This is a genomic window from Thalassospira sp. MCCC 1A01428 (genome assembly GCF_002115825.1).
Taxonomy (GTDB): domain Bacteria; phylum Pseudomonadota; class Alphaproteobacteria; order Rhodospirillales; family Thalassospiraceae; genus Thalassospira.
On record NZ_JFJZ01000031.1, the window covers coordinates 1 to 54,858 of the forward strand.

Sequence of the window (54,858 nt, forward strand, 5' to 3'; positions counted from 1 at the left end):
TTAATAGGTCCTGAGCCTAGCTGGACATAAAGTCTCAGCAGAAAACATCTACCGCGCCCTTGTCCCGTATCTTCAGGAAGACTTAAAAAGAGGAGCCTCGATACAGGATGACGAAGTTAAGCGTGCTATCGACGTATTATCGAAATTACCTCCCTTCGGTCCTCGACGACTTAATTTCAACAAAAAATATTTACAATCTAGCATTGGCTTATTGAATTTACCGGCCAACCCGGACAGGCTCGCAATTGCTTACTGGTGGTGAAATGAACAAACGTTACGCTCGCATCCTGTTCTTTATTTTGCTGCTTCTATTCATTGGAACTTTGGCAACGCAATTTTCTCCCGCGCTAAAGCAGGATTTTTTTCAAGGCAGCATTTGGGAAAATGGCTACGCGCTGATTACCAATATACTTATTCTACTGTCAGTATTTGATTACGCATATGACAAGAAAATTCTTCCGCGACCGTTAATATTTGCGATCATGCTTAATACATTCGGTTCTGTATGTATTGGTATCGGAATGACATTATTCAATGAATGGGCAATCACGACAGGTGGCGAGGTCATTACCATATTGCTTCTCGCTATTGCCATTTACGGGTCTGCGCTTGCGGCTATGTACGCACTGTCGCGCGAGAGATCCACGATGCGTGTGTAATTTCAAAAATGCGCAGATCAGGCAGGGACAATTCTGCCCTGCCTGATCAAATATACTAATCTTTATAATTCGACGGAAACAGCGCGCGCTTGGCAATATCATCCATCTCGGTTTTGAACGTGTGCGACGCCAAAACCTTGCGGGCGCGTTCCACGGCCTGGCGGGAATTGATGAAATCAAACCAGCGTGCCAGATGCGGATAGCTTTCAAGCGGAATGCTTTCGCCTTTCATCACCACCGGCGCGCGGTCGATCCAGCCCCAAAGCGAGATATCGGCAATGGTGTAATCATCGCCCACCACATGGTCGCGCCCGACCAGATGGGTGTTTACCACTTCGTAATGGCGTTCAATTTCACGGCGATAGCGGTTTATGGCATAGTCATTGGGCTGCGGGGCGGCGTGCTGAAAATGCACCGCCTGGCCGGAAAACGGGCCAAGGCCGCTGGCAATGAAGAATAACCACGACAGCAATTCACCACGGTCTTCCTCCTTGCCCGTGAACTTGCCGGTTTTATCCGCCAGATAGAGCAAAATGGCCGAGCTATCAAAAACCCGGGTTTCCTTGCCGCCCGGGCCATCGGTATCCACAATCGCGGGAACCTTGCCGTTCGGGTTAATCTTCAAATAGGCATCGCTATATTGCTCGCCTTTTTTGGTGTCAACCGGAATGGCTTCATATTCCAGCCCGGCTTCTTCCAAAAACAGGGCAACCTTGGCCGGGTTCGGGGTCGGGTGAAAATAAAAACGAATCATCAGGCTCTCCTGTCGCCAAAATATTCGGCGAATTGCTTGAGTTTTAAAACGATCATTCTACAATGGTGCCATTGTTGATCAAACGCAAGCCTTGCCGATAAATTATAAATCTGTCAGGGAAATGACAGTGCCTGTTCACTCAGGCTTTGGCATGGCAATTTGAAAAAAGGTATGCCCCATGATCGAGCTTTATTACTGGCCAACCCCGAATGGCCACAAAATCACGATGTTTCTGGAAGAAGCCGGGCTGGATTACGAAATTCACCCGGTCAATATCAGTGCCGGCGACCAGTTCAAGCCGGAATTTCTGGCCTTTTCCCCCAATAACCGCATGCCCGCCATCATCGACCGCGCCCCGACCGACGGCGGCGACGCCATTTCGGTTTTTGAATCCGGCGCCATTTTGCAATACCTGGCCGAAAAAACCGGTAAATTCCTGCCAGATGATATCCGCGGTCGCACAACTGTCATGGAATGGTTGTTCTGGCAAATGGGTGGCCTTGGGCCGATGCTGGGCCAGAACCATCATTTTGGCACCTACGCACCCGAAAAAATCCCCTATGCCATCAATCGCTATGTCAATGAAACCAACCGTCTTTATGGTGTCCTAAACAAGCGCCTTGAAGGCCGCGATTTCATTGCCGATGACTATTCCATCGCCGATATGGCCTGCTATCCGTGGATCGTTCCCCATGAGCGCCAGCAACAGAACCTGGATGATTTCCCCAACCTGAAGCGCTGGTTTACCGCGATTGGCGAACGCAAGGGCACAATCGATGCCTATGCCAAAGGCAAGGCCGACCATTTCACGCCGACCGTGACCGAAGAAAGCAAGAAAATCCTGTTTGGGCAAACGGCCAAAACCGGCAATTAAGCCATTTCTGCTTTAAATACAAAAAGGCCCGGCCCGCCACCATCGGCGGGCCGGGCCTTATTTATATCATCAGGGTAACACAGCCGATCAGGGCAACAAGGGCGGCAATGCCCGCCGCAATCATCACCATTCCATCGCGCAATGTCATGGCAAGACCAAACCCGACCACCGCCACCATTGGCAGGGCCGCGGCAAAGGGCACCAGTTCAAAAAACGGCATCGGCACCACCAGCAACAGGCAAATTCCCGCCGCAATCCGAATGGTACGGTGGGTTAACACCCCTTCCAGCCGTTCATGAAAATGCCGATCCAGCCATTGCCCCACCGGATGCATTTTTTTCATCGCCCGTTCCAGCTTTGCCCCGGCCACCGATTGCCGTTCAATAATATCAGGCAGCCAGATATGCTTGCGGCCCAACACGATTTGCACAGCAAACAGGGCAATCAAAAGGCCCAGCAACGTTGGCACACCGGGAATGGCACCCAGGGGCGATACACCGATCAACCCCGGCACCAGCAAAAACGGGCCATAACTGCGAAACCGCAACGCATGGGTCATTTCGCCCAGCGTTACGTCACCATTCACCCGGCCCGTTTCAACCAGCTGGTCAATAATGCCGGTCACCGGATTATCGTTTTTGGAATCAGGTTTGCTTTGGCTATGTGATTGTTCAAAATTCATATTCTGCCAACGTTACAACCGCCCGTTTGGTTCCGGTTACAAAGCCTGCTGCCCAAAACAAACAGCATTAACATCAGCCATCCCGGCGTTTATCGCCGCTTCGTTTCACCACCGAAATCCCCAAAACCGCCAGGGCCACACCCCAGATCGGGCTGGTATTAACAAGGGCAGCAATAATCGCCGGGGCCTGTAACGGCGTCATTACAATGGCTGCCGCAATCGCCCCCATCATCAACACCCAGGTCAGGGCCATCGCATAACCAAAGCTGGGGCGCCAGCGCCGCACAAACGCATCGTCCGATGCCACTTCCGCCCGGATCGTCTGGTTCACGGCCCGCACCACCGTGCTGTCATGGGCCAGTTCGGCGCGCACCATCGCCTCGGTATGGCGGTTGGCTTCGGCCAGTTGATCCGCCCCGACCACCCCCTGCCCCACCGCCGCCTCCACATCGCGCAATCCTTTGGCCGCCGTTTTCGCCAGCGGGTTGTCAATTGCATCCAGCCCTGCCCCCACCGCCTTGATCAACAAGGGCAAACCGATTTGCGCCAATAATGCCGGTATCATTTTTCAACCTCGCCTGTTGGGAAAAAGCACACCAAACCACGCCCCGTTATCATAGGGCGATTAACCGATATCGTCGTAAAAAACATGATTGCCAATTTCACAAACCGGCACATGGCCGTGTGCCCACCACGGGTCACATTGCAACGTGTGATAATGCGTCGCCCCGTGCGTGGTATCGGGCAGCCTGGCGCTGATGGCCCGGCTGGCCACCCTGCGGCACAAACGATAGGCCAGGTCCCGTTCGTTTACGCGCAGCAGTTTTTCCCGGTTGGGATCGCCCCGGTTCCAGCACGAAAATTGCCCGGCCTTCAAGCACACCGCCACAACATCATTGCCCCACCAATACCCTCCCCGGCGTTTTGCCACCGTCACCCGGTTCATGATCACACAGGCAACGGCTTCAATTCCGGTCAGGTCTTCGCCGCGGGCTTCGCCGTAAAGGGTGCGTGCCAAAATATTGACCGGCGATAATTCCGCCAACGCCGCCATGTCTGTTTCTGTCTTTTGCGTGTCCCTGATCATTCAACATCCCCGTTGTTTTTCATTTTGCGTAAAATCACATGTCCCGATGTTCAAGTTTGGCTTCAATGCGCAACAAATGTGCGGTCAACCGCCGTTCCACATCCTTCAAATACGGGATCGACACATAATTGCGCGCAACGTCTAGCTTGAAAGCCGCCAGTCCATCGCGGTTTTCCTGGCAATCACGTGTGTTTTGCGCGGCACTAACATCTATCCTGCGCTGCAATTCCACCCGGCTACGCCAGATCAGCCAAAACAACGCCGCCAATGCTGGCAATTCCACCATTGTCAGCCACCAGCCCAAATCTACCGGTCCTGCTGCCATTGTTTTCTCCAAAAAAAAGACCCGCCGGAATATACCGGCGGGTCAGTTCAGGAGTTTCTCATCATTAAGAAACGTCCCCCTATTCGTATTCGTCAGGCATCAGGCACACGGCATTCACTTCGCCCGAAACACTCTTTCAGGCGGCGCACATGTGGCTGTAATCTCAGGCTTTCGGGCCACTCACGGCAAAGGCAATTTCCTGCCATGCTTCCCCCGTGGCAATCAGGCAACTTGGCCCGTCAGGATAGGTAAAAAGGATCGACCAGGTTTTGCCATCCGGTCCTTTCAACACCTCAATCACCCCACCGTTGGATGCCACACCCGCCGCAACGGGCTGCTCGGAATATTTATTGCTCAGGCTTTTTAAAACCGTTGCCCGGTCCCCGCATACGGGCGGGGCAGCATGCGCAGGCGTCGTTAACCAAACAGCACCCAGCAACAAGGCAAGCAAAATACCGACACGCAACATCTCATGACCTCCTTGATCCGGGCGGCATCGGGTAACATTCATGTCACCAGCTGCCTGTCATCCACCACATCAAAAATCTCTTTAGGGTAGTAAAAATACTTAAATACTATCCTTTGATATAGATTAGGTGGATGTGCCTTAAAAACAATAGCGCCCGCAACTTTTAGGAAACATTTTTCAAAACTTGTTCTAACCAACTGATTTTGATTTGAAATCAAGGATCAAAATCTGGGTCACCCTGCAAAATAGTGCTGGCCGGGCGCCAATCCCGTCCGAAATCCGGGCGCACCACCCGTGGCAATCGCACCGGTTCGGCCAATATGCACCCAGCCACCGCATCCAGCCCGTCATCGCGGTTACCGCCATTGGGCCGCCATTCGCGCATTTCACGAATAAACGGGGTGCGCCAGATATTACGTTGCCCATGCAGCAACCCCGCCGCCAATACCGCGCCAAAGGCATCGGCAATGCGGGCTTCCTTGTTGCGGGTTTCGTGAAATTCCACCACGGCGGTCAGGCATCCGGCCTGATTCAGGCAGCGCCGCAAAATATTGGGCAAAAACCGGCCAATGCCGTTGGTTTCCACCCGCACCACTGGTAAATGGTGGCGCTTTGCAAATGCGGCCACCTGGCGGCAAAGCTGGCTGGCTTCGTCTTCCCGGTCCAAACAGGCAGGGTCGCTTTGCAAATAGGCCACATCATGCAACCAGTATTCCCCCTGATCGCACATATAAATCGCCGCAATTACCGCCCCATCCTGCCCCTTGCCCCCAAATGACGGATCAAAATGACAACTGGCCGCCACCATACGGCGGTCGCCAATGCGTAATCGTTGCTCGCCATTGGCTGTTTCAAATTCGGCATCATCGTCATAGGGTTTTATCCGGGCCGGGTCCAGATCGCCCATATCAGGCGGCACCATTTCCAGCATCATCTGGCTGGCAAATTTACCCGCCGCCGTTCGGGCGCGGATCTGCTCGATCTTCGCCGCCGAAAACCGTTCCGGCCACGCTGACAAACCGTTTTCATCGGTGATCGGTAAACAAAACCGCGAAAACCCGTTTAAAAACGGGGCATCCTCGCCGGTTTCAGGCCGGGTTTCATCGGCATAGATCGAATAATAACTGTGCGGTGTGCCAATAAATACCTGCATCCCGCCGGGGCTTAAAACATAGGAAATCTCGCCCAGTTTTTCGCGCAACTCCTCGCGTTTATGCGCGGTATCACAGGTTTTAGGGACTTCCACATCGTCACAAATCACCACGTCGGCGCGTGACCCGGTAATATTGCCACCAATCCCCGCCGCCTGCATCGACGGGTCGCGCAACTCGCCGGGCCGGTTAATGGTAAAACGCTCTGCCCCCCAATCGGTCAGCTTCCCCGGTACTGCTGCTTTCGTTAAAGGGTGGCGTTCCACAATGCGTTTTACATTGCGCACCATCTTTTTTGCCAAATCAAGGTCGGCTGCCAACACCAGAATGCGCAAATCCGCATTGCAATACAGCAACCACGCGCAAAACAGGCCCACCATGGTCGATTTGCCACTGTTCCGAAATGCCATCAGCAACAACTCACGCGGGCCATGATCATTATGGTGCTGCAACCACTGCGCCATTTTCTGATGATGCGCCGGTGTGCCCTGCCCCAGTTTCCGGTTCCATATCCAGACAAACTCGGCAAGGCTGGCCTGGCATTTCTGCATTTTGCCTCCCCCTTCCCTTCAGGTCACACCGGTTTTAAAAACCACCCCGATTTTTCAAATCATCCGCTTTGCATTGCGGTTCTGGCAGCCAAAATCAGCTGTAAAACCTCATCGCCCCCCTGCTCCGTTGCCTCCACATGCGCCCGATCAGTAATATCCTTGGTGCCGTTTTTCCGAACCGGCGGTTCTGCGGCCAAATCTTCGTCACAAACCCAGCGCAAAAGTTTGATCAGGCTTTCCACATGGGCTAATGCGGCCTTGCACGCGGCCTGATGGTTCACAATCCCCTTGGCATCCATCACGTCGGCCGCGTCGCGTGCCACCCGATGATACGCCTTGCGTGCCCGGCGAATATCGGTTGGCAAACTGCGCAAAAGCTCGCTTCGCAACCGTGCCAATCGCCCGCGGTCCTCGTCGGAAAATCCGCTATCCGTGGCATCTTCCCCTTCATTCCGGCATTCCGCCCCGGTTCTGATATCCGCCAATGTTACACCGCCCCGCTGGTACAAAGGGCGACCAGCCGGTCATCGCCCAGCCGCCCCGGCCAATAGGACACCGCCCGCACATAGCCATTAAGCTGGCTTGCCGTGCCTGCGTAAGACCCGATCCCCAGTGTTTGAAAATTACGCGGCAAGGCAAAACCGGGGGGCGATTTTAAAACCCCGTTTTGGGTGGCAACAGCAATGTCATCATCATCAAACGCCAGCGCCACCAGGTTGCGCTGACCTGCCACCAGTGCGCCATACAGCGATTGCGTAATCAATTGCTGCCCGCCTTTGCGCAGGCTGATGCGCAACTGGTCCGCCGCACTGTCATAGGCCAAATCCAGATGGTCATTATTCAGGCTGGTTGAATAAAGCTGCATCACCCGCCAGATCCCGCTCCAGGCCGCAGGTAACGCCAGATCAAAAAACAGCGTTCCGGCACCGGGCATAAACCAGCCATCGGATAAATCCAGCCGCACATCATCGCCAGTGCGCGCGGCAGGAATACCGTTGCTGATCATGTCGCTGCTCGCAACCGGTGCGGCTTCAAGCTGCGCATTCCACACCAGCACCGATGCCGCCGCCCCCGAAATCGCCGTGCTGATCTTGGGATACCGGCTGGTGGCCGATGCCACCTCGGCAAACCCCACCCGTTGCCAGCGTTCACCCAGCGTCACCCCATGTTGCGACGCCCCGTTTACCCCGCCCAGCGTTATATTTGCCGTTCCACTCACCGCACGCATCCACACCGCAAAGGCATGGGTCGCCCCCGACAACAGATTATCCACCCGCTGATAAATCCCGCCTGTCCCGGCGGCAAAATTAATCCGGGTTGCATTTGCGCTGCCATCCGGGGCCGTTCCCGCCCCGGCCAAAACCGTTACCCCGGCATCCTTTTCCCAAATCGCATTGGCAAAATTCGCCGAATGGCGCAACAAATTTGCCGATGCCCCCTCAATACGCAGGCCCAGGGCCCGCCCGTCATCATCAAATTCAAAGGCAGGCATATTTGCAGCAATTTCCGTAACCACCCCTGTTTCATCCTTCACATGCGTGGTGCTGCCCCGCGCCACCTGCAAATAATCCGTCAACGGCAAAAACCGCATCGCCATATCATCTGTCCTGTTTTGAAAGCCGCCACCGGGCATAACAAAACCCCGCCAGCGCTGGTGCTGGCGGGGTCCGTCCCCCTCACATATCAAACCGAACGATACTCAGGCGCTCAGCCGCACCGCATGAAACCAGCTTGCCAAACTGGTTGCGACAATATGGCGCGTATCGCTCGCCCCATGTGCCACCCGCACCCGAAAGGCGTTATCTGTGCCAATGCCCGCCCGGGCAATGCCACTGCATCGCAATATTTTGCGCCCGTCCGCCCCATTGGGCAGGGTATCAACGCCTTGCAAATGCATGTTCCAGCCGCCTGCCCCCAACCGCTCCACAAACACCATGCCCTGCACCGACTGGTCCGCCAGTTCCATGCACACGCCAATATCAAAATGGTAATGCCCCGGTGGTACATTGGCGACGCCGTCATACCCGGCGTGATAAAGACCGTGGCTGTCAGTCACGATGCTGTCCCATTCCACAACAAACTCGCCATTGGCCGGGATCGCCTGTTGTTGCGTGCGCAACATTTTTACCAGCGGCCCGCCCGACCGCAAAATTTGCACCTGCCAGCGGTTGCCATCGCAAAACACCTCAACCGCATCGCCGCGCATCGGCAGGGCAAAAACGGCCCGCTCCGCACCACCATCCACCGGGTGCAGCACATCCACACCCACCGTCGTAATATCGGTCGCCGTGCCATCCCCGTTAAAAATGCGAAATTTCACACCGTTGCGGCTGGGTTGGCAGGGCGGAAGCGTAATCCGCCCGCCGTTCGAAACCCGCACTACTACCCCGCTTTGCCGAGGGGTCAACGTCACATTACCCGGCGCGTCAACCATCGGCATCCGCCGTTCATCCTGATAGGCCAGTGCCCGCCCGGTGCGACAATCAAGCTGCAAAACCGCCGTGGCCGACTGGCTGACAAACCCGGCAAACGATGATTGCGCCTGCTGTGCCGCTGCGCTGGCTTCATTTGCCGCGCGGTTCGCCATTTCGCCTGCCGCCTGCGCCCCGGCAATCGCGGCACCATCCGGCCCGTTTACCAGTTGGCGCGCCGTTTCATCCCACATAATCGCCCGACCTGCCTGCGGGCCGGGCAATTGGGCCGACACCCCTTCCCCGCTGGCATTAATCGCCCCGTCAGGCATCCGCAATGTGCTGGCAAATCCTTCTTCCACGTCACCAAGGGCGGCCAGCACATAATCAAAATCGGCATTTAAAACATCGGCACGCAGGCTGCTGCCGCTGTCATAATGGCTTAACCGGCGCAATCCCAACCGCCGGGATATCAACACATCTGCCCCCGTTACCGGGGCTTTGGCAAACGTCACCGTGCCGCCGCTGGCCATCACACTGCCTTCGCCGGTTTCGCCGCTGCTTTGGCTGGTATTCAGGGTAATGCCAATATCTTCGCTAATCTCGTTGCCATTCATCGTTACCTTCACATCCGATGCGGCAAACACGGCAAATTCAAACGGAAATTCCCGGCTTTCCCCGTCGCCTTCATATCGCACCGCTGCCGGGTCGCGATTGGCAAAAATTGCACCCACGGTCTAGCCTCCCCAATTATCGCGCCGCGCAAACCACGACGTAATTTGCGACAACGTGTTGTAACGCGATGTATCCAGCAAATTTTGCCGCTTATATTGCGCGCGCTGGTCAATGCTGCTGCTTTGCCGGGCAAAGGCCCCATTGGCCGCGTCCTGCACATCAAGCAAACTGCGCTGCGCCCCTGCCAACACCGCACTGGCCGACCCTGCCGCCCCGGCCTGAATGCCCGACGCGCCCTGTGCGGCACGCAAACTCGCCTGTTGCACGCGTAATTTGCGGGCGCGCTCGGCATCGTCGCTGGCCTTTTGTGCCGCCAATGCCTGCTGCGCGCTTTGGCGCTGCGCATCAACCTGGCTGGCCGCTTTTTTGGCCTGTTTCTGGCTGGCTGCAATTTCGGTTCCGGTCTGCACCGCATTTGCCACCACCGGTACCCACGATGAAAATCCCCCCATCAGTCATTCACCCCCACTTCGCTACTCACACCCAACAATAAAAAAGGCCGGGGCAAATCCCCGGCAATGCGCCACAATCCATTCTGCCCACCGCGTTTCCATCCCATGGCCCGCACCGTCACCTCGCCGCGAAACAACCCGTTTGCCTGGTCCAGAACCCGCCCGCTTGCCGGTTTGCGCAACGGCACCCGGCGCATCCCGCGCCCCACATCCACCGCCATCCCGGCACTGTCATGCAGGCGAAACGTCGCACAAATCAACCGCAAGCTGGACCCGCCATAAGGCCGCGATCCATCGCCGCCCACCGGGGGCAAGGCCGCAATTTCATGGCGAAAGGGCAAACCCGCCATCACCTGTGTTTCCGGCGTTGCAAGCCGCACACTGCCCCCCGAAATCAAAACGTCGCGGTAAAGCTGGCTTCCTGCCCACACCCCAACTTCCAGGCCATCTAACAACCCAAACTGTCCCCATTGGGGTGTGGCCTCATCCGCGTGCGCCGTTAACGTCAAATCAAACCCGGCATCCTCATCAAACCGGCCCAGAAAAAACCGGTTCGCACGTTCAATCGCCACATAAACGTCGCCGCCACTCACCGCGACATTGCGAAACGCCCCGTCAATTTCCTGCCCGCTCCAGGCGGTTACACCCTCGCTACGATAAAGCGTTAATGTGCCAATCGTGCCATCGCCCATCACCACATGCAAAAGGCGCCGGCTTGCATCATAGGCCTGATCAACCGGCGCATTAATCAAATGGCTCGATAACAACGCCAAGTCCGCCGCACCGTATGCCTGCTCCAGATCGGTAAATAGAAACTCCCGTATTTCGGTGCCATTGCGTGCCGCAAACACCGTTGCCCCGTCGATGTTAACCGGGGGCACATTGCGGTCTGCCGCACTGCCAATGCGGGTTTGCCGCGTCACCTGAATATTTTGCGGGGTTAACGGTGTCCCGCTGACCATCCATTCCGCCCCGCTGGTAAAAACCTGCAAATCCCGGCCCGAAAACACGGCCGCAATCGCACTTACCTGGTCGGCAAGCAAGGCAAACTCAATGGCTTCGTCATCCAGCCCCTCGCCCAGTTCAAAATTAAATAACGCCCCCGAATGCGACATCCACAACCGGTTGGGCAAATCGCGCGACCCGCCAATCACCATCCGGTCCTGATGAAAGGTCACACTGCGCGGCCAGCCCCGCACGTCGGAAAAGGCCGGTTCGGCAAAATCCTGCGTTTCATTGGCATTGGGCAACTGTTCACGCAGGGCAAGGGTGGCATGTTTGCCGTCGGCAACCGCGGTTATTTCCCCCTCAATCCCCTGTACCCGCCATTGCCCTCCCACATGTCCTGCCGCAAAAACATCGGCACTGGCGCTCAGGCCAACCGTCCCCGATACCCCCGATGGCTTTACCGACACATAAGGTTCGGCAAATTTGTAATAGGGTTGCTGGCGTTTGGTGGTGGTTTCACCCCAAACCCAGCTTGTCACCAGCCAGTCTGCATCCGCCTTTGGCACAATGCGGATCGGCACCACATCAGGATGCACCACCAGCAACGTATCCGCACTTTGCGTCCAGCTGATCTGGCCCAAATGTTTGCTTTCAAACGGTGTCGTCAATTCCTGGACCACACTGTCGCCCGCATAAACCGTGGCCCGCAAATGCCAAAACACCACCAGAAACGGCTGATCGACATTATATTCAAACGGCACCAGCCGCACCGGCCCCGATACCTCATCAATTAACCGCACACCGGGCCTGCGGCACACCCCGCCCGATGGCAGCACAAACACATTGCGTAATTTGGCCGCCCCGTTGCGATAGGCGGCAATATCGCCCCGGCCCCATAATTTCGGTGCCAGTTCCCCGGCACTGAACGTGGTTTTTTCCAAAACACTGCGCGCCATTACCCCCGTGCCTCCAGCAAGGGAAAATCCTCAATCCGGCGCGGGGTCGATTGCTGGGCATCAGCCAGTCGCGCCTGATGAAACAGCGTGTCTGCCCGCTTTTGCAAATATTCCGCCCGGCTGCCGCTTTCGGTTAACGGCAGGCAAAATTCCGCTGCCAGCCGCGCCATCAGGGCCATATCAAACCATACCGGCAACGATGCTTCAGGCATCCGCCCCACATAATTCAAAAATGCCCGCTCGGCCCCACATACAATCACACCCTTGCGCAATTCAAATTCCGGCAATTGCCCGGCACCACTTTCCAGCGACAATAACCTTATAAAATCCCCCGGCAGGGCAAATTGCCTGTCATCGCGGGCCAACTGCCCTTCTTCATCATCAGGCGGTGCCAACCGCGCCAGCCACTTGCCCCGCGCGGCAAACCGCCACGGATACGCCGCCAGCATCCCGTCACGCAGTGCCGGGTACAACATCGCCGCCACTTCCGCCTCCACCGTTTCCTCGGCAAAGGATGCAATCGGGCTTACCCCGATCATCACCAGTGCGCGTGCGCATAACGCCACATCGCTTAACGCCATCACGGCCTCCCTGCCAGCCAGCCACAAAAAAGCCCGGCTCAACCGAACCGGGCTTTCAAATTTTCCAGCCACCCCCCCCCGATCAATCGGTATTGGTGGTGCCAATCGCTGTCATGTCGCGCACATCAACGCCGTTAACATCGGCCTGCGTCACCAAAAACATCCCGCCCGAAACCCCGCCATCGCGGTTGGTATTGGCAAACATGATGTCACCCGCGCGCAGCATGTCGCGGGCGGGTGCAAAATAATTCAATGTATCCACATCGGTCGCCACATCCGGGGTCACGTAATGCCACAGGGTAAAACCGTTGGCATAGGCCAGAACGCTTAAATTCCGGGCCTTGAAACCTTCTGCCATTTTAATGCTCCGCTATTTTTTGGAAAAGACGCCCATCCGGGCCAATCAAAATGGCGGCACCATCGCTCCGCAAATGCCGCGCCAATGATGCCGCCCAAACAGCCCCCTATTCCTTGGCCTGCAAGCAGATGATCCCGTCCCCGTCCACCTTGACCGCCCCCTGGCTCATGGAATTATTAATGAAATGCGCCGCATAGTCCCCGTGCCAGGTAATGTCTGTCTCCACATCCGCCCCCACTGCATGGCCAACTGCGGTGCGGTGATACCAAAAACAGCTGCGCACATCGTCCTTCACCGGCAGGCCCGAATGGGGCATCCACAATGTCCCCAGCCAGCGTTTGGCCTGTGTGCCCTTCCACGGCAAATCGTCATCACCAATATAATCCGACGATGCAAATTCCTTTACCGCCAGCAATTCCGACCATTGTTTCCAGCCAACAACCGCATACCGCTGCCCGTCATCGGGTACATCGAGTGTCCCCATGCCTTCAAAGGCTTCCAAAACCTTGTCCAGGGTCAAACCGGCATTATCGTGTGCAACCACATTTTCGGTTGTTTGCAGGGCCTCAATGATCAGTTCGTCGGTTTTGCGCCCCAGCGCATAGGCCCCGGCATTGGCCAGCACCATTTTTTCATCATGGTTGACCTTCAATTCATCCAGCGCATCCACCCAGTCCCCGGCGTAATAATCGCTTAAATCACAGCGCACCGTTGCATGGCTCAGGTTCATCACGGGCACCTTGGCATGCCGGGCCTTGGTGGTGGCAATGCCTTTGCCCACTTTTTGAAAAACGGTGGTCGCCCCCTTAATCCCGTTTTTCACCCGCACGGTGTTGCGCAACTTCGACCCCATCCGCTGATAGGCCTGATGTACATCGGCCTGAAAATGCTCAACAAAACTTTTATCAATGGAAATACTCATCGCCGCCCCTTTTGCGTTGGAAATTCTCACACGAAGGCCATCGCGACAAACAAGGCACAAACGCCTTATTTACCGCCTTAACTGTCATTTTATGGTCATGCTTTGATGGTTGTTTTCCTGTTCCGGATTCTGGCTTCCGGGTCAGATAGACCGGCTTGTTTACTGGTCGCCGGACGACCCCGATTTATAAAACGTCAACCCAGTCGGAGCCTTCCAGGTGCGCGCACGTACTTATGCAATTTTAACTGTTATCGCTTTGGCGGCGGCGGGTTATTTCACCCTGCCCTATACCCCTGTGCCTGCCTATTTTCATGCATTCACCTCTCGCGTGTCTGCCCTTACCGGCTTTGGCGCCGACCGCATCCGCAGCCGCGTCTTGCCCGACATGGAAAAACGCCTGAACGAGGCAGGCATTGCCGTGGGCGCACCGGTTTATTTGCGGGTTTTCACCGCCGATCAAAAACTGCAAGTCTGGCTGCGTGGTGACACCCGCTATAGCGAAATTCAGGATGCCGGTTTTTGCAGCGACCAGGACACCGGCAACGCCGCCCTGCAAACACCCCCGCCCGGTGTTTATCGTATCCGCCGCGATGATTTATCCCCCAACAGTCCCAGCCACGTCGAACTGAATTTAAACCCCCTGCCCGATGACGACGCCCCATCCACCAGCGATGTGGCTGGCGCCATTTCCTACAGTCTGCATGGCAACTGTTCGGACCTTGCCGGTATTTCCCTTAATAATGACGACATCGAACAAATCTATCTTTTGGTCGATGCGGCCCTGCGCGCTGGTCAGCAATCTGTCCCGGTTCATATCTTTGAAAAACCCCGCGATATGGATGACAGCCTCGCTCTGACCGAAGACGCCACCAACAACAGCCCGGCACCCGGCCTCTATGATGTCTATGCCGCCTTCGAACGCTCCCGCATCCCGCCCGATGTCAGCAAAAGCGACGGCCGCTATCACGTCAAACCAGCCGATTAACCGTTCCCCCACCACCGGTCATCCGCGCCCTTAATTCCCCTGGTGCAGCCGGTCAAATGCGGCTTGCACCCGGGCGACAATGGCCGGGTTGCGGTCGCGCCAGTAACGTGGGTCATTCATCAACCGGTTAATATCGTTCTGCGGGTCGGTTCCGCCTTGTCCGGCATGGTTTCCGGCCAGCCCCGGTTCGCTGCCATCTTGCATCAGCCGGTATAATGCCCGCACACCGTCCGGGCTTTGCGCCATCGCCTCATAGGCTGCGGGCAGGTTTTTTTGCCCCCAGCTGGCAATACGCGGGGCCAGTTTCGCCCAGTGGTCCGCCCCGCCAAATTCAGCCGCCAGTTGCCCCTGCATCTCTGCCATCCGTGCGGCATTTTGGGCCTGTGCCACCATTGGCGATAAAATTTCAGATGCCAAATCATACACCAGCTGTGCTTGCGGCCCGGTAAAACCGGCTTCATGCAACCGGGCATTCAGGGCCTCATTCACCCCGCCCAGCTCCTCCGCCCCGCTAATTTCATAATCTGCCGGGCTTTGCGGCACCCCAAGGGCCGCATAAAATGCCTGCCGCTCCGCATCCGAACTTTCCGGCCCCGGTATCTGAAACGCGGGCATATCGGCATTCGGGGTTTCTGCCACACGTGCCATGGCTGCCATCATTCCGGTGCCACCAACTGCGCCGCCGCCAATGCCGCCCGCAACACCAACGCCATCCTCACCCCTGCACGCCGATCCCGCCGCCGCACTCAAAATATTCCCGTTTTGCCCTGCGCCGGCTGGCAGCAATCCTGCTCCGGCACCTGGCCCCGCCGCACCATCGCCTTTCACCAACGCGGCCCCCTCACCGGTTCCGGCCCCGGCCCCGCTTGCATTTCCACCCCCGGCACCCCCTTGTTGGCCGGCAACATCACCCGCATTTCCTGCCATCAAAACCCTCCCAAATTTTCAAACCTTCACCCGCCATCAATCGCCCCGTGCCCGGCGCAACATCTGCAACACCAATGCACGCTGCCCTTCTTGCATCCAAATCGCCTGCGGGCTTGCCGCCGGGCCAAGGGCACGTTCCAGCGTCATGGCGCGCAAATCCGCACACACCACCGCCGCATCATGCCCGGCGGATGGCCCCAAAACCCGTTGCCACGCCCGGTCCCGTTCCTCGTGCGAAACCCCAATCACTTCGGCATTTTCATTTTTCCGTTCTGACAAAACCGTGGGTGATTTCCGATCCGCAACAAAGCCGCCCTCAAACCAGCCCCACCCGCTGTCATCCCCGTCACCATATTGGCGCGCACCGTCAGTCTCACCGGCCAACGCCGCCGCCCCATGCCCACCGTGCCCACCGTGCCCGCCATGCCTCAAACCAGCCACTGGCTGCGCATCGGCTTGCACATCCATCACGACATCCGCCCTCGCCGGTTTCACACGCCGCCAAATCCTCATTGTCCCCCCTCCCCGGCAACTTTCCCGGCAACCTCCGGCGCATTCATCATCTCGCCCACAATTCCGGCAATTCCCGCCATGTCTTCTGGCGTCATCTCGGGTTTCAACAAATCCTGTGGCACGCCAAACTGCGCGGCCAGCCAGCGCACGGTTTTGTCCATGTCAATGGTTGCCATCGCATCCGGCCCCAACGATGCCAGCCTGCCCAGCCAATCCAGTGTCTGCCCGGCTTCCGCCTTGCGGCTTAACTGCGCCATCGGGGCGGTATGGCGCAAACACACCACCTTGCCATCAATCGGAATATCGGGAAGCTCGCCACTGCGCGCCAGCACATGCAACGCCCGGCGCATCAACGGAAAAATCAGTTCCGCCTGTAACCGGCTATAGGTCGCGGCCAACAATCGCGAATTTTCGGCAGCCCTTTCTAAAACCTCGGTCGCGGTCATCCGCGGGGCATCCACCTGGCCTAACCGGTCGGTTAACAAACAACGGCGAATGCGTTCGCGCAAATCGGCCAAAACAACGTCCGAAACATCAAACCGCCCCGGCGCATCTAACGGCGTTAACCCCGCCGACCCGACTGCCTTGGGAATAATACTGCCCGGCACCAGCCGCACCGTTGCCGGGTTTAAAATGCCATCATCATCGGCCTGCCAAATCCCTGTCACCGCAATCGATGCATTTTTTAAAACCAGCTCGACCACCTTGTTGGCGGTTTTAATATCGGGCAATGCCTTCATCACCGGCGATCGGCCATAAATTTCGCCTGGCGCCTTTAACCAGCGAAAGGCAATATAGGGCGAAACGGCAAACCGCCCTTTGGCAATCACGTCATCCTGCGCAACATTTGCAGCCGGGTCATTGGCAAAAAACACCACATAATCATATCCGCCCGCCCCGGACCGGTCCGGCAAAACGGCCTCGATCACGGCAAATTTTTCCGTCTCGGCTTCCGCTGCAGCCGTAATATGGCCGGGTATGGATGCATCCGGCCATTTTTCGCAAATGTCCTCAATGCCAAGGTTTAACTGGCGAAAAACCGCATCCAGCGTGCCATCCACCCGTTCCTCAAATGCCAGATGGCGCACCGGCACCGCACAAAACCGAAACCGCGATGGCGCACCCGGCCCGTCTTCCTCCAGCCGCAAACATGCCGTTCCCACCGTCACCAGATCCAGGTATGCCTGATGAATTTCAACCGCAAAATTGGACCGTTCAAAATGCCCCTGCACAATCCGCCCCGCACGGGCCAGTTTGTCGGTCAAATCTGCCTGATCTGCCAGGGCCACATCGTCGCCCGGCACCATCTGAAACCACCCGCCCGACGGCGGCGTTATTTCACCAAGCAAACTGGCGGCAAGTTGCTCCACCGCATCGGGTGCCGTGGCGTCAAACACCCGGTCGAACTGCTTTTTGCCCACATTGCCGCCCGCCCCGCCTGTGCTGCCAAATCCACCAAAAGCCACATCACTTTCCTGGCGCTGCGGCAGGGCAAATTCATAACATTCCTGCCAATGGCGTTGCCAATGCCCCCGGCGTTGCAAAGCTGTTCGAAACCGCCTGCGCAACATTGCGCTATCCATTTCCGCCTGCTTCATTTGCTCGCCCCTGCTCCCAAAAACCCGTCACTCTCCCCGGCACCTGTGCGCAAGCCCCGCTTCCCCGCCAATTCACCCCACCCATCCCTCAACCTGCCCTGTTCCGCACAGCAACGCCCCAACGCGACGCATCGCGACGCCAAGGCTCCAAGGCTCCAAGGCTCCAAGGCTCCAAAGCCTCAAAGCCTCAAAGCCTCAAAGCAAAAAACCCGCCACCGTTTCCGGTAGCGGGCGCAACTGTGGTGTTGATTTAGGTATCCTAGCCTATTAAAAAGAACAAATCAAGAACTTTTTTGATAAATTTTCGATTTGTTCACAAGATAACGATGCAACCCCGCCGGGGTCAGCACATACCACGCCGAAATGCCCAGCAACCGTTTCATCACTTCAACGCAACTAAACATACCCAGCCGCACCGTTTGGGCACCCTCATCGGGCAATGTCACCCACAGGCAGTTATGCCCCTGTTCGCGATAATAGGCTGCCGGGTCAAACAGCGCCGAAAACTGCCAAAGCTCGCATTGCAACTGGTGGCTTGCCGGGTTCAAATAAATCCACTGCCCGCTTTCGCGCGTCGCAATCACCGCAAAACAATGGCGAAACTCCGCAGGCAACCACCGTAAAGCCCATTTGTCCGGCGCATCGGCAAACACAATCAAGGCCCGGTTTTCCCCGCCCTTTTCACCGGCCCCGGCCCTTATCGGCATGCTACGGCAATCCTGCAGCCGGTTTGATAAACCATCATGTGCGCCCAACCGTTGCACATCGCCTTCGCCGTGCCAGCTTCGCTTCAAAACATGTGCCCCTGCACCAAACCGGGCATGTTCCATGTCCTTTTTAAACTCGCCCCCCTTCGCAACGCTTTGGTCATTCGCCGCATCGCGCCCAAAATACGTCGCCACACATGCCCCCTGTGAAAACCTCCCTAAAAATGACATGGCGTAAAATCTCCCTGCATTTCCTGGTCGCTATCGTTTTCGTCATAGTCAGCCTGCGCCAATGCTTCCCCGTCCGGGTCCACAATACCCCGGCGGATCAACACGGTTGCCAGCACTTCCAGCGCTTCACACCACAACACTGCCTTGCGCTGTTCCTCCTCCACCCGTGGGTCAGGCACCCGTTCCACCGCACCGTAATATTCCAGCACCTGTAAATGCGCCTGCCCAATCACGCCGCCGCGCCATAACCGCATCACCGCGTTATAAATATCGTCCGGGTCGCACGGCCGGGTCACATCCCCGGCATCGGCCACAACCCGCGCCCCTTCAATCCGTGCGGCCTGACAGCGCACAAACCAGAACCACGCCTGCCCGGCACTGGCAAACAGGGTCACCTCCCCGTCACGCAAGGGTTTGGGAAACAATCGTTGCTGCGTCATTTCGCCCTCCTGATAAACATTTCACTGCTCTGTGGCCGCCTCACGCCACACTCCGCCACCCTTCATGCATTTACGCTGTCATCCCTTCCGCTCCCCCTGCCTTTTCAGGGCACGGGTTGGTCGCATCACCGTGCCTAAATGGCATCGTCAAACCGCATCGCGATCTGATGCAAACAAACAAGGGGCGTCACCGCACCCCGGGGTGCCGCGTCATGAATGGGCAAACACAAACAATTATGGAAAGAAACGATCCCGCCTTCGGTATGCGAACGGCGATATAGCCTGTCGTCACATACTCCCGGATGCAAATCTCCCGCTGACACTCAGCTTTTAATCCCTTTTTGTTCTTTTTGTAAAGGATTATTTTCCTATTTTGTTCTCATAAAAAAGAAAGGAATAAATTCCCTGTCCCCTGCCCGATCAACCCTGATAGTATAAACCCATGATTAAACATGACCTCATCTGGGCCGCACTCGACAAAATTGCCGAGGATAAAGGCTTGTCACCCTCCGGCCTGGCCCGGCTGGCCCAGCTTGACCCGACCACGTTTAACCGGTCCAAACGCAATACAAATGCGGGCAAACCCCGCTGGCCCTCCACCGAAAGCATCGCCAAGGTTCTCTCGGCCGCCAATGTCACATTCCGGGAATTTTCTGAATTGATGGATGGCAATGGTGCCGGGCGCGTGCCAGTCATCGGCTTTGCCCAGGCAGGCAATCGCGGCTTTTTTGATGATGCAGGCTACCCCGTTGGCGGGGCGTGGGAAGACATCACCTTCCCTGCCCTGCACGACCCCACCGCCTATGGGTTGCGCATCGCAGGCGATTCGATGTCGCCGGTTTTTCGCGATGGCGACCTGATCATCGTCTCCCCCGCCTCCAACATCCGCCCGCGCGACCGCGTGGTCGTCAAAACCCGCGAAGGCGAGGTCATGGCCAAGGAACTGGTCCGCCGCGGCGCCATGGGGATCGAGCTTAAATCCCTCAACCCGGACTACGAAGACCGCTATATCACCGCCCAGGACCTCGACTGGATCGCCCGCATCCTGTGGTGCAGCCAGTAAACAACCCCTCGACCCTCCAAAATCGAACCTGCTACAATCGGAATTAATCACCTCAATATCTTCGGTGTGTTGTAGCTACCATCCAAAATCGAACCTGCTACAATGAAAAGGGGCCGAGGCGTTCACGTGGCAGGGTTGTAGCTACCATCCAAAATCGAACCTGCTACAATAAACCGGCCAGACCAGATAACAGCAACGGGGTTGTAGCTACCATCCAAAATCGAACCTGCTACAATAGTTCGTCCAACATCAACCGTACAGGTTCAGGTTGTAGCTACCATCCAAAATCGAACCTGCTACAATTGTATCTCCAATTTAAAATCCAGCACACAAGTTGTAGCTACCATCCAAAATCGAACCTGCTACAATAGAACCTTGCGCAACAGGCCGCCGGTATGCGTTGTAGCTACCATCCAAAATCGAACCTGCTACAATACCCCGCTGAAACCCCCGCCGCCGCCGTGGGTTGTAGCTACCATCCAAAATCGAACCTGCTACAATGCGGCATCGGGTATTATCCGGCTATACGCGTTGTAGCTACCATCCAAAATCGAACCTGCTACAATGGCCAGATTACTCGGCATCAACCTGAGGACGTTGTAGCTACCATCCAAAATCGAACCTGCTACAATAATGGTCTTATTCTTTCTCTTGATTCAATTGTTGTAGCTACCATCCAAAATCGAACCTGCTACAATAGGAACACCGAATCCCGCAACATCTTCAATATGTTGCGGGATTTTTTTGGTTCAAAAACTGAAATCCCAATGCCGTTTTGACCGGAAATTTCGCAAAAATGATGCGTTTTTGACAGGCACAAGCAGGCAATTTTCATGCCGCCTTTGCCCCTCAACCAGGGCCAAAAACCGTTATTTAACCCCGGTCATTTCCGACAGGACCGCCGCCACATGCGGGCCCGCCACCAAAATCGGCGCACCCTTTTCCAGCACGTCCGGTGCCTGCAAAAATGCGTTGCACCAGCCACCGGCCTCGCGCATCAAAACAATGCCTGCCATGCAATCCCACGGGTTGATATGCGGTTCAAAATAACCAATCAACCGGCCCGATGCCGCATAGGCCATCATCAGCGCACAAGACCCGTTGCGAATAAACATCCCTTCGCGGTCCAAAAGGTCGGTTATGAACGGCACCAATGCCACACTTCCCACACGGTGCGACATGCCAACGCCCATCACACCGGCATTCACATTATCAACCTGGCTGGCTTTTATCGGCTTGCCATTTACCGTGGCCCCCTGCCCCAGGCAGGCAGCAAACAATTCATCGCCATTGGGTTCATAAATCAGGCCAATCACGGCCTCGTCGCCCACCATCAGGGCCACCGAAATCACCCAGGTCGGCATTTTATTGACAAAGCACGCCGTGCCGTCAATCGGGTCGATCACCCACAGGCAGTCATTCTTGCCGCGATCAATGCCCATTTCCTCGCCTAAAAACCCGTCATCGGGGAATTTTTCGGCAATCTGGCGGCGAATAACCGCCTCAACATCCTTATCGGCAATGCTGACAACATCCAGCGGGTTGTCCTTGCATTCCACCACCAGTTCATCAACCCGGCGGTAATAATCCATTGCCACCCGCCCGGCTTCTTTCACAACACTCAGGGCATGGTCAAACCGTGCGGCAATATCCACACCGTCGGTGGCCTTGTTTAACGCTTTGCTCACGTTTATTTTCCTTTTTCCGATTGCGGATCACTGACCCGACACAAGCGCAAGACCCCGCGCCGCAAAACCAATTCCAACCTCACTGCCTGCCTTGATCGGTGTATCAATTCGCCCGTCAATAACAAACAGTTCGCCCACAGCGCACTGCACGGTGTAATGCATGGCGCTACCAAGATATGTCGCATGGGTCACGTTACCCTTTAGCGACATCTGCGCCCCGGCCGCCCCATCGCTCAGGCGCACGGCATCGGGGCGCACGGCCACCTCAACGGCACCAATGCCATGGGCGCGCTGGCGCAACGTCACCCGTTCCCCACCAATATCAACATCGGCCATATCACCATTCACGGCATAAACCTCGCCCTGCACCAGGTTCGCATCGCCAATGAAATCGGCAATAAAGGCCGATGCCGGTTCTTCATACAACTGGCGCGGGGTGCCCTGCTGGGCAATCACCGACCGGTTCATCACAATAATCCGGTCCGAAACCGCCAGCGCTTCTTCCTGATCATGGGTCACATAAACCGCCGTCAGGCCCAGCTTTTGCTGCAAATCGCGAATTTCGGTGCGGACATGGCGGCGCAATTTTGCATCCAGGTTTGATAGCGGCTCGTCAAGCAACAAAACTTCGGGCTCCAGCACCAGGGCACGCGCCACCGCCACCCTTTGTTGCTGCCCGCCCGAAAGCTCGGATGGCAGCCGGTCGCCATAATCAGCCAGCCCCACCAGCCCCAGCCCTTCACGCGCCCGGTCATGGGCTTCGTTCTTTTTCTGGCCGCTTACGGTCAGGCCATAGGCAACGTTTTCCACCACACTCATATGCGGAAACAGCGCATAAGACTGAAACACCATGCTGACATCGCGATCCGTGGCGGGCAGATGCGTCACATCCTTGTCGCCAATCATAATTTTGCCCGCTGTCGGGTGTTCCAGCCCGGCAATCATGCGCAGGGTGGTTGTCTTGCCACAGCCACTGGGGCCAAGCAGCGTCACAAGCTCGCCGGGATGAATATTAAACGACACATCGTCAATTGCCGTCACCGCCCCCTTGCCAAAGGTTTTGGTTACATTTTCAAAAACGACCGACCCGGCCCGTGTTTTCAACGTCATGAATGTTTCTCCCGTAAGCCGCTAACAGCGGTTTTCCCGCCTGTTGTTGAAATATCCGTTGCAACCCGGTCCTCGCGGCGCAATTTGCGTTTCCCGATCAGGCCCTGCACCGTCACAATCACCATCAGCATGACCAGAATAAGCACGCTGCAATAAGCAATCGCCACGCCATACCGGCCATTTTCCACCAGCCCGATGATATAGGATGTCGCCATATTATGGTCGGCACTGACCAGAAATATCACCGCACTGACCGACGTAATCGCCCGGACAAAACTGTAAACCAGTGCGGCAACAATCGCGGGCCGCAACAGCGGCAAAATCACCCGACGGAACGTGGTAAAGCTGTTCGCCCCCAATGTCAGCGAGGCTTCATCCAGGCTTTTGTCAAGCTGGCTCATCGCCGCAATCCCGCCGCGCACGCCCACAGGCATGTTGCGAAAAATAAAGCAAATCACCAAAATAACCCCGGTCCCGGTCAGTTCCAGCGGCGGCACGTTAAAGGCCAGAATATAACTGACCCCGATCACCGTGCCAGGAATGGCGAAACTCAGCATCGTGCCAAATTCAAAGATGTTCTTGCCGCGAAAGTTCTGGCGCACCAGCAAGTAGGCCGTCGTCAGGCCTACCGCCGCGGTCAGCGGGGCGGCAATGACCGAAATATTCAGCGTCGTCCAGAACGAATCCCACGCCGCCCCCGCCCAGACAATACCGTGGTCACTCCAGCCAATGCCGAATGCCTCCACATAATTATCCAGTGTCAGGCTGTTATCAAATCCCCAGCGCTTAACGAATGCGCCAAAGAAAATCATCGCGTAAATCACCACCGTAAACAGCGCCCACGGAATGACGGTGCCATAACACAAACGCCGCAAACCGGGGTTCAGGCTGATATGCGCGCCGTTATCGGCCTTGCCCGATACCGTGGCATAGGATTTTTTGCCCAGCCAGAACCGCTGTGCGCCAAAGGCCGACAGGGTAAAGACCAGCAAAATAATAGCCAGCACCGCCGCCCGGCCCTGGTCATTTTGCGCACCAACAATGGCAAAGAAAATATCAGTCGACAGCACATCATAATTGCCGCCCAAAACCATCGGGTTGCCGAAATCGGCCATGCTTTCGATAAAGGCCAGCAAAAACGCGTTGGCGAGGCCGGGGCGCATCAATGGCAGGGAAACCCGCACAAATGTTTGCCAGCGATCCGCCCGCAAGGTTTGCGATGCTTCCTCCATCGACGGGCTAACCCCCTCGACAACACCAATCAGAACCAAAAAAGAAATCGGGGTGAAGGACAAGGTCTGGGCAAGCCATATTCCAGGGAGGCCATACAGCCACCGGCCTGCCTCCACCCCGAGCAGATCAGCAAAGAACTGCGTCACAGTTCCCGATCTGCCAAAAAGAAGGATAAGGGCCAAACCAATCACGAAAGGCGGGGTAATGATCGGCAATACGGTTAAAACCCGCAGCGATTTTTTCCACACAAACCCTGTGCGCGTCACCACCAGGGCAAAGGCCAGCCCCAAAAGCGTTGTCGAGGTCGCGGTTAATATCGCCAGAATGGCGGTATTCCAGGCAACACCGCACACGCCCCCGGCAAAGCAGCCCAGCCCCCAAACCGTGGAAGCCGCAAAATTGCGCAAAAAATCGGCGGCGGACAACACCCCGTCATGATTGACAAAGGCGCTGATCAAAATGCGCGACACCGGGAAAAACACAAACGTCGCCACCAGCGCAATAATCACACCGATGGATGTGGTGACAAACACATCGCCGCGCATGGTGCCGCGCGCTGCCAGCCCGGTACAAAACAGCACCAGAAAACTGGCTGCACAAAACAGGGCGCCATATCCCAGGCCATATTGCCGCACGTCAAGTTCACCAAACAGCGCGGTTAAAAACGGATAGTTAAAACCAAACACACCAATGGCAAAACCTTGCAGCAGCATATAACCAATGCCGCACAGCCCCGATGCAATCAGCACATTGCCAAATAAAGGGTCCTGTCGCGGGCGTTTAATAACCAGAAACGGTGTTAGCAAAAACACTGCCACCGGCATCAGCCACGGTCGGTCAAACATAAATCCCTGTAAAATCGCCGGGGCATAATCACCATAAAACGTATATCCATCCGTCAGCCATTCCAGCGTCCAGAAACCATATTCCTGCTGATACCACGGCAATACGACAAAACCGATCCAGCCAATCGCCAGCCAGAACCACAACAGTCTGCGCACGGGGCAGTCTCCTGTTTGAAAACAGATTGTATTCTTGAAAAAATCGGAACGGCGATACCGGCAGGGGCACCATCACGCAACAAAGCTGCGCACAGTCCCCCGCCGGATCACAACAGCCTTATTGCGGGGCGGTTTTCACTTCTTCGTCCCAGCGCTGCAACAAATGGCGGCGCGTTTTTGCTTCGCCATATTTGGCAAAGTCATAATCAATCAGTTTAATATCGCTCAGGCGCGGGGCATTTTCCGGCACGGTTGCCTCGGTATTGGACGGCACCTGATAGCTGCCTGCCTTTTCCGCCATGGATTGCGTTTTGGCATTCAGGGCAAATTCATACCAGATCTTGGCATTTTCCAGGTTACGCGCCCCTTTGATAATGCTCATGGAGCCAACTTCGTAACCGGTTCCTTCGCAGGGCGATACAATCTCAATCGGGGCACCCTGTTCCTTCTGGGTTACCATGTCATGCATAAAGGTAATCGCAATGGTGGTTTCACCAATCGCCGCCGCCTTGATCGGGGCGGACCCCGACTTGGTATACTGGTTTACGTTCTTGTGCATTTCCTTGAGGAAATCGAACGCCTTGTCCTCGCCAAACAACTGTACCAATGTTGCCAGTGCGGTATAGGACGTCCCCGACGAATTGGGGTTGGCAACCTGAATTTCGCCCTTGTATGCCGGGTCTGCCAGGTCTTTCCAGCATTTCGGGGCGGGCAGGCCCTTGCTCTTTAACACATCAGTATTATAGCCAATGCCAAGCGCACCGGCATAAACCCCGACCGTGCGGTAATTGGCATTTTTAGCCTGGCGTTGCGCCCAGTCCTGCAATTTATCCAGCGATGGCGATTTATATTCCATCGTCAGGCCCTCGGCAGCCGCCTGCAAATGCGGGTCGCCCGTTCCGGCCCACCAGATATCAAGTTTCGGGTTGCTGGCTTCGGCGCGAACCTGGGCATAGGCCTCACCGGAACTTTTACGCACCATCGACACATCGATGTCGTATTCTTTCTCGAACTCGGCTTCCATCATTTCGCACCAGGTATTGTCGGCCGAACACACCACATTCAGGCGTCCCGCCGCCTGCGCCGACAGGCTGACAGACATGGCACCGGCCGCAAAAATACTACCCAGCAAAATCGTTTTCAGTTTCATTGGAATCCTCCCGATTCATTCGCATTTCGTTGAATGCACACGTGTGCGCTACTCGTTTGCGCGCTCCACCCTGGAATAAATAACTCAAATCGCAGAAAAATTAACTGAAAAATTCTATTTTGCCGTCATAAAATTGTAACAAAACGGCCAAGCACTTGTTTTAAAACATCAATACTGCCCCAGCCCCAGGCATCTCCGGTAACGATTTAGCAGTCACATATCTGAAAACAGCTTCAAAATTGCGCACACGTGTGCTCTAACTTTGCAAAATCTGCCGTTCTCATCACGAGTCTCACCTTACCTCTCGTATCTTATGGTCACCATCCACGGCTTCGCAAAGCTGAAACAGCGGGCGATGCATTAGAATACGCCTGTTTTCATGTGCTGCTGCGTTGCACCAGGTCCACCGGCAACACCACCCGTTGCGAGGCGGTTTGGCCGGGGGCTGCAATATGTTCTGCCAGTCTTGCCACGGTCAGGGCGGCCAAATCTTCGGCACTTTGGCGAATGGTCGTTAACCCATATGCCTTCTGGCTGCTCGCGGTAATGTCATCAAAACCAACAATCGCAAGGTCGTGTGGCACCCGCAGCCCCAGTTCAAACCGGGCTGCATCCATTAATCCCAATGCAATATGGTCTTTGCCACAAAAAATTCCGTCCGGCGCGTCCCTGTTGCTTAAAATCTGCAACCCGGCCTGATAACCGCCTTCATAATCGGCACTGTCACACCCCAGCAAGCTAAACCGCACCTCGCCACTCGCCAGTTTCGGGGCAATCGCGGCCACAAAGGCCTCGCCCCGCGCATTGCCGCTATAGGTCCCGCCTGTCATATTTAAAAATCCGAAATGGCGTTTCCCTGCCGCCAATAATGCTTCTGCTGCCAACCTGCCGCCGGTGTCATTATCGCAATTCACGACATCGGCCCCTTCAAGCAAACCTGCCCGGTTCACCAGTACCACCGGCACATTGCGGCGAATAAAATGCTGTCCAATTTCCGGCGACGGACTGCCCGATGTCACCACCACCCCCGCCACCTGGTATTGCAATAAATTCAGCATCGACCGCGACATATGCTCGGGCGCGGACACATCAATCACCAGCGGGCGATAGCCGATTTTCTGAATGGCACTAATCAAATGATGTAAAAACTGCACCCGAAACGGGTCTTCCAACCCCGATGTCACCAACCCGATCAAATCGCTTTTGCGCCGGTTCATCGACCGCGCAATCTGGTTAATCTGATAGCCCAACCGATCAGCTGTTTGCAAAACACGCTGGCGGGTTTCCTCCGATATCCGCCCATCACCCGACAGGCACCGTGACACGGTAGAACGCGCAACACCTGCTTCGCGCGCCACATCGGCCGATGTTATCACGCGGTTTTCCGGCTTTTCTGCGCCCGTCGTTTTTGCTGCTTTATGCTTGCTCTGCACGCCCTGTCTCCTGCCCCGCCACAACCTGCCCCCTGCCCAAGGGCATCCAAACCACATCGCACCCGCAACCAGACACCGGCGATCAAACACCCGCCATCGGGTCCCGAAATGCCACAGGCCAGCAACCCTTCGCCAATTGCCCCGGCTCACACCCGTTTCCAATGCGTCCTTCGGCCATCCGGTCACATGCGGGTGCCTGCGCGTCCTGTTTGCCAAATACCAACGCTGTCCTCGGTCAATTTGTATGACTTTATGGCACCGCGCACAAGCGCACACGTGTGCATTTAACGCCAGACCATAACCTCACCTTTCATCGTTTCGCGCACGGTTTTCTTTGACCACAGCCAATTAAAAAATCTATGCTGAAGATCTCATATTCATGATCTCACCAGCCCCACTGGCGCAGCACCGGCTGCCCCCAATAAAATAAATCAGGAGAAACAAAATGGGCAACGCCACCCCTTCCAAAACCTGGACCTGGCATCAGGGCACCTGGCACGAAGGCAACCCGGCCATTATTGGCCCGGCCACCCATGGCATGTGGATGTCCTCGACCGTGTTTGATGGTGCCCGCCGCATCAAAGGCAAAACACCCGATCTAAAACCCCATTGTGCCCGTGTCATTCGCTCGGCCCAATTCATGGGGCTGGAACCCAAAATTACGGTTGGTGAAATCCTCGAACTGGTGGCAGAGGGCTTAACGAAGTTTGATCCCGACGTCGCGCTCTACATCAAACCGATCATTTACGGCGAAACCGGCTTTCTCGCCCCCGATGCCGATAGTGCGCAGTTTGTGCTTTGCATTAACGAAAGTGCCCTGCCCGACGCCATCACAACCGGCTTCACCGCCCAAAAATCCAGTTTTCGCCGCCCATCACCCGAAAGTGCACCAACAGAAGCCAAGGCATCCTGCCTTTATCCCAATGTCGGCCGCGCGGTTAATGAAGCCAAAGGCAACGGTTTTGACACCGGCGTCATGCTTGACCCAATCGGCCACGTTGCCGAATTTTCCTATGCCAACCTGTTTTTTGCCAAGGACGGCACGGTTTACACCCCGGCCATTAACGGCACCTTCCTGAATGGCCTGACCCGCCAGCGAGTGATCCAGCTGCTCAAAGATGACGGCGTCACGGTTGTGGAAAAGGCGATCAAATACAGCGAGTTGCAAGAAGCCGACGAAATTTTCGGCACCGGCAATTTCTACAAAGTCGCGCCCTGCGTCAAACTCGACGACCGCAACCTCCAGCCCGGCCCCATCACCAAACACGCACAGAACCTTTATTGGACTTTCTCCGAGGCAAGCTAACCCGCATCAGGCTCAAACATATCTTCACCTGCAAAAGCCGACGCACCCTCGTCGGCTTTTGCATCTCCATACTGCGAACAATACCGGGCTGAAGCACCCAGCCCTAACACCAGCAAGGCCTCCTGGTTCGCACCATAGAACAGGCCAACATTTTAAAAAACACGCCTGTAAGCGCAGAAAACCGCGCGTCACCCCTATTATGCGAATGTGAATATCAATGTTTGAAACCCTTATTTCCGATGCAAGCCCCCGCTGGATAGCAGGCCAGATCGCCGGATTTATTGCGCTAGGATTGTTCATTGCCGGTTTCGCCAACAAGGACGACCGCAAACTTTTGCTGATCCTGATTGCCGCAAACATTGCCATTGTCCTGCAATTTGCATTGCTTGAAAGCTGGGTCGCAAGCGCGATGACCTGCATTGTCATTCTGCGCATTATGCTGGCACGCAAATACCACCGTAACCTTCACATCATGGTCGGCCTGCTTGTGTTAACCCTTCTCACCGCGCTGATAACATGGCGCGACTGGTCCGATGCTCCGGCCCTTGTTGCCGGGTTGGTTGGCACAATTGGCATGTTTGCCTTTAAAGGCAGCATCATGCGCTGGTGGTTATTCTGTGCCGCATTTTTCTGGGTGCTTAGCAATATTGTCGCAGGCTCAATCGGCGGGATTTTGGCCGAAAGTCTGGTCATGGCAATCAATCTTGTCACAATCTGGCGGATCGAGCTCGACAAACGCCGCCTCGTTACCCGCACCGACACATAAAAAAACGGGCCCCTTATTTAAGGCCCGTTTTGGCAGCTTTCGTGAAATCCACCTTTTGGTGCGTCCCTAATTTCCGGTTTGTACCGGCACAACCGGCGCACTTTGTCCGGCCCGATAGGGGTATTTGGCAAAGATGGCGCCAATGGCTTCGGCTATCGCAGCATCAGGGTAAAAATCCCCGTCCGACCCGGTCCAGTTGCCGGTTTTACCTTCCCACACGGTTTTGTTGGTTTCCCGGTCAATCAGGTCAACCACCACCTCTCCGCGCACATAGGTATCAACCCGGCCCGTATCGCCAAATAACGGCACCCCAACGCCAACCCCGCCACGGCCCGATGATCCGTAATACCCGCCATAAGACGGGCCGCTGCGTACAACCTGCTGCTCGCGCGTGCTTATGTGGTAATCCACCAGCAAATCGGGGTGACGAATATCAAGCTCATAGCCATAGGCCTGCATTCGCGCCGCAATGCGATCTTCCATGCGCTGGCCCGTCAGGGTGGTATATTTCGCATCCCGGTCCTTGCCTGCGGCTTCGACAAACGCATAGCTGTGATAACGGCCAAAATCCGTTACCGGGTCCTGATCTGTATAAACACGCGGGCCGCTGGCACAGCCGGCAACCAGCAATCCAGCCAGCAGGATCAACCATTTATGACGTTTCACTGCCATGTCTCCAATTCTCCAAATCAATGGCGCTTGCCCTGTCAGGCCCAAATACACAGTTCCAGTATTTACTGACATCACCATGAAACTACGGCATTTTTTTGCCCGTCAAATTTGCTGCTATATTAGAAACAAAAAAAGGCCCGCCTTGTTCCGGCGGGCCTTGATCCGTATTCATGCAAAATGCCGCAAATCAGGCGCTTAAATCCTCGCCGGCAAGGGCGCGGTCAATCAGGGCGACACTTTCGTCAATGCCGTAAAGCGCAATGAACGATCCCATACGCGGGCCCTGTTCCTGCCCCAGCAGAATTTCATAAAGGGCTTTAAACCAGGCGCGCAAATCGGCAAAGCATTCATGCTTTTTGCCAATTTCATAAACCGCGGTCTGAATGTCGCCGCCGCTGGTGGTTTTATCCAGCCCAACCAGCACGTCGCGCAATTCCGCCAGCGCAACCCGTTCTTCTTCGGTTGCATCACGGTATTTTTTGGTCGGCTTCACAAAATCGCGGTAATAATTCACCGCATAGCCCACCAGTTTATCCAGGTAAGGCGCGTTTTCCGGCGTTGCGCCATTGGCATAACGCGAAATAAAGCCCCACAGAACGTCCTTGTCTTCGGTATTGCACACCGAAACCAGGTTCAGCAAAATACCAAACGAAATCGGAATATCGCGGTTCGGTGCGGTGCCGGCATGAATGTGCCATGCCGGGTTTTGCAGCAGCTTAACCGGGTCGGTTTCGGTTTTCAGCTTTTCCGCAAAGGTCAGATATTCATCAACCGTTTTCGGAATAACATCAAAATACAGACGCTTTGCCGCTTTTGGTTTCTGGAACATAAACAGCGACAGGCTGTCTTCCGGCGCATAGGTCAACCATTCTTCCACCGACAGGCCGTTGCCCTTGGATTTGGAAATTTTCTGCCCGGTTTCATCAAGGAACAATTCATAGTTAAAACCTTCCGGCGGGGTGCCGCCCATGGCTTTCACAATCTTGTTGCCCAGGTCCACCGACGGGATCAAATCCTTGCCCGCCATTTCATAATCAACACCCAGCGCGTACCAGCGCATTGCCCAGTCGGGCTTCCACTGCAATTTGCAATTTCCGCCGGTTACCGGGGTTTCCACCAGCTTACCGGTTTCGGGGTGTTCATAAACAATGCTGCCTTCCGATGCCTTGATTTCCACAATCTTGGCCATCAGAACTTTTTGGGTGTCGGCCTCAACGGGCATGAACGGGCTATAGGTCGCCCGGCGTTCTTCGCCCAATGTCGGCAGCATGATTTTCTGGATTTTGTCGTAAACTTCCAGAACCCGCAGCAAAGCCGCATCAAACATGCCCGACCGGTAACAATCGGTCGATGACTTGAATTCATATTCAAAGCCAAAGCTGTCCAAAAACTCGCGCAGGCGGGCATTATTATGGTGGGCAAAGCTTTCAAACTTGCCAAACGGGTCGGGCACGCTGGTTAATGCCTTGCCCAAATGCTGCGCCACCATTTCGCGGTTCGGCACATTATCGGGCACCTTGCGCAACCCGTCCATGTCATCGGAAAAACAATACAGCTTGGTCGGAATATCGGACATGGTTTCAAAGGCGCGGCGAACATAGGTTGTGCGCGCAACTTCGCCAAAAGTACCGATATGGGGCAAGCCCGACGGACCATAACCGGTTTCAAACAGGACATAGCCCTTTTCCGGTTTCTTGTCTTTGTAACGCTGCACCAGCTTTTGGGCTTCGGTAAAAGCCCAGACATTGCTGTTTAACGCGGCATCACGAAGATCGGCTGTCATTTTTGAAACCTTGAACAAGTGTTTTACATAAAAATCGGATTTTGGCGCGAATTATACTGATTCGACGCCGCCAGAAGCTAGCCCCGCTTGCGTCCAAGATCAAGCATAGAGCGCACATAGCCCCCCGCAACCGCAAACATGGCTGGCATCACCGCCCCGAAATACCAAAACACCGCACAATCTGGCCACAAACACCCGCATATCGGCACGCCACACTGCGTTACCAACACCGTTACCGACACCTGATATTACGATGCTTCGCGAATTTCGCGTAAAAACCCGTTCACAGCATCGCCAAGGCTGGCGGCTTCGCGCAGCAATCCCTCGGCAATGTTTAATACATCGCCCACATCTTCACGCACTGTGGCGGCGGCCTGCGATAAAACCAGCACATCTTCATTGGCGCGCTGCGTCCCCACCGCCACCTCCTGCGATCGGTCCACAATTGATTGCGTTAACCGCGCCTGTTCGCCAACAGCCGCGGCAATGGCCGATGAATTACCCTGAATTTTCTGCACCCCGTCCGTCATTAACGCCACAACCGATGCCGTTTCGCGCGACGCATCCTGCGTTGCCGCAATCTGGCGCGAAATATCCCCGGTGGATCGCGCGGTTTCCCCGGCCAGATGTTTCACTTCATTTGCCACCACGGCAAACCCCTTGCCCGCATCCCCGGCCCGGCTGGCTTCGATATGGGCGTTCAGGGCCAACAGGTTTGTCTGCCCGGCCAGCCCTTCAATCAGGCCCACCACCGTGCCAATTTCCGATGTCGCCTGCGCCAGTCCGGCAATGGTGGTTTTCACCTGTTCGGCCCCGGCGGCGGTATCGCCAATCACTTTGGCTGTTTCGCCGGTACGCTGGTTGATATCGGCAATTGACGTTGAAATTTCGCTGGCCGCGGCGGCCACCTGCTGAATCCCCGATGCCATCTGGGTTGAAATATCCAGCGCCGCATTGGCCCGCACACTGACCTGATCGGCAATATTGTTCAATGCGCGCGCCCGGTCAGTCATGGTTTGGGCGGCCCCGGCCAGCGCCTGCACAATGCTTAAAACATCGCGTTCAAACTGTTCGGCAACGGCAAGACGGCCCAGCTTGCGTTGTTCGGATGCCTCCTTGCGCGATACTTCCATTTGTTCACGCGCATCATCCATTGATTTGGCGTTGCCAATAAAAATGTCTAACGCATCAATCATCTCGCTGATTTCATCGCTGCCATCGTTGCGCAGCACCACCTGACGGTCCCCATCTGCCGCCCGGCGCATTGCCTGTGCCAGGTTTTCCAACCGGCTGACAATTCGCCGCCCCACATACAGCCACACCACCAGAATGGAAAAAACCACCCCGGCTGCTGCCAGCGAAATTTGCAGCATATTGGTTTGGTCCAACGCCGTTTGCGTTTCCCCCGCCCCGGTCGCCGCCGATTGTTGGGCCGCTGCCACAATCACCGCCACATCATCGGCAAGGCGCGTGGCAGCTTCGCGGTTTTCCTGCATCATGGCATCATTGGTCGCCAGGGTCGCCAGCTCCTGCCGGCGCAGGGCCAAAATGCCGTCATCGCCAAACCCGGTATGCAACAGCTTGTCAATCAGTCCCGAAATAACCGTTTGCTCTGCCCCTAACTGCCCGGCTTCCTGGCCAATCTGTGTTGCGACCTGTTGCAGGCTGGTATTAAGCATTGCCAACTGGTCGGCACTGGCAGCATTGCCCGCCTCGGCCAGCCGCCCGACCAGCAAATTCACATCAGCCAAAAGAGAACTTAACCGAATGTAACTTTCCTGTGCCCGGGGCACCTGCACGCCTGCCAGTTCCTGGGTTTGCGTTGCAATTTCCTGCCCGGAACCGGCAATATGGGTGCGAAAATTCAACATCATCGGCAATAAAAAATTGCTGATATCGCCGTCCAGTTCCACAATCTCATCGACATATTGCGCCAGTTCAGCGCTTAGTTTTTCGGCCTTTGCCGATCCCGGTTCGGCGCGTAGCTGGCCGATACGCAACATATAAATATTTTTATCATCACCGCCAAATGCCGCCAGCTTGTCAATCGCAGCCAGCACCATTTTTGCTGCCGGGTCTTTCGCCAGTGGCCGCAATGCGCCCTGAATATTGGCCAGGGCTGAATCAAAATCGGTTGACCGCGACATCACCTTGGACGGTTCGGTTTCGTAAGCTCCCAGCAATAACGATTTGGTCAGGGCCGCCGTTGCCCCGCGCAATTGAAACATCGGCACAATACGCTGCGACAAATCATCGCTGATTGAACTCGATGCGCTGGTTGTTGCCGCCGTTAGCGATGCAATGCTGTTGGCCAGTGCCTTTTGCGATTTTTCCATTGCCGGTTTTAACTGCGCCAGCAGGGTATCATGCTGCTGTTCAAGGGTTCCCAGCCGTTGTACCCGCTGCGCCTTTTGCGTCAGCCGGGTACGGGTTGCCCTGACCAGCGCGCTCAGACTGGAATTTAGTGCCCCTACCTTTTGCACCATGTCACTTGCGGTGTCGTCATCCAGGTGGTTCTGCGACAGCTTTTCAACCGCCTGCGTCATGAATTGCTGCTTTTGCGCGCTTTCCTTTTCCAGACGATCAAGCTCGTCGGCGTTGTCTGCCGCATCAATGCGCGGGCCCAACGCCAAAATTCCGGCCGCCGACGTTGCCAGCCCGTGGGCAGTTTCGAGCAACGGCACCTGGGATTGCGTAATATCCGTCACATGCCCGCGTACCGCACGATAGGATAACCAGCCAATAGACGCAGCAACACATGGCACCAACGCGATCACCCCGAAAGCCAGTAACATCTTGGCCTTGATTCCCGTTTTGCCCTTGCCTGGTCTTGCCTGCATTTTCACCTGTCCTTGTGCATTGCATCATCGGCACGAAGTTAGTCCCGACCGGGCAAAAACGCAGCAATGCTTCGGTGAAGTTTTCATGACCCCTAAAACTGTTTTAATTCAATAATTTACAGCAATTCATCAGACCATAAAAAATGCCTGTAATGGCAATCGGCCCCCACAGAACAACCCGAAAATGTGAACAGCATCACAAGACGAGCGGACAAAGCCCTGCCCGCCCGCCGATTGGCAAAATTCCCGCAACGATCAAACGGCACCTTTTAACACCTCTTGGAGATGGTATTTTTATCCGCTACGATTGAAATCACAGGTCGCATCTCTTGCAATAATATCAACCGAACAAACATACATTCTATCCGTCAATTTTGTCGTTCCTTTCAATCGGTCGCACGCCGACCTTCAAAACCGGACCAAACCGACCAATATCTGGCACTACGGGAAAACGCTCTGCAATAAACAGCCACATATCGCCTTTTGGGGACGCGTCATGAAAGACATAGACCATTCAGTAATGCCACCCGTACCTTCAACGCCTTTTCCCGGCGGCGATGATGAACGTTTTGGCCGTGTGGTTGAATATGCCCCTAACGCCATGATCCTGACCGACGCCAATGGCCGCATTGCCATGGTCAATGCCGAAACCGAAAAGGTTTTTGGCTATCGACGCGCAGAATTGCTAGGGCAGGCAATTGAAATGCTGGTGCCTGAACGCTTCCGTCACCATCACTCCGGCCTGCGCGACAGCTTTGTTCGCGCCCCCGGCCCGCGCCCGATGGGCCCTGGCCGCGATCTGTATGCCCTGCGCAAGGATGGCAGCGAATTTGCCGTCGAAATCGGCCTTAACCCCATCCCGATTGGCGACCATCTGCACATTCTGGCTGCCATTGTCGATATTTCAGACCGCAAGACACGCCAGGAACGCCTGGAAAAATCCCTGCGCGAAAAAGAACTTCTGCTGGCCGAAGTTCACCATCGGGTCAAAAACAACCTGCAAATCGTCTATAGCCTGCTCGACATGCAAAGTGCGCAAATTAACGATCCCGATGTGCGTGAAATGCTGCGTGACAGTTGCAACCGTGTTCGCTCCATGGCGCAAATTCACCAGACCCTGTATCAAAGCGAAGATGTTTCCCAGGTTGAACTGGGCCATTTTTTCGACGATCTGCTAACGTCGTTACATTCATCCTATGTTGTCGACATCGCCCGTATCGAAATTAAAACCGATATTTCACCGGTTTTTCTACCAATTGGCCGGGCGGTCCCCTGCGGGTTGATCGCCAACGAATTGCTTTCAAACGCCCTGAAACATGCTTTTCGTGATGGCCGCAAAGGCCGGATCAATGTCTATGTCGGCGAAACAGAAAACCGGCATATCCGTATTACCGTCACCGATAACGGCATTGGTCTGCCCGATGACCTGGATATTGAAAATGGCGGCAGCCTTGGCCTGTTGCTTATCCATATGCTGGTAGACCAGCTACATGGCACCATCACCGTCAATCGTTCCAATCCCACAAGCCTGTCGGTGGAATTCCCGCAAATGGAGCCATCATGACCGAAACGCCGCATTCTGATTCTGCCCGGGGCAACACCCCCTCGTCGGCAGGGGCCCATATCATGATTGTCGAGGATGAGCGCATTGTTGCCCTGCATCTGCGCCAGCAGCTCGGCCGTCTTGGATATAGCAAAATCACCGTGTTTAGCGCCGGTGCCGCAGCCCTTGACGCCATTCTGTCCGATACCCCGGACCTGATCCTGATGGATATTCACATCGATGGCGATATTGACGGCATCGAAACTGCTGCGGGCATTCCGCCCTATATGCACATTCCTGTCATTTATCTTTCCGCCTATTCCGAAGACCAGACGCTGGAACGTGCCAAACTGACCCATCCTTACGGCTTCCTGATCAAACCTTTCACTGAACGCGAATTGCACGCCACCATTCAAATGGCCCTGCAACGCCGCAAAGTCGAGTTTGACCTGAAACGCAGCGAGGAACGCCTGTCTTTGGCCATGAGCGCGGCAAACATGGCCTGCTGGGAAATTGACATTCACACCCGACAAATTGAAACCACCGGCCTTGCCAGCATCATTCATGCGGATGGCGACGCCGAAAGCCTGTCGTCAAACTGGGACAGCTTTTTAAAAAAAGTCTCGCCCGATGACCGCAACCTGGTCAGAAAAGCCTTTGAAACGGCCATTAATCAGGGCGATTTCTTTGATGTTGTCTTTCGCTCGGACGATCCACGCTCCTCGGCATCATGGTTTCGCGCCCAGGGCAAAACCTTTGAAAATGGCCCGTCTGTGCCGCGGCGCATTATCGGCGTCGTTCAGGATATCACCGATCAGCGTGTCGCAAGCGACCGTTTACGCCAGGCGACAACAGTCTATGAAACCACCCAGGATGGCGTGCTGATCCTTGATCAGGAACTGCGTATCACCAGTGCCAACCGAAGCTATGCCAACATCACCGGCATCGCGATCGAGGATGCCCTGGGGCATCGCCCACACGTAATCGCCAAAGATACCTTTCCCCATGCCTTTTATCGCGAAATGTTCAAATCCCTTGAAAGCCGGAAACACTGGCATCGCGAAATCGATAGCACCGACGCCCAGGGCAACCCCATCACGCTGATGACCCAGATCATCGCCGTCGATAGCGATGAAGGGGCATTGTCACACTATGTCGCCATCATATCAGACAGAACAGCCATTCGCCGCGCCGAGGAAGAACTGCAATATCTGGCCCATTACGACGGGTTAACCGGCCTGCCCAACCGCCTTCTTGCCGTTGACCGGCTGGGCCGTGCCATTGAACGGGCCAGCCATCAGGGAACCCGCCTTGCCTGCATGTTCATTGATGTCGACAATTTCAAAAATATCAATGATACGCTGGGCCACGGCGCGGGCGATCAGCTTCTGGTCATGATTTCAAGGCGCCTTAAGGCGTTAACATCAAGTACCGATACCCTTGCCCGTCTTGGCGGGGACGAATTTTTAATTACCACCGAAGACATCCTGAACGAAAGTGCGGCGGCCAATCTGGCATCCCGCCTGATAAAGGGCCTGCAAATTCCCACAAATCTGGCGGGCCGCGACATCACGGTTTCGGCCAGCATCGGCATCAGCCTGTATCCCGGCAACGCAAAAAATGCACAGGACATGGTCCGTCAGGCCGACACCGCCATGTATGCCGCCAAAAACGCCGGACGCCGCAGTTTTGCTTTCTATAAGTCCGCCATGACAGACGACGCCACCCATTTCATGACCCGCAGCCTCGAACTGCGCCGCGGCCTGGAAAACGGCGAACTCGAACTGTTCTATCAGCCCCAGTTTTCCCGTTTGACCGGCGAGATGACCGGTGTTGAAGCCCTGATCCGCTGGAACCATCCAACCGAAGGCCTGGTCGGCCCGGGCGAAATTATACCGGTTGCCGAACAAAGCGGCCTGATCATTGAGATTGGACAATGGGTTGTGGAAGAAGCCTGCGCGCAGGCACAACGCTGGCGCAATAGCGGATACGGTGCCTTGCGCATTGCTGTCAATGCATCGGCCCGGCAATTACAATCAGATGATTTTGTCGACGTGGTGCGAAATGCGCTCGAACTGACGCAAACCCCCGCCCATACCCTGGAAATTGAAATAACCGAAAGCATGATCCAGGACGAAGCCCGTGTGATTGCGCGCCTTCACGAATTACGCAAGCTGGGGGTTTTGCTGGCAATTGACGATTTCGGCACCGGGTTCTCCTGCCTTGGGTCCATCAAAAGGCTTCCCATAGCGCGCATCAAAATCGACCAGTCCTTTGTCCGTGGCATTCCCGATGACCGCGACAACAGCGCCCTGACCGAGGCCATTATTGCGCTGGCACATAAACTGGGCCTGTCTGTTACCGTCGAGGGAATCGAGGAACAGTGCCAGCTTGATTTTTTAACCAAGCGCGAATGCACCGATTTTCAGGGTTTTCTTTTTTGCCGCCCGGTCCGGGCCAGCGAGGTATTTAATTACGCCAGTGCCAGCGCAATAACGTCCTGATCCGGGCCAAAACGCACCAGACAAAAGTATAGGTTACTTGTTGAGAAAATATTAAAACCACATCCAAATGACTGAATACAGTTGCCTCTAGCGACATATCCCCATAACCTTTCTAAAGGATAGGTTTATATCGGGGGATTTCGGAATGCGCTTTTCCAACCTGTCACTTGGCACCAAACTGGCATGTGTTAGTGCCCTTGCCATTGCCTTTTGCCTTATCATCGGCATTTTTCTGCAAACAGCCCAAACCGGCAGCACAACGGAAAAACTCACCCTTGGTGAAGCCCGCGCCGTTGCCCAGTATAATGCCTCGCAGGCGGGGCATGTTCTAAACAGTGGCATGTTGATCGCCAAAAACCTGGCGGGTACGTTCCGCGCGGCACGCGAACAGGGCACTGCCGATCGCAAAACCTATAACGAAATCCTCAACCGCACCCTGATGGAAAATCCCGGCATGGCCGGCACATGGGCCGGGTTTGAATCCAACGCCCTTGATGGCAAGGATGCCGACTATAAATCCGAGGGCGAACCCTTTGGCGATGGCTCGGGAAAATATGTCACCTATTATTACAATTTTGGCGATGGCATTACGCCCTATCACCTGACCGGGCTGGATAACACCGAGATCAACGAATATTACACCGAACCCAAACGCACCAATAAACCCTATGTCACCGATGCCATTACCTATGACATTCAGGGTCGCAAGGTGGTGTTAACGTCATTTGTCGTACCGGTTCAAAATAAAGACGGCAAATTTCTTGGTGTTCTCGGGGCTGATCTTGAACTAAATGCCCTGTCCGAACGCTTTGCCGAACTTGCCCCCTTTGGTACCGGCACGGTTAACCTTGTTTCAGCACAAGGCACCTGGGTCGCCCATGAAGACCCTGCCATACGCGGCACCAAACTGGACCCGGCCGACAAAACCCAGGCCGCCATCCTTGATGCCATCACATCGGGTCAGCCCGGCCAGTTAAACGACGGCAAATTCATGCGCATCATCATGCCTGTTGCCATTGATGGATACGACAAACAGTGGGGCGTTGTTGTTAATGTACCGCTGGCAACCGTTTACGAACCTGCCAATTCCCTGCGCAATGCCACCCTTATTGGCGGTCTGGTTCTGCTCATTATTGTTATTGCCGTCATTTTACTATCCACCAGGGGCATGGTCTCCCGCCCGATGACCCGTGTTGCCGGGGTTATTACCCATCTGGAACAGGGAAATTTCGACATTACCATTCCCTATCTCGACCGTTCCGACGAAATCGGTGCCATTGCCAAGGCCCTTGAAGCCTTCAAGGAAGCATCAGAGGGCATGCAGCGTGCCGAACGCGACAAACGCGAAGCTGAACAGCACGCCAGCGAATCGCGCAACCGCACACGCCTGCAAATGGCCGATGAATTTGAAAAATCGGTAGGCTCGATTGTGGTTCATGTTACGGGCAGCGCTGAAAATATGGAGCAGGTATCACGTCAAATGCGCCGTGCCGCCGATGAAAGCACCCAGCAAGCCGCCGTTGTTGCCGATGCCGCAAACGAAGCCAGCACCAATGTGCAAACCGTTGCCTCTGCCAGCGAGGAACTCTCTGCCTCTATTCAGGAAATCAGTTCGCAAGTTGCGCGGTCCTCGCAAATTGCCAGCAACGCGGTTGACGAAGCCTCGCGTGCCAATACCATGGTCACCGGCCTGGCCGAAGCCGCCGAACGCATTGGACAGGTTGTTAGCCTGATTAACGATATTGCCGCCCAAACCAACCTTCTGGCCCTGAATGCCACCATCGAGGCCGCCCGGGCGGGCGAAGCAGGCAAAGGCTTTGCCGTGGTTGCACAGGAAGTTAAAAACCTTGCCAATCAAACCGCCAAGGCAACCGATGAAATTGCCCTGCAAATTGGTTCCATCCAGTCTGAAACCCATAATACCGTTGATGCCATTGAAAAGGTGACCCACACCATTTCCAGCATCAACGAAATCGCCTCGGCCATTGCCGCTGCCGTTGAACAGCAAGGGGCCGCCACTGCCGAAATTTCCGGCAACGTGCAACAGGCGGCAGCGGGCACCAACGAAGTGTCATCCTCAATCGGTATTGTCCGCAATACCGCCCAGCAAACCGGCGAGGCCGCATCCAACGTTCAGTCCGATGCCACCGAACTTGCCAAACAGGCCCGTAATCTGGACAGCGAAGTCAAAAACTTCCTTAATCAGCTCCGAAATGTCTAGCTGTTGCGCGTCCCGGTAATCCCGAACAACACCTGGCGATTACCGGGGCTGCAAATATCGCTGTCTTTTGCAATGCCAGCCGTGCGCCCGGGGCATTCAACAGAATTTGCCCCAACGCTCCTATAACCTGTTCCCGGATTGATTTTTTCATCCTAAGGTTAAGAACGCAGTTTTAACCTTGCCACGGAAAACCAGCATGCATTTTATTCCGGCCACCGCCTTCCTTACCGCCATTTTCGCCCTGATGCTCACGATCCTTAGTCTTTTTGTTTCTTTTCGGCGTCGTGACCTTAAGGTCGGGCTGGGCGATGCCAATGATGCCACCTTGCGGCAACGCATTCGCGCACATGGCAATTTCGTTGAAAATGCCCCGTTGATCATTCTGTTATGTGCCGCACTGGAAATTACCGGCACCCTTAATCCCACCGGGTTAAGGGTCCTTGTCGCGGCCTTCATTATTGCCCGGCTGTTTCATGCTTTGGGTGTGCTGAAAATTCCGGTCATTGGCTCGCAGGCCATTGGCATGTTGCTTCAACATATTGCCATGCTTGCAGGGACATTTATCCTGCTGGCCGGGTTATTTTACTAATCACGACAAAAACGGGCATCGGGCCACGCCCCGTGCGGTTGTTTCCTGTGCCGTCTGGTACCTGTATCAGACGGCAACGGCACCCGTTCTTCAGGGTGCCGATTGTTCCAGCGCATTGCGCAACCGGGCCAGCTTGCGGTTCAGATCCACCAGATCGTCCAAGTTCATCCCGCAGGCTTCAACAACGCACCCGGGCACATCGGCGGCCTGGTCTTGCAATGACCGCCCCTGATTGGTTAATGCCACGCGCACCTGGCGTTCATCGTCCCGGTCGCGCTCGCGCGTTACCAGCCCTGCTGTCTCCAGCCGTTTGATCAGCGGAGTCAGGGTGTTGCTTTCCAAAAACAGTTTGCTGCCAATGCCACGCACGGTTTGCCGGTCTTCCTGCCACAACACCACCATCACCAGATATTGCGGATAAGTCAGCCCCACCTTGTCGAGTAACGGCTTGTAAATACGGTTAAAGGCGTGCCCGGTCGAATAGACCGAAAAGCACAATAGCTGATCCAGCGTCAGCTTCAGTTTATCTGCCATGTTAATCTCCTGCTTTAAATCAACCAGCAAATTTAAATCGTGCGCGATTAAATATCAAGCGATTTAATCGCATAGATGCCATCTCATAATTTATATCGCGCACGATTTAATCGCGTGCTATTCAAAATGCACCGAACGGCGAAACATCGCCAACAACCAGACATTCCGAAAGGACACCGCCATGAACACGTTGAAAACAACCGTTGCCGCCGCCGCACTGGCCCTTGCCACCGCAACCTTCGCCACCGATGCCAAGGCGGCCGACCCGGTTCTTGAACCCGCCACCCAGAACTTCCTCGACGGGCTGGCTGCCGCAAACGTCCCGGCAATTTATACTCTGACCCCGCAACAGGCCCGTGACCTTTTGTCCGGTGCGCAGGCTGGCACGGTTGCGGCCCCCGCTGTCGACACCGAAGACCGCACCCTGCCGGTTGGCCCCACCGGTTCTACCCGGGTTCGCATCTATCGGCCCAAGGGCAACACTGACCGCCTGCCGGTTATTGTTTACTTCCATGGGGCCGGCTGGGTCATGGGCGGCACCGACACCCACGACCGTCTGGTTCGCGAACTTGCCGCTGGTGCCAATGCCGCCCTGGTCTTTGTTGATTACGAACGCTCGCCCGAGGCCAAATACCCCACCGCCATCGAACAGGATTATGCGGTCACCAAATATGTCGCCGACCACAGCGAACAGCTTAATGTGGACCCCACCCGCCTTGCCATTGCCGGCGATAGTGTCGGCGGCAACATGACCGCCGTGGTTTCCCTTCTGGCGAACGAACGCAAAGGCCCGGCCATTACCGCGCAATTGCTGTTCTACCCGGTCACCGATGCCAATTTCGATAACGGATCCTACACCGAATTTGCCAACGGTCCGTGGTTAACCCGCGATGCCATGAAATGGTTCTGGAACGCATACCTGCCCCAAAACGTTGACCGTAATGACCCTAAAATCACCCCGATCCATGCAACGCACGATCAGCTTGCCGGTCAGGCCCCTGCCCTGGTGATTACCGATGAAAACGATGTTTTGCGCGACGAAGGAGAAGCCTATGCCCGTAAATTGTCACAAGCCGGTGTGACTGTCACATCCACCCGATATAACGGCACCATCCACGATTTTGTCATGCTCAATGCACTGTCCCAAACCCCGGCAACCCGTGCCGCTATCGCCCAGGGCATCGCGTTTCTTAACAATGCCCTGCACACCAACTGACCCTGCACTGTTCCCGTAACGGGGTTGCAGGCAGATACCTGCACCCCATGTTAAGCGCACTAACGCGCATCGACCTGTTAAACAAAGGATGATGAAAATGTCTGTTAAAGTTCTGTATCGCACTTCCGGTTCTGCAACTGGCGGCCGTGACGGCAATGCCAAAACCGAAGATGGCTCGATCGAAGTCAAACTGACCACCCCGAAAGAACTGGGCGGCGCAGGCGGCGAAGGCAACAACCCTGAACAACTGTTCGCCATGGGCTATTCGGCCTGCTTTATCGGCGCAATGAAAGCTGCATCCTCGCAGGGTGCGCCCAAAACCCCGAAAGATGCCTCTGTCAAGGCAACCGTTGGCATTGGCCCGCGTGATGCCGGCGGCTTTGGCCTGGATATCGACCTGCACGTCTCGCTGCCGGGTCTGGACCGCGCCGATGCTGAAAAGCTCGTCGAAACGGCTGACCAGATCTGCCCCTATTCAAATGCGCTGCGCGGCAATGTTGATGTTCGTTTTCACATCGACTGATCTCAACCGTCTCTAAAATGGCGGCTCCCTCCCCCAGAACGGATCCGCCTTCTTTGGCCCGGCACATTCCCCATGTGCCGGGCTACCCCTTTTTATCCTCCAGATTTCTGCGTCCGCAACAAACCCGGCCAGTCACATCATGCCCATATCTGCGCAAAAACTGCATCACATTGGCATGGCCGTGCTAACATCCCGGCATGCTTCCATGTTTTGCGCCCCGTTTGCCGGAATATCTGCAATGAATGTCCCCCTTGCTGCCCTGCTAAAACAGGTCGATCACGCAAAATCCCGGCTTGATACCTGCATGCCCCTGCCGCGCCATACGGCATCATCGCTGCGCGAAAAACATCATCTTGACTGGATCTATCATTCCAACGCCCTTGCCGGAAACAGGCTGACCTTACGCGAAACAAAGGTGGTCCTCGAAGGCATCACGGTTAACGGCAAATCCGTTGCCGAACATCTCGATGTCATCCGCCATCGCGATGCCATTTATCATCTTGAAAAAATGGTAGCCCAAAACAAACTGCTTGATGCGCAGGGAATATTGGACCTCCACAACATCCTGCAAACCGGGCACTTATCGCCAAGCCCCGGCACCACCCCCGATCAACACGCCAAAATCGCCAATCTCATTGCACAGCATCGCCAACCATCCGGACAACACCGGCTTGTCCACGCAGCCCGCTGGCACGCGCGTTTCATCAATCAACATCCTTTTCCCGGCGAAAATGGCCGCCTTGCCCGATTGTTGCTGAATCACGATCTGGCACAGGCAGGCTACCTGCCCGCCATTATCGATGTTGATGACAGGCAGCATTATGACGCAGCCCTTAACAAGGTCGCCTCCACAGGCGACGAAACGCCCCCAACAGATGATCTTGCGATCCTGATTATTCAGGCCAGCCTGCGCATATTGAATATGACGCTTGGCCTGGTCGCACCCGCACTGGCAAAACCGGCAGAACCTATATCATCCGCACCTTAGCCCGCTGCGCGGCAAACATTTTCCCATAGACCAACCCAGCCGCGAACGGTATGTCCTGCCTTATGATCGCATCCATGCTGGTTTATGGCGGGCTGTTTTTATCCGCTTTCACATCTGCCACCCTGTTGCCCGGATCGTCCGAGGCGGTTTTGGCTGCCCTTGTCGGGGCGGGCAACCATGATGTGCGCCTGCTTGTGATGGTGGCAACCCTGGGCAATGTTGCAGGGTCGTTGGTAAACTGGCTGCTGGGCCTGGCGATTGAACGGTTTCGCCATGCCCGCTGGTTCCCCGTTTCCGAACGCGATTATCAGCGCTCCTGTGCATGGTTTTCCCGCTTTGGCCTATGGGCGCTGTTATTTGCCTGGCTGCCGGTGATTGGTGATCCCATCACTCTTGTTGCCGGTGCAATGCGCGTGCGGTTCCTGCCTTTCATCATTCTCGTTACCCTTGGCAAAGCCGCGCGTTATGCAATGGTCGCCGGGGCCGCGGGCTGGCTGGCCGGGTTTTTCGGGCTGGCATAACATCCCGCTGACAACGCCTGCGCAAACCGGGTTTCCCCACCGCCTCGCACCTTCCAAACAGGTCTCAGGCCGCGTCCCACAGGCGCATGATATTGCCAACCGATGCTTGTAATTCTTTCTCGCCCACCCCGTCGCGTGCGGCGAGCGATATGCCATTCAGGAAGGTATTTATCGTCGCGGCCAGTGCCAATATATCGGCATTTTCCGGCAACGCACCGATACTTACGGCGCGTTCAAGCTGCCTTTTGATCCCGCCAAAGTTTTTCAATCGTTCCTCACGCAAAAGCTGCATCACGGCATCGCCCGTCGGGCCGCAATTGGTTGCCCCCATGGTGACCAGACACCCCAGCGGATGGGTTTTGTCGGTTTGCATATGCACCGACTGGCGCAGGCATTGTTCAATCGCCTGCCGGGGGGAAATGTTTTCATCAAACAAAACATCCGTCACCTGCCCCTGCTGGCTGCGATAAAGCGCGACAACCTCGCGAAACAGCTGCTCCTTTGATCCGAAGGCCGCATAAAAGCTGGTTGGCGATATCCCCCCCATCACCTCCTTCAGCTGGTTTAGCGATGTGGGCTCAAACCCCTGTTGCCAAAATAAAACCAGCGCCGTCTCAAGGGCGGCCTGCCGGTCAAATTCTCTTGGTCTGCCTGTACGTGCCATGCGTCTTCCTCCTGACTTATGAAATAGTCGATACATTAGTCATTGACAAGCACGCGCTGGCACAATACTTCCGTATCGATCAGTACATAATTAGGAAGACGTCATGTCAGACTCCCCTTCACAACCGTTCAGGCATCCGCCTGACCGCGAAAAACTCCCCGTTGCAGCCCTTTTGGCCCTCGCAATGACGGGTTTTATCTGCATCGCCACCGAAACCCTGCCAGCGGGCCTTTTGCCGCAAATGGCCGACGGGTTTGCTGTATCGCAATCGCTTGCCGGGCAATCGGTTGCGGCCTATGCCGTGGGGTCGCTGCTTGCTGCAATTCCGCTTACGCTATGGACGCAAACCTGGCCGCGCCGCTCGGTCCTGCTGCTTACCGTTATTGGGTTTTTCCTGTTTAATTCGGCCACCGCCCTTTCAACCAGTTACTGGCTTACCATGGTGGCGCGTTTTTTTGCGGGCTGTTCGGCCGGTCTTGCCTGGAGCCTGATTGCAGGTTACGCCCGGCGCATGGTCGCCCCCCACCAGCAGGGCCGCGCCCTGGCCCTGGCAATGGTGGGTACCCCCATTGCATTATCGGTTGGTGTGCCACTGGGCACATGGCTGGGGTCGGCCATTGGCTGGCAACTGGCATTTTGGGTCATGTCGGCAATGACACTGGCACTGATTGTGTGGATTCTGGCCTCCGTGCCGGATTATCCGGGGCAAAAGGGCCGCAAACAGGGCAGCCTGTTTCGTGTTGCCGCCATGCCGGGCGTGCGTGCCGTTCTATCGGTCGTTCTGTTCTAGATGCTGGCGCATAACGTTCTTTACACCTATATCGCGCCATTTTCCGCCCGGGCCGGGCTGGCCCACCATGTTGACCTGGTTCTGCTGATTTTTGGTATTGCGGCACTGGCCGGTATCTGGGTTACGGGCCGCGTTATTGACCGTGCATTGCGCCTTTCGGTTCTTGTGGCCCTGGCAACATTTGCCCTGACCCTTGTCATGCTTAGCATTGTTGGCACAAACCCGATGGTCCTTCTGGTCGCGACCAGCATATGGGGCCTTACCTTTGGCGGTGCCGCAACCCAGCTTCAAACCGCCCTGGCCGATACCGCCGGTTCCGGTGCCGATATTGCCCTTTCGATGAATGTGGTGATCTGGAATGCAGCGATTGCCGGTGGCAGCATGGTGGGCGGCATCCTGCTTGAAAAGGGTGGCGCGGCAACGTTCCCGCCCGTCGTTTTGGTCCTGATCCTGATTGGCCTTTTCATCGCGTTTAGCGCCCGGCACAACGGTTTCCCCGCTGGCGCGCGCCAGCACTAACATCCCCCATCCCATAAACGGAGTTTTCCAAAATGCGTAAACTGCTGCTTGCGGTAGCGCTCTGTGCTGCCCTTTTTTCAGCCAATTCCCATGCGCAAACCCAGCCCCAACCAAAGGCCAAGCCGCAATCCCAGCCAGAATCCGAATTCCCGGTTCCGGCGGGCTTTGAAAGCAGCTATGCCGAAATCAACGGCGTTCGCCTTCATTATGTCAAAGGCGGTTCTGGCCCGCTGGCCTTTCTGGTGCATGGGTTCGGGCAAAGCTGGTATGAATGGCACCAGCTGATGCCGCTGCTTGCCAAAACGCACAGCGTTGTTGCCGTTGATCTGCCCGGTTTAGGGCAGTCTGCCGTGCCCAAATCCTATGTCGGGCAGGATATATCGCCTATCCTGTATGGGCTGGCAAAACAGTTCAGCCCTGATGCCCCGTTTGATCTGATCGCCCATGACATTGGCATCTGGAACACCTACCCCATGGCGGTTAGCCACCAGAAGGATATCCGCAAGCTGATCTTTATGAAGGCGCCGATCCCTGATCATCGCCTTTATGATTTCCCGGCTTTCACCCCCGAAGGCGAATCACTGGTCTGGCATTTCAGCTTTTTTGCTGCGGGCAACAACCTTGCCGAAACACTCGTTACCGGCCATGAACGCATGTTCCTTGAACATTTCATCAAGGAACACGCAACAAACCGCGCAGTCTTTACCGATGAGCTGCTGGACCTTTACGGCGCATCCTATGCCAAGCCGCACACGCTTCATGCGTCATTTGAGTATTACCGCGCCCTGAACGAAACCGCCGCCCGCAACAAATTGCTGGCAAAAAACAAACTTTCCATGCCCGTGCTGGCCATTGGCGGCGGCGGACATGGCGGCATGGGCCAATTTGAAGCCGACCAGCTTCGCGAATATGGCACCCATGTCAAAGGGCTGGTCATCCCCGATTGCGGCCATTGGCTGCCCGAGGAATGTGCAACACCGCTCAACAAAGCCGTTCTCGACTTTCTAACCCATTAACCCGTTAACCGCCTTCGGGCCGCCCGGTCATAACCGGGCGGCCTTTTGGCACATGGCAAAAATTTTCATCAAATTCGGCATCGGGGTCAATTTTCTTCAATAAATCAGCCTCGCAATCGGCTTACCTGCAAAAAATCAAAACAAATGCAAAAGCAGGAAACGCAATGTCTGGCAGTCTTAGTCTTTATCTTTCGATGGCAAGTTTTGCCCTTGTCGCCTCGATCACGCCGGGGCCGGTCAATATTCTGGTGCTTGGAACATCGGTTAAATACGGTTTTCAGCCCGCCCTGCGCCCGGTTTTTGGCGCAACAGCAGGATTCTGCCTGCTTCTGCTGCTGATCGGCCTTGGCCTGCATCAGCTTTTAACTCAAATCCCCGAAATCTCCCTGTTCATCAAATGGGCCGGGGTGGCGTTTCTGGGGTATCTTGCGATCAAGCTTGCAATCGATAGCGGCAAAATCAACACCGATCGCGGTACCAAGGCCCCCTCCATCCTGACCGGTGCCACCCTGCAATGGCTTAATCCCAAGGCATGGATGGCCTCTGTCGCCGGTATGGGGGCCTTTATCGCCGATGGTGACCCGGTGCTGATCTGGCAGTTCGTCGCACTTTATTTTGTCATCTGTTTTGCATCGGTAAGCTGCTGGGCCTGGGCCGGGGCGTTTTTACGGCGTTACCTGCATAACGATATTCTGGTGCGCCGCTTTAATCGCTGTATGGCGGCTTTGCTGCTGGCAAGCGCGCTTTACCTGCTGTTGCATTAAAGCCCCTTGCGCCGCACCCAATGCCAGCCCCGGTTCACGCAAATCAGGCTTTTACCAAACACGCTAACTCTGCCATCCCCGCCAATCGTGCCCGCCTTGCGCAATTCACGCTCAGGCACTCATCACATGGGCATATTGGCGTGGGGTTGCCGTCATCTGGCGTTTGAAAATACGCTGGAAATGTGCCTGGTCGGCAAACCCGCAGGCCAGTGCAACATCAACAATTCTTTCACCCCGTTTCAGGGCATGGCGGGCGCGCTGGATGCGGCAATTCATCAGATAGGCATGGGGCGTAATGCCATATTGCTGGCCAAAGGCCCGCACCAGTGCCGATGGTGTCATGCCCGCTTGCGCGCTGATACCCTTCAGGCGCAGGGGCTGTTCACAATGGGCACGAATATATTCCGCCGCCCGTAAAACGCCTTTGCCCCCGGCATGCTTTCCGCCCTGCATCCCCGCAACACCGCCCACGCCGCCATGCCCCGTGGCATATAACCGGGTTTTGCCCCGCCCGGTGCGTTCTGCCAGCAGGCAGAAAAATGCGGTTGCCGCCTCTTCCTTGCCCAATGCCGGAATATCGCGGTCAGCCAGTACCCGGCCCAACCGGGTCAGTTGCGCAAAAATCACCGGGTCCTGGCTTAATACCGGGTCATAGGCAGCAAATTTTCCGTTCGCGTCGGCATCGTTTTGTGCCTGCACATCCAAAAGCCAGTCGGTATCGACATATAACATCTGAAACGCCCACCCCCGTTCGACCAACGGGTGGCAATCATGGACATCTTCGGGGTTAATAAAAATAACCGTGCCCGTGCTTAATTCATGCTGCGCCCGGCGCATATGGCACGCACTGGCCCCACCCAAAATCGCCCCGATGGAAAAGGTATCATGGGTGTGTTTGTCCGACCGGATATCGCGCCCCTCGCGCACATGGCGCGCTTCAATAAAGGGCAATTCCCGATCGTGCCAAAAATACTGATTACGGTTAGGGGCCTCTACCATCAGGTTTACCTGTGATCGCCAGAATAAAATTCTACAATAGGTCAAATTCCCCGGTAGCACTAGCCTCGCACTGTGCTTATAGTGCCGCAAATGTTCGATGATCGCACCGAAACCCAGCCCCGTTTTTTGCCCCCCGACGCGCCGGTTATGGTCGCCGGGCTGCGCCATGCTGTGTTTTTAACCCCCGATGGCGAGGTCGAGGAAATGCCGCTGGCCGCTGCGGCCAAGCGGGCCCGCGCCCAGCGCCCGATCATTGTTCACATGCCCGCCACCGCCAAACGCCTGCGCATTGATGGTTTTATCGGCCATGATTTGCTGGAACTTTTTGCCTTTGTCCGCCCGGCACAGTTTTGCGTGCCCACCCCACGCGGCATGGCCCTGGCCACCGGGCAAAAGGCCTGCGATGATTTGATCGGTCAAGCCGAGGCGCTGGCCGAAGCGATGAAACGCCTGCTTCAGGAACTGGCCGTTCTGCCCGGTGAAAAACGCGGGCGCGCCCTTTCAATTGCCTGGCCGATGGCGCGCGGGCAATGGCCGTGGGGCGTTTCGGTTTTGGCCGCGATGGGGGCTGATGGCGATGGCCCGCACCGCTTTGCGGTTTATGAAGGGCTTAAAATCTGGAAAAAGCTGGGCGAATGGTCCGAACATGCACCACCGCCGCCGCCCGGAAACACCCCGGTTGAACCTGGCGAAGCGCGCGAACGGTTGCTTAAATTGCTGGGCGAAGGGGCCGAAGAACGCCCGCAACAGGCCGATTATTCATCAGCTGTGTGTTCCGCCTTTGCCCCACGCACCAGCGATGGCGCACCCAATATCGTTTTGGCCGAAGCCGGAACCGGCACGGGCAAAACCCTTGGTTACGTTGCCCCGGCATCGGTCTGGGCGGAAAAAAACGAAGGTGCGGTCTGGATTTCCACCTATACCCGCAACCTGCAACGCCAGATCGACGGCGAATTAAACCGCCTGTATCCCGACCCGCGCGACAAACGCCGCAAGGCCGTGGTGCGCAAGGGCCGCGAAAACTATCTGTGCCTGTTAAACTTTGAAGAAGCCCAACGCCCGCTGGCCCAGCAACCCCGCCAGGCCATTCCGCTGGGTTTGATGGCGCGCTGGGCGGCGGCCACGCGTGATGGCGATATGGTCGGCGGCGATTTCCCGGCATGGCTGACCGAACTGATCGGCGCGCGCTTTACATCCGCCCTGGCGGATCAGCGCGGCGAATGTATTTATGCCGCCTGCCCGCATTATTCGCGCTGCTTTGTTGAAAAAACCGTGCGCCGGGCACGCTCGGCCGAAATCGTCGTCGCCAACCATGCCCTTGTGATGGTGCAGGCCGCCCTTGGCGGGCTTGATGATGCCTCGATGCCAACACGGTATGTCTTTGACGAAGGCCATCATTTGTTTGATGCCGCCGACAAGGCATTTTCCGCCCATCTGACCGGGCAGGAAGGGGCCGAATTGCGCCGCTGGCTTTTGGGGGCTGAAAACAAAGGCAGTTCACGCGCACGCGGCCTGAAACAGCGCCTTGAAAGCCTGATTAACGACCGCGAAGAACTGCGTGATGCCGTTAACGCCGTAATCGTTGCCGCCAAATGCCTGCCCGATCAGGGCTGGTTGATGCGCCTTCACGACGGTGTTGACCATGCCAGTGGCCCGGCCGAAATTTTCCTCGCCCATGTCAAGGCGCAGGTGATGGCGCGTGCCGCGGAAAAGGACCGGGGCTATTCGATAGAAACCGATTGCAAACCCGCCGTGACCGAGGTTCTTGCCAGTGCTGCCGATCTTGATCGTGCGCTGGCCTCGCTTGAAAAACCGGCCAAGGCGCTGATCAAAATCATCGCCCATATGCTTGATGAAAAAGCCGACGAGCTTGATTCCGCCGAACGCCAGCGTCTCGATGCTGCCATTCGATCCTTGGAACGGCGCGCCATCATGCAGGTTGCTGCCTGGCGCGGTATGCTGGAATCGCTGGTGGATGCGACGCCAGCCGAATATGTCGACTGGTTTGCCATCGAACGCCAGTTTGGCCGCGATTTTGATATTGGCATGCACCGCCATTATATAGATCCGACCTTGCCGCTGACCGCTGCCCTGGCCCCCACAACGCATGGCATGGTCGTCACATCGGCCACCTTGCGCGATGGCACCGGCGATGAAATGTTTGACTGGGGCGTTGCCGAAGACCGCACCGGGGCCTCGCACATGCCGCTGCCGGCTGTACGTGCAGCCATGAAAAGCCCCTATGACTATCGCAAGCAAACCCGGGTTTTTATCGTTAATGATCTGGCGCGCGACAATGCCGACCAAATTGCAGCCGCCTATCGCGAACTGTTTTTGGCATCCGGCGGCGGTGCGCTGGGCCTGTTTACGGCCATTACCCGCCTGCGCGCGGTTTATGAACGCCTGACCGGCCCGCTGGACGAAGCCGGTTTGCAATTGCTGGCCCAGCATATGGATGGCATGGATGTTTCCACCCTGATCGATATTTTCCGGGTTGAACGCGATGCCTGCCTGCTCGGCACCGATGCCATTCGCGACGGGGTGGATGTGCCCGGTGACAGCCTGCGTTTAATTGTATTTGACCGCGTGCCCTGGCCCCGGCCCGATATTTTGCATCGGGCGCGCAAGGCGGCATTCCATGGCGCACGATACGACGACATGATCACGCGCCTGCGCATGAAACAGGCCTTTGGCCGCCTGGTACGCCGCGCCGAAGACCGCGGGGTTTTCGTGTTGCTTGATAACCGCATGCCCTCGCGCCTGCTCGGCGCCTTTCCCGAGGACGTAACCGTTCAGCGTGTCGGCCTGAAAGAAGCCATCGAACAAACCCGCCTGTTCCTTAATCCCGGCCAGCCCGGTGAGCCAGACGAATTTAACGACGAATTACCGTTTTAAGGCCTTTTGCCTGTAATCCCGCACATCCCCAAAACGCCGGTCCAGCAGGCATCACAGGCCAGCAAAATAGCGCACGCCCCTGCACGGCCCAAACGCAACCGAAAATAGATTTCAATCAAATTTTCGCCATATTACGCGCAAAGGTTGGGGCCCTACCCTGACGCGCCATAAAGATATAAAGATATGGAGGAAAACTGATGAAATCTGCCTTGCGCCGGAACCTGACGGGGTGCGCCTTGTCCCTGACCGTCCTGCTCGCAGCAGCGGTCTCTGCCCAGGCGGCCAATGATCCCTGCCCGCCCCTGATCCCGCCGCTTGACATGCAAAAAATAATGACCGACCCCGATTTGACCGATGCCGAACGCCTGAAATTGCTGCAAAATTCCGGGCGCGACATTCGGGAGCCAGCCACATGGTCGGGCTGTCATACTGTTATCGACAAAATCGACATTCATGCCGCCGTTAAAATCGAACCGGGCACCGTGCTGAAATTCAGGGAAAATGCCGGGCTCGATATTAATCGGGGTGGGTCTCTTGATGCCAAGGGCACAGCAGACAAGCCGGTTGTATTCACCGCAGAAGACGAAATAAAGGGCTACTGGTACGGGCTGTATTTCGAGTCAAACAGCAGTAAAAACCGCCTGATTCACAGCCAAATTTCCTATGCCGGTGGTGGCCAGAAAGGCGGCAGCGGGCGCGCCATGAAACGCGCCATCGGCGATTCCGCCCCACCAACACGGGCGGTCATGATCCATGAAGGCGCATCGGTGCGCATTGAAAACACCCATATCGAACATGCAAAGGGATATGGCATTGAAGCACTGGGCACGCTTCAGGCTTTCAACCATAACCAGATCGACCACACCGACATTCCCGCCCGCCTGCAACCCGATGATGTCGGCATGATCGATGCAGAAAGCACCTTTAGCGACAACACCAAAGACCAGATCGATATTATCGGCCTTGGCGCCCTGAACAAGGATGCAAGCTGGGTAAATCCCGGCATTCCCTATGTCTGGCACTACAACACAACTGTTGCCGCCAATCTGGAACTTCAGCCGGGTGTTGAAATCCTGATGGCGCCCGAAGCCAGCATGAGCATCGATCACAATGGCTCGCTCAAGGCTGTTGGCACCGCAGAAAACCACATTGTCATTCACGGCGTCAGTTCTTTGTCCGGTTCCTGGGATGCTGGATTCAAAATTCAAGTG

Annotated in this window: 52 protein-coding genes and 1 CRISPR repeat array; of the genes, 20 read left to right on the forward strand and 32 right to left on the reverse strand. The window is 55.8% G+C overall.

Annotated features, from left to right (window positions below; translation table 11 throughout):
- Nucleotides 1-263 precede the first annotated feature (263 nt).
- Nucleotides 264-659: a hypothetical protein gene (locus THS27_RS18990; RefSeq protein ID WP_085593642.1), complete on the forward strand. Its 396-nt coding sequence runs from the start codon at nucleotides 264-266 to the stop codon at nucleotides 657-659.
- 55 nt (nucleotides 660-714) lie between these two features.
- Here THS27_RS18990 and THS27_RS18995 read toward each other — a convergent pair whose 3' ends face one another.
- Nucleotides 715-1,413, reverse strand: coding sequence for a glutathione S-transferase family protein (locus THS27_RS18995; RefSeq protein WP_085593643.1), 699 nt, complete (start codon nucleotides 1,411-1,413; stop codon nucleotides 715-717).
- A 178-nt stretch (nucleotides 1,414-1,591) separates the two neighbouring features.
- On the opposite strand from THS27_RS18995, the gene THS27_RS19000 reads away from it, so the two are divergent.
- Nucleotides 1,592-2,287, forward strand: a complete 696-nt coding sequence (locus THS27_RS19000) for a glutathione S-transferase N-terminal domain-containing protein (RefSeq protein ID WP_085593644.1) — start codon at nucleotides 1,592-1,594, stop codon at nucleotides 2,285-2,287.
- Between the two features lie 61 nt (nucleotides 2,288-2,348).
- On the opposite strand, the gene THS27_RS19005 is transcribed toward THS27_RS19000, so the two are convergent.
- The 14 genes from THS27_RS19005 to THS27_RS19070 form a co-directional block, all read right to left on the reverse strand.
- On the reverse strand, nucleotides 2,349-2,969 hold the full coding sequence (locus THS27_RS19005; protein ID WP_085593645.1) for an exopolysaccharide biosynthesis protein: 621 nt from the start codon (nucleotides 2,967-2,969) through the stop codon (nucleotides 2,349-2,351).
- Between the two features lie 73 nt (nucleotides 2,970-3,042).
- On the reverse strand, nucleotides 3,043-3,534 hold the full coding sequence (locus THS27_RS19010; RefSeq protein WP_085593646.1) for a 3TM-type holin: 492 nt from the start codon (nucleotides 3,532-3,534) through the stop codon (nucleotides 3,043-3,045).
- A 60-nt stretch (nucleotides 3,535-3,594) separates the two neighbouring features.
- On the reverse strand, nucleotides 3,595-4,056 hold the full coding sequence (locus tag THS27_RS19015; RefSeq protein WP_085593647.1) for a cell wall hydrolase: 462 nt from the start codon (nucleotides 4,054-4,056) through the stop codon (nucleotides 3,595-3,597).
- Between the two features lie 34 nt (nucleotides 4,057-4,090).
- On the reverse strand, nucleotides 4,091-4,381 hold the full coding sequence (locus tag THS27_RS19020) for a hypothetical protein (protein WP_085593648.1): 291 nt from the start codon (nucleotides 4,379-4,381) through the stop codon (nucleotides 4,091-4,093).
- 163 nt (nucleotides 4,382-4,544) lie between these two features.
- Nucleotides 4,545-4,850 carry a hypothetical protein gene (locus THS27_RS19025; RefSeq protein ID WP_085593649.1) on the reverse strand — a complete coding sequence of 102 codons (306 nt, stop codon included), beginning with the start codon at nucleotides 4,848-4,850 and terminating at the stop codon, nucleotides 4,545-4,547.
- Nucleotides 4,851-5,064: 214 nt separating this feature from the next.
- Nucleotides 5,065-6,552: a phage terminase large subunit gene (terL, locus tag THS27_RS19030; RefSeq protein ID WP_085593650.1), complete on the reverse strand. Its 1,488-nt coding sequence runs from the start codon at nucleotides 6,550-6,552 to the stop codon at nucleotides 5,065-5,067.
- 59 nt (nucleotides 6,553-6,611) lie between these two features.
- Nucleotides 6,612-7,037, reverse strand: a complete 426-nt coding sequence (locus THS27_RS19035; RefSeq protein ID WP_139835656.1) for a hypothetical protein — start codon at nucleotides 7,035-7,037, stop codon at nucleotides 6,612-6,614.
- A gap of 2 nt (nucleotides 7,038-7,039) precedes the next feature.
- Complete coding sequence (locus tag THS27_RS19040) at nucleotides 7,040-8,149, reverse strand: hypothetical protein (RefSeq protein WP_085593652.1); 1,110 nt, start codon at nucleotides 8,147-8,149, stop codon at nucleotides 7,040-7,042.
- Between the two features lie 102 nt (nucleotides 8,150-8,251).
- Complete coding sequence (locus tag THS27_RS19045; protein WP_085593653.1) at nucleotides 8,252-9,697, reverse strand: hypothetical protein; 1,446 nt, start codon at nucleotides 9,695-9,697, stop codon at nucleotides 8,252-8,254.
- Nucleotides 9,698-9,700: 3 nt separating this feature from the next.
- Nucleotides 9,701-10,150 carry a hypothetical protein gene (locus tag THS27_RS19050; protein ID WP_085593654.1) on the reverse strand — a complete coding sequence of 150 codons (450 nt, stop codon included), beginning with the start codon at nucleotides 10,148-10,150 and terminating at the stop codon, nucleotides 9,701-9,703.
- On the reverse strand, nucleotides 10,150-12,054 hold the full coding sequence (locus THS27_RS19055) for a hypothetical protein (RefSeq protein WP_085593655.1): 1,905 nt from the start codon (nucleotides 12,052-12,054) through the stop codon (nucleotides 10,150-10,152). Before THS27_RS19055 ends, THS27_RS19050 begins: the two co-directional genes overlap by 1 nt.
- Nucleotides 12,054-12,635 carry a hypothetical protein gene (locus THS27_RS19060; protein ID WP_085593656.1) on the reverse strand — a complete coding sequence of 194 codons (582 nt, stop codon included), beginning with the start codon at nucleotides 12,633-12,635 and terminating at the stop codon, nucleotides 12,054-12,056. Before THS27_RS19060 ends, THS27_RS19055 begins: the two co-directional genes overlap by 1 nt.
- Before the next feature lie 82 nt (nucleotides 12,636-12,717).
- Nucleotides 12,718-12,993 (reverse strand): hypothetical protein, encoded by a 276-nt coding sequence (locus THS27_RS19065; RefSeq protein WP_085593657.1) that lies wholly within the window; start codon nucleotides 12,991-12,993, stop codon nucleotides 12,718-12,720.
- Between the two features lie 106 nt (nucleotides 12,994-13,099).
- Nucleotides 13,100-13,915, reverse strand: a complete 816-nt coding sequence (locus THS27_RS19070; protein WP_085593658.1) for a phage capsid protein — start codon at nucleotides 13,913-13,915, stop codon at nucleotides 13,100-13,102.
- Nucleotides 13,916-14,132: 217 nt separating this feature from the next.
- Here THS27_RS19070 and THS27_RS19075 point away from each other — a divergent pair, with 217 nt between their 5' ends.
- Nucleotides 14,133-14,900, forward strand: coding sequence for a hypothetical protein (locus tag THS27_RS19075; protein WP_085593659.1), 768 nt, complete (start codon nucleotides 14,133-14,135; stop codon nucleotides 14,898-14,900).
- A gap of 30 nt (nucleotides 14,901-14,930) precedes the next feature.
- Here THS27_RS19075 and THS27_RS19080 read toward each other — a convergent pair whose 3' ends face one another.
- The 5 genes from THS27_RS19080 to THS27_RS19100 all read right to left on the reverse strand — a co-directional run bounded on the left by THS27_RS19080 (nucleotide 14,931) and on the right by THS27_RS19100 (nucleotide 19,316).
- A complete protein-coding gene (locus THS27_RS19080; RefSeq protein WP_085593660.1) occupies nucleotides 14,931-15,827 on the reverse strand; it encodes a hypothetical protein in 897 nt (298 codons plus the stop codon).
- A 36-nt stretch (nucleotides 15,828-15,863) separates the two neighbouring features.
- Nucleotides 15,864-16,340, reverse strand: a complete 477-nt coding sequence (locus THS27_RS26700; RefSeq protein WP_168184945.1) for a hypothetical protein — start codon at nucleotides 16,338-16,340, stop codon at nucleotides 15,864-15,866.
- Nucleotides 16,337-17,938 carry a portal protein gene (locus THS27_RS19090; protein WP_085593661.1) on the reverse strand — a complete coding sequence of 534 codons (1,602 nt, stop codon included), beginning with the start codon at nucleotides 17,936-17,938 and terminating at the stop codon, nucleotides 16,337-16,339. The genes THS27_RS26700 and THS27_RS19090 overlap by 4 nt, the downstream gene beginning before the upstream one ends.
- Before the next feature lie 281 nt (nucleotides 17,939-18,219).
- Nucleotides 18,220-18,840 carry a hypothetical protein gene (locus THS27_RS19095; RefSeq protein WP_085593662.1) on the reverse strand — a complete coding sequence of 207 codons (621 nt, stop codon included), beginning with the start codon at nucleotides 18,838-18,840 and terminating at the stop codon, nucleotides 18,220-18,222.
- 23 nt (nucleotides 18,841-18,863) lie between these two features.
- Nucleotides 18,864-19,316, reverse strand: coding sequence for a hypothetical protein (locus tag THS27_RS19100; protein ID WP_085593663.1), 453 nt, complete (start codon nucleotides 19,314-19,316; stop codon nucleotides 18,864-18,866).
- A 442-nt stretch (nucleotides 19,317-19,758) separates the two neighbouring features.
- Between THS27_RS19100 and THS27_RS19105 the strand changes: the two genes are divergently transcribed.
- Nucleotides 19,759-20,379 carry a helix-turn-helix transcriptional regulator gene (locus THS27_RS19105; protein WP_085593664.1) on the forward strand — a complete coding sequence of 207 codons (621 nt, stop codon included), beginning with the start codon at nucleotides 19,759-19,761 and terminating at the stop codon, nucleotides 20,377-20,379.
- Nucleotides 20,380-20,381: 2 nt separating this feature from the next.
- Nucleotides 20,382-21,077: direct repeats of the CRISPR family, unit length 36 nt; unit sequence GTTGTAGCTACCATCCAAAATCGAACCTGCTACAAT.
- A gap of 171 nt (nucleotides 21,078-21,248) precedes the next feature.
- Here THS27_RS19105 and THS27_RS19110 read toward each other — a convergent pair.
- The 5 genes from THS27_RS19110 to THS27_RS19130 form a co-directional block, all read right to left on the reverse strand.
- Entirely contained in the window at nucleotides 21,249-22,067 is an 819-nt protein-coding gene (locus THS27_RS19110) for an inositol monophosphatase (protein ID WP_246833028.1), read from the reverse strand.
- A 27-nt stretch (nucleotides 22,068-22,094) separates the two neighbouring features.
- Nucleotides 22,095-23,177 carry an ABC transporter ATP-binding protein gene (locus THS27_RS19115; RefSeq protein WP_085593665.1) on the reverse strand — a complete coding sequence of 361 codons (1,083 nt, stop codon included), beginning with the start codon at nucleotides 23,175-23,177 and terminating at the stop codon, nucleotides 22,095-22,097.
- The gene (locus THS27_RS19120; RefSeq protein WP_246833029.1) at nucleotides 23,174-25,411 is read right to left on the reverse strand and encodes an iron ABC transporter permease; all 2,238 of its coding nucleotides are present in this window, start codon (nucleotides 25,409-25,411) and stop codon (nucleotides 23,174-23,176) included. The genes THS27_RS19115 and THS27_RS19120 overlap by 4 nt, the downstream gene beginning before the upstream one ends.
- A 118-nt stretch (nucleotides 25,412-25,529) precedes the next feature.
- Complete coding sequence (locus tag THS27_RS19125) at nucleotides 25,530-26,561, reverse strand: ABC transporter substrate-binding protein (protein WP_210402946.1); 1,032 nt, start codon at nucleotides 26,559-26,561, stop codon at nucleotides 25,530-25,532.
- Between the two features lie 377 nt (nucleotides 26,562-26,938).
- The gene (locus tag THS27_RS19130) at nucleotides 26,939-27,994 is read right to left on the reverse strand and encodes a LacI family DNA-binding transcriptional regulator (protein ID WP_168184946.1); all 1,056 of its coding nucleotides are present in this window, start codon (nucleotides 27,992-27,994) and stop codon (nucleotides 26,939-26,941) included.
- Nucleotides 27,995-28,439: 445 nt separating this feature from the next.
- Here THS27_RS19130 and THS27_RS19135 point away from each other — a divergent pair, with 445 nt between their 5' ends.
- Nucleotides 28,440-29,300 (forward strand): branched-chain amino acid aminotransferase, encoded by an 861-nt coding sequence (locus THS27_RS19135; RefSeq protein ID WP_085593668.1) that lies wholly within the window; start codon nucleotides 28,440-28,442, stop codon nucleotides 29,298-29,300.
- Nucleotides 29,301-29,517: 217 nt separating this feature from the next.
- Entirely contained in the window at nucleotides 29,518-30,066 is a 549-nt protein-coding gene (locus tag THS27_RS19140) for a YgjV family protein (protein ID WP_085593669.1), read from the forward strand.
- A gap of 66 nt (nucleotides 30,067-30,132) precedes the next feature.
- Here THS27_RS19140 and THS27_RS19145 read toward each other — a convergent pair whose 3' ends face one another.
- The 3 genes from THS27_RS19145 to THS27_RS19155 form a co-directional block, all read right to left on the reverse strand.
- A complete protein-coding gene (locus THS27_RS19145; protein WP_168184947.1) occupies nucleotides 30,133-30,738 on the reverse strand; it encodes a DUF4136 domain-containing protein in 606 nt (201 codons plus the stop codon).
- A 187-nt stretch (nucleotides 30,739-30,925) separates the two neighbouring features.
- Nucleotides 30,926-32,521 carry a lysine--tRNA ligase gene (locus THS27_RS19150; RefSeq protein ID WP_085593671.1) on the reverse strand — a complete coding sequence of 532 codons (1,596 nt, stop codon included), beginning with the start codon at nucleotides 32,519-32,521 and terminating at the stop codon, nucleotides 30,926-30,928.
- A 248-nt stretch (nucleotides 32,522-32,769) separates the two neighbouring features.
- A complete protein-coding gene (locus THS27_RS19155; RefSeq protein ID WP_085593672.1) occupies nucleotides 32,770-35,361 on the reverse strand; it encodes a methyl-accepting chemotaxis protein in 2,592 nt (863 codons plus the stop codon).
- Between the two features lie 496 nt (nucleotides 35,362-35,857).
- Here THS27_RS19155 and THS27_RS19160 point away from each other — a divergent pair, with 496 nt between their 5' ends.
- The 4 genes from THS27_RS19160 (at nucleotide 35,858) to THS27_RS19175 (ending at nucleotide 42,218) form a co-directional block, all read left to right on the forward strand.
- The gene (locus tag THS27_RS19160) at nucleotides 35,858-36,925 is read left to right on the forward strand and encodes a sensor histidine kinase (RefSeq protein WP_085593673.1); all 1,068 of its coding nucleotides are present in this window, start codon (nucleotides 35,858-35,860) and stop codon (nucleotides 36,923-36,925) included.
- On the forward strand, nucleotides 36,922-39,408 hold the full coding sequence (locus tag THS27_RS19165) for an EAL domain-containing protein (RefSeq protein WP_085593674.1): 2,487 nt from the start codon (nucleotides 36,922-36,924) through the stop codon (nucleotides 39,406-39,408). Before THS27_RS19160 ends, THS27_RS19165 begins: the two co-directional genes overlap by 4 nt.
- Nucleotides 39,409-39,553: 145 nt before the next feature.
- Complete coding sequence (locus tag THS27_RS19170) at nucleotides 39,554-41,629, forward strand: methyl-accepting chemotaxis protein (RefSeq protein WP_085593675.1); 2,076 nt, start codon at nucleotides 39,554-39,556, stop codon at nucleotides 41,627-41,629.
- 196 nt (nucleotides 41,630-41,825) lie between these two features.
- On the forward strand, nucleotides 41,826-42,218 hold the full coding sequence (locus THS27_RS19175) for an MAPEG family protein (protein WP_085593676.1): 393 nt from the start codon (nucleotides 41,826-41,828) through the stop codon (nucleotides 42,216-42,218).
- A 90-nt stretch (nucleotides 42,219-42,308) separates the two neighbouring features.
- Here THS27_RS19175 and THS27_RS19180 read toward each other — a convergent pair whose 3' ends face one another.
- On the reverse strand, nucleotides 42,309-42,752 hold the full coding sequence (locus tag THS27_RS19180; RefSeq protein ID WP_085593677.1) for a MarR family winged helix-turn-helix transcriptional regulator: 444 nt from the start codon (nucleotides 42,750-42,752) through the stop codon (nucleotides 42,309-42,311).
- A 181-nt stretch (nucleotides 42,753-42,933) separates the two neighbouring features.
- Between THS27_RS19180 and THS27_RS19185 the strand changes: the two genes are divergently transcribed.
- From THS27_RS19185 to THS27_RS19200, 4 genes are all read left to right on the forward strand, one after another.
- Nucleotides 42,934-43,968: an alpha/beta hydrolase gene (locus tag THS27_RS19185; protein ID WP_085593678.1), complete on the forward strand. Its 1,035-nt coding sequence runs from the start codon at nucleotides 42,934-42,936 to the stop codon at nucleotides 43,966-43,968.
- Nucleotides 43,969-44,065: 97 nt separating this feature from the next.
- On the forward strand, nucleotides 44,066-44,491 hold the full coding sequence (locus THS27_RS19190) for an organic hydroperoxide resistance protein (protein ID WP_085593679.1): 426 nt from the start codon (nucleotides 44,066-44,068) through the stop codon (nucleotides 44,489-44,491).
- Nucleotides 44,492-44,729: 238 nt separating this feature from the next.
- Nucleotides 44,730-45,479, forward strand: coding sequence for a Fic family protein (locus tag THS27_RS19195; protein WP_168184948.1), 750 nt, complete (start codon nucleotides 44,730-44,732; stop codon nucleotides 45,477-45,479).
- Between the two features lie 62 nt (nucleotides 45,480-45,541).
- On the forward strand, nucleotides 45,542-46,000 hold the full coding sequence (locus tag THS27_RS19200) for a YqaA family protein (RefSeq protein ID WP_210402947.1): 459 nt from the start codon (nucleotides 45,542-45,544) through the stop codon (nucleotides 45,998-46,000).
- 64 nt (nucleotides 46,001-46,064) lie between these two features.
- Here THS27_RS19200 and THS27_RS19205 read toward each other — a convergent pair whose 3' ends face one another.
- On the reverse strand, nucleotides 46,065-46,664 hold the full coding sequence (locus tag THS27_RS19205) for a TetR/AcrR family transcriptional regulator (RefSeq protein WP_085593682.1): 600 nt from the start codon (nucleotides 46,662-46,664) through the stop codon (nucleotides 46,065-46,067).
- A gap of 103 nt (nucleotides 46,665-46,767) precedes the next feature.
- On the opposite strand from THS27_RS19205, the gene THS27_RS27755 reads away from it, so the two are divergent.
- From THS27_RS27755 to THS27_RS19220, 4 genes are all read left to right on the forward strand, one after another.
- Nucleotides 46,768-47,454: an MFS transporter gene (locus THS27_RS27755; protein ID WP_371455934.1), complete on the forward strand. Its 687-nt coding sequence runs from the start codon at nucleotides 46,768-46,770 to the stop codon at nucleotides 47,452-47,454.
- The gene (locus THS27_RS27760; protein ID WP_371455936.1) at nucleotides 47,455-47,973 is read left to right on the forward strand and encodes an MFS transporter; all 519 of its coding nucleotides are present in this window, start codon (nucleotides 47,455-47,457) and stop codon (nucleotides 47,971-47,973) included.
- A 32-nt stretch (nucleotides 47,974-48,005) separates the two neighbouring features.
- Nucleotides 48,006-48,989 (forward strand): alpha/beta fold hydrolase, encoded by a 984-nt coding sequence (locus THS27_RS19215; protein WP_085593683.1) that lies wholly within the window; start codon nucleotides 48,006-48,008, stop codon nucleotides 48,987-48,989.
- Nucleotides 48,990-49,153: 164 nt separating this feature from the next.
- Entirely contained in the window at nucleotides 49,154-49,753 is a 600-nt protein-coding gene (locus THS27_RS19220) for a LysE family translocator (RefSeq protein ID WP_085593684.1), read from the forward strand.
- On the opposite strand, the gene THS27_RS27620 is transcribed toward THS27_RS19220, so the two are convergent.
- Both THS27_RS27620 and THS27_RS19225 read right to left on the reverse strand, forming a co-directional pair.
- Complete coding sequence (locus tag THS27_RS27620) at nucleotides 49,750-49,872, reverse strand: hypothetical protein (protein WP_256376817.1); 123 nt, start codon at nucleotides 49,870-49,872, stop codon at nucleotides 49,750-49,752. The two genes, THS27_RS19220 and THS27_RS27620, sit on opposite strands and share 4 nt — an antisense overlap.
- Entirely contained in the window at nucleotides 49,865-50,752 is an 888-nt protein-coding gene (locus tag THS27_RS19225) for an AraC family transcriptional regulator (RefSeq protein WP_085593685.1), read from the reverse strand. The genes THS27_RS27620 and THS27_RS19225 overlap by 8 nt, the downstream gene beginning before the upstream one ends.
- A gap of 90 nt (nucleotides 50,753-50,842) precedes the next feature.
- On the opposite strand from THS27_RS19225, the gene THS27_RS19230 reads away from it, so the two are divergent.
- Together THS27_RS19230 and THS27_RS19235 are read left to right on the forward strand one after the other, a co-directional pair.
- Entirely contained in the window at nucleotides 50,843-53,647 is a 2,805-nt protein-coding gene (locus tag THS27_RS19230) for an ATP-dependent DNA helicase (RefSeq protein WP_085593686.1), read from the forward strand.
- 197 nt (nucleotides 53,648-53,844) lie between these two features.
- The coding region (locus tag THS27_RS19235) for a hypothetical protein (RefSeq protein WP_139835659.1) at nucleotides 53,845-54,858 on the forward strand (1,014 nt) is incomplete at its 3' end.

Bases quoted from the DNA above. Each gene is read 5' to 3' on its own strand.
- THS27_RS18990 (WP_085593642.1), top strand. From the start codon at position 264: ATGAACAAACGTTACGCTCGCATCCTGTTCTTTATTTTGCTGCTTCTA.
- THS27_RS18995 (WP_085593643.1), bottom strand. From the start codon at position 1,413: ATGATTCGTTTTTATTTTCACCCGACCCCGAACCCGGCCAAGGTTGCC.
- THS27_RS19000 (WP_085593644.1), top strand. From the start codon at position 1,592: ATGATCGAGCTTTATTACTGGCCAACCCCGAATGGCCACAAAATCACG.
- THS27_RS19005 (WP_085593645.1), bottom strand. From the start codon at position 2,969: ATGAATTTTGAACAATCACATAGCCAAAGCAAACCTGATTCCAAAAAC.
- THS27_RS19010 (WP_085593646.1), bottom strand. From the start codon at position 3,534: ATGATACCGGCATTATTGGCGCAAATCGGTTTGCCCTTGTTGATCAAG.
- THS27_RS19015 (WP_085593647.1), bottom strand. From the start codon at position 4,056: ATGATCAGGGACACGCAAAAGACAGAAACAGACATGGCGGCGTTGGCG.
- THS27_RS19020 (WP_085593648.1), bottom strand. From the start codon at position 4,381: ATGGCAGCAGGACCGGTAGATTTGGGCTGGTGGCTGACAATGGTGGAA.
- THS27_RS19025 (WP_085593649.1), bottom strand. From the start codon at position 4,850: ATGTTGCGTGTCGGTATTTTGCTTGCCTTGTTGCTGGGTGCTGTTTGG.
- terL (WP_085593650.1), bottom strand. From the start codon at position 6,552: ATGCAGAAATGCCAGGCCAGCCTTGCCGAGTTTGTCTGGATATGGAAC.
- THS27_RS19040 (WP_085593652.1), bottom strand. From the start codon at position 8,149: ATGGCGATGCGGTTTTTGCCGTTGACGGATTATTTGCAGGTGGCGCGG.
- THS27_RS19050 (WP_085593654.1), bottom strand. From the start codon at position 10,150: ATGGGGGGATTTTCATCGTGGGTACCGGTGGTGGCAAATGCGGTGCAG.
- THS27_RS19055 (WP_085593655.1), bottom strand. From the start codon at position 12,054: ATGGCGCGCAGTGTTTTGGAAAAAACCACGTTCAGTGCCGGGGAACTG.
- THS27_RS19060 (WP_085593656.1), bottom strand. From the start codon at position 12,635: ATGGCGTTAAGCGATGTGGCGTTATGCGCACGCGCACTGGTGATGATC.
- THS27_RS19065 (WP_085593657.1), bottom strand. From the start codon at position 12,993: ATGGCAGAAGGTTTCAAGGCCCGGAATTTAAGCGTTCTGGCCTATGCC.
- THS27_RS19070 (WP_085593658.1), bottom strand. From the start codon at position 13,915: ATGAGTATTTCCATTGATAAAAGTTTTGTTGAGCATTTTCAGGCCGAT.
- THS27_RS19080 (WP_085593660.1), bottom strand. From the start codon at position 15,827: ATGGCAGGAAATGCGGGTGATGTTGCCGGCCAACAAGGGGGTGCCGGG.
- THS27_RS26700 (WP_168184945.1), bottom strand. From the start codon at position 16,340: ATGAGGATTTGGCGGCGTGTGAAACCGGCGAGGGCGGATGTCGTGATG.
- THS27_RS19090 (WP_085593661.1), bottom strand. From the start codon at position 17,938: ATGAAGCAGGCGGAAATGGATAGCGCAATGTTGCGCAGGCGGTTTCGA.
- THS27_RS19100 (WP_085593663.1), bottom strand. From the start codon at position 19,316: ATGACGCAGCAACGATTGTTTCCCAAACCCTTGCGTGACGGGGAGGTG.
- THS27_RS19105 (WP_085593664.1), top strand. From the start codon at position 19,759: ATGATTAAACATGACCTCATCTGGGCCGCACTCGACAAAATTGCCGAG.
- THS27_RS19115 (WP_085593665.1), bottom strand. From the start codon at position 23,177: ATGACGTTGAAAACACGGGCCGGGTCGGTCGTTTTTGAAAATGTAACC.
- THS27_RS19125 (WP_210402946.1), bottom strand. From the start codon at position 26,561: ATGAAACTGAAAACGATTTTGCTGGGTAGTATTTTTGCGGCCGGTGCC.
- THS27_RS19135 (WP_085593668.1), top strand. From the start codon at position 28,440: ATGGGCAACGCCACCCCTTCCAAAACCTGGACCTGGCATCAGGGCACC.
- THS27_RS19140 (WP_085593669.1), top strand. From the start codon at position 29,518: ATGTTTGAAACCCTTATTTCCGATGCAAGCCCCCGCTGGATAGCAGGC.
- THS27_RS19145 (WP_168184947.1), bottom strand. From the start codon at position 30,738: ATGGCAGTGAAACGTCATAAATGGTTGATCCTGCTGGCTGGATTGCTG.
- THS27_RS19150 (WP_085593671.1), bottom strand. From the start codon at position 32,521: ATGACAGCCGATCTTCGTGATGCCGCGTTAAACAGCAATGTCTGGGCT.
- THS27_RS19155 (WP_085593672.1), bottom strand. From the start codon at position 35,361: ATGCAGGCAAGACCAGGCAAGGGCAAAACGGGAATCAAGGCCAAGATG.
- THS27_RS19160 (WP_085593673.1), top strand. From the start codon at position 35,858: ATGAAAGACATAGACCATTCAGTAATGCCACCCGTACCTTCAACGCCT.
- THS27_RS19165 (WP_085593674.1), top strand. From the start codon at position 36,922: ATGACCGAAACGCCGCATTCTGATTCTGCCCGGGGCAACACCCCCTCG.
- THS27_RS19170 (WP_085593675.1), top strand. From the start codon at position 39,554: ATGCGCTTTTCCAACCTGTCACTTGGCACCAAACTGGCATGTGTTAGT.
- THS27_RS19175 (WP_085593676.1), top strand. From the start codon at position 41,826: ATGCATTTTATTCCGGCCACCGCCTTCCTTACCGCCATTTTCGCCCTG.
- THS27_RS19180 (WP_085593677.1), bottom strand. From the start codon at position 42,752: ATGGCAGATAAACTGAAGCTGACGCTGGATCAGCTATTGTGCTTTTCG.
- THS27_RS19185 (WP_085593678.1), top strand. From the start codon at position 42,934: ATGAACACGTTGAAAACAACCGTTGCCGCCGCCGCACTGGCCCTTGCC.
- THS27_RS19190 (WP_085593679.1), top strand. From the start codon at position 44,066: ATGTCTGTTAAAGTTCTGTATCGCACTTCCGGTTCTGCAACTGGCGGC.
- THS27_RS19195 (WP_168184948.1), top strand. From the start codon at position 44,730: ATGAATGTCCCCCTTGCTGCCCTGCTAAAACAGGTCGATCACGCAAAA.
- THS27_RS19200 (WP_210402947.1), top strand. From the start codon at position 45,542: ATGATCGCATCCATGCTGGTTTATGGCGGGCTGTTTTTATCCGCTTTC.
- THS27_RS19205 (WP_085593682.1), bottom strand. From the start codon at position 46,664: ATGGCACGTACAGGCAGACCAAGAGAATTTGACCGGCAGGCCGCCCTT.
- THS27_RS27755 (WP_371455934.1), top strand. From the start codon at position 46,768: ATGTCAGACTCCCCTTCACAACCGTTCAGGCATCCGCCTGACCGCGAA.
- THS27_RS27760 (WP_371455936.1), top strand. From the start codon at position 47,455: ATGCTGGCGCATAACGTTCTTTACACCTATATCGCGCCATTTTCCGCC.
- THS27_RS19215 (WP_085593683.1), top strand. From the start codon at position 48,006: ATGCGTAAACTGCTGCTTGCGGTAGCGCTCTGTGCTGCCCTTTTTTCA.
- THS27_RS19220 (WP_085593684.1), top strand. From the start codon at position 49,154: ATGTCTGGCAGTCTTAGTCTTTATCTTTCGATGGCAAGTTTTGCCCTT.
- THS27_RS19225 (WP_085593685.1), bottom strand. From the start codon at position 50,752: ATGGTAGAGGCCCCTAACCGTAATCAGTATTTTTGGCACGATCGGGAA.
- THS27_RS19230 (WP_085593686.1), top strand. From the start codon at position 50,843: ATGTTCGATGATCGCACCGAAACCCAGCCCCGTTTTTTGCCCCCCGAC.